The organism is Amycolatopsis sp. NPDC051061 (assembly GCF_040682935.1).
Taxonomy (GTDB): domain Bacteria; phylum Actinomycetota; class Actinomycetes; order Mycobacteriales; family Pseudonocardiaceae; genus Amycolatopsis.
This window is the reverse complement of the sequence record NZ_JBFBBZ010000047.1, coordinates 1-53,886: the sequence shown is the minus strand read 5'-3', so window position 1 is coordinate 53,886 and position 53,886 is coordinate 1. Positions and strand designations below refer to the sequence as shown.

The window sequence follows — 53,886 nt, the reverse complement described above, 5'->3', positions numbered from 1 at the left end:
CGGGTCGGCCGTCACGACGGCGAGGCCGTACGCGCGGGCCCGCGGCAGGCAGTTGCCGACGTAGTCCTCGGTGAGGATGGCCGGCGACGGGAGAACCATCGCGGCCTCGCCGTAGCGGGCGAACGGAACCGCGGAGGCCATCGCGGTGCGCCAGTGGCGCGCGACGGCCAGGACGCCGACGATCTCGGCGGCCGGGGCGGGGGCGGTTCCGGCCAGCTCCAGCCAGGTCCAGGTGTCGACGGTGGCGCGGTCGGCCACCGGGCCGGCACCCATCGCGATGCGTTCGGCGTGCACGTCGGTGCGAAGCTTGGCGACCACGCAGACCTTGCGGCCGAGGATCGTGGTCTCGGGGAGGACGACGCCGTTCCAGCCCAGCTGGGCGGCGGCGGTGCGGGCGAGTTCGTCGACGCTCGCGGGGAGCTCGATCGGCGGCACCACCCGGCTCGGCATCGACCGGCTGCGCTTCGCGCCACCGGCGACCGTCGAGCGCTCGGTGTTCTGAGGTGTAGCCGCCACGAGTCCGCCTCCTTCTAACCTGCACCGCTTCGTGACCGGTGAAAACCGGCACTCAATCTGTCTAACAGCGCGGCGGCGCGGCGTCGCCGGGTAGTGCGAGTGGCTGCGATCGGCGGCGCCCAGCGGTCGATGACCGGTCGGTAGGCGGTCATCCGACTTCGGTCGAACGGTGCGGCCAACCGAGTGATCGCGGGGTGAGTGGCACTACGGTGCGCCCGCAGCCGGTTACCCGTGGGTGGAATCGGCAAACCCGGCCCGACTAGCCCGTTCGGCGCAAACCACGGAAAATCCACAGTGGACGCGGGTCGCTGAGCTGCGGTTGTCCACCGTCACCCACATGGCGGTGACTTGCACCGCAGCGGCGTCGCGCGCCCCGGACTAAAGTTACCCACCAGTCACTTAGTCGCCGCCGTGGAGGACCGATGCGCTCCCCGAAGGACTTCTTCGCCCCGCTCGCCCTGGGCGCGCCCGCCCCCGTGCGGGAGATCCCGGTGACGCCGTCCCGGATGATCCACTTCTTCGACCCGGGCAACGAGAAGATGGCGGCGAAGGTGCCGGACATCGCGAAGAAGGTGGACGTTCTCCTGGGCAACCTCGAGGACGCCGTGCGCGCCGACCGCAAGGAGGCCGCGCGCGCCGGGCTCGTCGCCATCGCCAAGGCGAACGACTTCGGGAAGACGCAGCTGTGGACCCGGGTCAACAGCCTGGATTCGCCGTGGGTGCTCGACGACCTGGTGACGCTCGTCACCGAGATCGGCGACAAGCTCGACGTGATCATGGTGCCGAAGGTCGAAGGCGCGCAGGACATCCACTACGTCGACCGGCTGCTGGCCCAGCTCGAAGCGCGCGCCGGCCTGACGAAGCCGTTGCTGGTGCACGCGATCCTCGAGACGGCCGGCGGTATGGCCAACGTGGAGGAGATCGCCGGCGCGAGCCCGCGCATGCAGGGCATCTCGCTCGGCCCGGCCGACCTGGCCGCGAGCCGCCGGATGAAGACGACGCGCGTCGGCGGCGGGCACCCCGGCTACCTGGTGCGCACCGACCCCACCGGGGACGACCTCACCGAAGGCCGGACGACCTACCAGCAGGACCTCTGGCACTACACGGTCGCGCGGATGGTCGACGCCTGCGCGATGCACGGGATCCTGCCGTACTACGGGCCGTTCGGGGACATCCGCGACGTCGTCGCGTGCGAAGACCAGTTCCGCAACGCGTTCCTGCTCGGCTGCGTCGGCGCGTGGAGCCTGCACCCGGTGCAGATCGACATCGCGAAGAAGGTCTTCTCGCCTTCGCCGTCCGATGTGGCCTGGGCGCGTCGCGTGATCGCCGAGATGGGTGACGGCACCGGCGCCGTGATGATCGACGGGAAGATGCAGGACGACGCGTCGGTGAAGCAGTGCCGCGTGGTCGCCGAACTGGCCGACGCCCTCGCGGCGGACGACCCCGAGCTCGCCGCGGCCTACGACGCCGCCACCAAGGAGGCCCTCGGATGACCGAGCCGAAGCCGAGACGTTCCGTTCTCTACATGCCCGGCGCCAACGAACGCGCGCTGGAGAAGGCCAAGACCATCCCGGCGGACGCGCTGATCCTCGACCTCGAGGACGCCGTCGCGCCGGACGCCAAGGAAGCCGCGCGCGAGCGGGTCTGCGCCGCCGCGTCTTCCGGGGACTACGGCGAGCGCGAAGTGACGATCCGCGTCAACGGCCTCGACACCGAATGGCACGACGCCGACCTGCGCGCGGCCGCGTCGGCCGGGCCGGCCGCGGTTGTCGTACCGAAGGTGAACTCGGCGTCCGAAGTGCACAACATCGAGCGCGCGCTGGAGCTGGGCGGGGCGCCGGAGCACACGAAGATCTGGGCGATGGTCGAGACGCCGGTCGCGATGCTGCACGCCGAGGAGATCGCGGCGGCGTCCGAGCGGCTGACCGTGCTGGTGATGGGCACGAACGACCTGGCCAAGGAGCTGCACGCGGAGTTCGTCCCGGGCCGCGGGCCGCTGCTCGGCGGGCTGTCGCTGTGCCTGCTGGCCGCGCGGGCGACCGGCAAGGTGATCCTCGACGGCGTCTACAACGACGTGAAGGACCTTTCCGGGTTCGAAGAGGAATGCGTCCAGGGCCGTCAGTACGGCTTCGACGGCAAGACGCTCATCCACCCGGGCCAGGTCGAGCCGTGCAACCGGATCTTCGCGCCGTCGGAGGAGGAGATCGACCGGTCGCGGCGGATCATCGAGGCTTTCGAGAAGGCGGGCAGCGGTGTGGTCACCGTGGACGGCCGGATGATCGAAAACCTCCACGTCGACAACGCGCGCCGCGTGCTCGCGCTGGCCGAGGCCGTCAAGAGCTGACGGCCCCGGCTCCACGGGTCACTTCGGCAGGTCGTCCGTCCACTCGCCACTGACCGCGAACGTGTCGCCGTTCCCGTTCGTGGCCGGTTTGCCGTCCCGGTCCAGGAACACCGACGAGCTGTCCACCTGGCCGGTCGCGGGGTCGACGACGAGCCGGCCACCGCCGGGGAGCCGGACGCCCTTGCCGTCGGGTAGCCCGGTCACGCCCGGGTCCTCGGCGACCGCGCGGAACGCCGCCGCCCGGACCGCCGGGGGCGCCGGCACCGTGGAAACCAGGTCGATCAACCCTTCGAGCACCGCGATGTCCAGCTCGTGCGCGGGCGTTCCGTGCCGCGTCAGCCCTTCCGAGAGCCAGTTCCGCAGGGCCGCCGGGTCCGGGGGCAGCGCCAAGATCGTGCTGAGGGTGACGTCGTCGTCGCCGTTGATCCGGATGGGCCGGGCTTGGGGCAAGAGCATGATCTTGCGGTGGTTGTTCTCATCGCGGTACCACTCCTGCCCGTCGGTGGTCGTCCAGTACTCCCAGGTTGCCTTGCCCACCTTCGTGGTCGTGTGCCAGTACTTGCCGGTGCCGACCTGGGCGCGCTCGGCGGCCGTGGCCGCCGCCAGCAGGACCTGCCGGCCGGGGTCGACCGGCACCACCGCTTGGGGAGGCGGCGGTGGGGCCGGCGGACCGGGCACGGTCGTCACCACGGCCGCGACGGCCGCCGCGGCGGCGGCGAGCCCGGTGCCGATCGCCAGCGGGAGCACCCGCTTGCGGCGGCCGCCGAGCATGCGGTTCTGCAGCCGGTGGCGGCTGCGGTCGACGACGTCCTGGGTGGGCTCGTCGGGGAGCAGGGCGCCGCGCAGCGTCTCCAGGTCATTCATCGATGGCCTCCTGGGAGAGAACGGGGGTGAGCTTCTTGCGGGCGCGCGTGAGCCGGGAGCCCACCGTGCCCGGGGAGATGCCGAGGGCCTCGGCGACCTGCGCGTAGCCGAGGTCGGCGAGGGCGACCAGAAGCAGGACGTCGCGTTCGCCGGCGGTCAGCCGCGTCAACGCTTTTCCCAGCTGCCCGCTCATGACGACGCGGTTTTCGTGGCCTTCGGCGGCCCGGGGAGCCTCGAGCCGCGACAGCGCGCGGTAGTGCCTGGCCTCCTTGCGGCGGTGCCGCGACACCAGGTTCGTCGCGATGCCGAACAGCCAGGCCCGCAGGTCGCCGCGGGTGGGGTCGAACGTCTTCCGGCGGTCGAACGCCACGAGGAACGTCTCGGCCGCGACGTCCTCCGCGGCTTGGGCGCCGAGGCGGCCGGCGACGTAGCGGTAAATCGCCCCGAAGTGGCGGTCGTGGACTTCGGTGAACTGCTCGGTGCCGAGCACCGGAGCCGCCGTCATGGGGCTGCCTCTGTCATGGAAATCCTTCCCGTCGGCGACAGCTTCACCACCACTTCGCCACGGGCCCGGATCTTCTTCCCTACCCGATCGGCCAGGGGCGCTGCGGCTCGCGAAGACCTTCGTACGCCGCCGCCGCGCGCAGGACGCCGACGTCGTCGAAGCGGCGGCCGGTGAGCTGGAGGCCGATCGGGCGGCCGTCGTCGGTGTAGCCGCAGTTCAGGGACACCGACGGCTGGCCCGACATGTTGTACGGCACCGTGAACGCGATGTGCTCGAACGGGCGGGCCGGGTCGTTCGTCGGCGACGCCCACTCCGCCGGCGGGGCCGCGACCGGGCACGTCGGGGACAGCACGACGTCGAACGCCGACGTCGCGCGCAGGGCCGCCACGCTGATCGCGTCGATCTGGGCGAAGCCGCGGTAGACGTCCACCCCGGACAGCTCCGCGCCGCCCGCGGCCCAGTTGGCGATGTACGGCAGCACCTTCGCGCGGCGCTCGGGCGGCAGCGCCGACATGTCCGACCAGGCGCGCGTGCGCCAGAAGACGTCCAGGCCGCTGAGCATCTCGCGCGTGAGGAACGACCCGACCGGCTCGACGATCGCGCCCGCGGCCTCGAAGGCCCGGGCCGCCGCCGTGACCGCGTCGCGCGTCGCCAGGTCCACCGGGAGGCCGACGCCGGGGTCGAGGTGCAGGCCGACGCGCAGTCCTCGGACAGAACTGTCGAGCGAAGACCAGTCCAGCTCGGCCGGCGGCAGGCTCAGGTGGTCGCGCGCGTCGGGGGCGGACAGCACGCTCATCAGCAACGCCGTGTCGGCGACCGTGCGCGTCATCGGGCCGGCGACGCGGCCGAGGAACGGCGGGGCGACCGGCACGCGGCCGAAGCTCGGCTTCAACCCGACCAGCCCGCACCACCCCGCGGGCAGCCGGATCGAGCCGCCGATGTCGGTGCCGACGTGCAGCGGGCCGTAGCCGGCGGCGCCCGCCGCACCCGCCCCGGCGCTCGATCCTCCCGGCGAGGCCGACGTCCGCCACGGGTTCCGTGCGGTTTCGTGGAAGCTCGACAGCCCGGACGTCAGCATCCCGTAGTCCGGCATCGTCGTCTTGGCCAGCAGGACGCCGCCGGACTCACGGACTCGCGCGGCCGCGGGCGCGTCTTCCACTGCGGGCACCAAGGCGGTCGCCGCGGTGCCCAGCGGGACCGGCGTGCCACGGGTCGCGATGTTCTCCTTGAGCGTCAGCGGGACGCCGTCGATCGGGCCCAGCGGCTCGTCGGACGCCCAGCGAGCTTCGGACGCCTTCGCGTCGTCTCGCGCGCCTGAAGGCTCGTACGCGTACAACGCGTGCAGCTCAGGCTCTCGCGCCTCGATGCGTGCGAGAACGGCTTCGGTCACCTCGACCGGCGAGAGCGTCTTCGCGCGGTACTGCGCGACGAGTTCGACGGCGGTCAGGTCGGGCAACTCAGGCATGAACGCTCCTCAGGAGGCGGGCGGTTCGAAGCGGCCGTCGACGGCGGTCCAACCGCCGTCCACCGCCAGCACGGAGCCGGTCACGAACGACGAAGCGTCCGAAGCGAGGTACACGACGGCGCCGGCCAGCTCGTCCGGACGCGCCCAGCGCCCCAAGGCGCCCTTCGTCGCGTACGCGTCGTACCACTCCGGGTTCGCCTTGATCTGCGCGGTCAGCGGGGTCTCGACGACGCCGGGGGCGATCGCGTTCACCCGCACCCCGGCCGGGCCGAACTCCGCGGCCGCCGTCCGGAACAGCTGGACGAGCCCGGCTTTCGTCGCCGCGTACGGGCCCTGGCCGGGCTCCACGGTCGTCCCCCGGATCGACGAGAAGCCGATGATGCTCCCCCGCCCCCGCGCGACCATGCCGGCGCCGAACACGCGGACGACCTCGAACGAGACGCCGAGGTTCAGCGCGATCACGCGGTCGAACTCCTCCCGCGTGTAGTCCAGCAAACGTTTGCGGACGTTCGTCGCGGCGGTCAGCACGACGACGTCGAGCGGGCCGAGGTCGGACGCGGCCTGGTCGATGGCGCCGGGAGCGAGCAGGTCGATCTCGTACGCCTCGCCGACGCCGGCCTCGCGCGCGGCTTCGAGGTCACGGTCCGCGCAGACCACCGAGGCGCCGTGGGCGGCCAACGCTCGCGCGGCTTCGCGCCCGATGCCGCCCGCGCCCAGCACCACGGCCCGCCGTCCGTCGAGGCGGAACAGGTTTTCGTAGTTCACGGGCGCAGCACCGCCATCCTGGTCACGGTCAGTTCCTCGACGGCGAACCGCGGTCCCTCACGGCCGATGCCGGAGTCCTTGACCCCGCCGTACGGCATGGTGTCGGAGCGGAAGCCGGGCACTTCGTTGATCACGACACCGCCGACTTCCAGCTCGTCGAGCGCGCGGAACGCCGTGTTCAAGGACTTGCTGTAGACGCTGGCGTGGAGGCCGTAGCGGGACGCGTTCACCGCGGCGAAGGCTTCGTCCACGTCGGACACCGTGCGCACGCAGACGACCGGGCCGAAGATCTCTTCGTCCCAGGCCTCGACGCCATCCGGGACGTCGAGCAGGACGGTCGGCCGCAGCACCGTGCCGTCGATGCCACCGCCGACCTGGCGGCCGCCGGCCTGCTCGATCCACGCGGCGACGCGATCGGTGGAAGCGGGGTCGATCAGCGCGGACACCCGCGTCTTCTCGTCGCGGGGATCGCCGATGACGACCTCGTCGAGCCGGGCCAGGAGCCGTTCGGTGAAGTCGTCGGCGACCGATGCGACGACCAGCACGCGCTGCACCGAAATGCACGCCTGGCCGGAGGCGTAGAAGCCGCCGCGCACCACGGCGTCCACCGCGGCCCCGAGGTCGGCGTCTTCCGCGACGACGAGCGCCGCGTTCGAGCCGAGTTCCAGCAGCGTCTTCGTCGGGGCCGCGTCGCGGGCGATGCGGTGCCCGACCGCGGCCGACCCGGTGAACGAGACCGCGCCGATCCGGCGGTCGGTCGTCAAGGCCGCGCCCACGGACGCGTCCCCGGTGACCAGCTGGACCATGGCGGCGAGCGGCGCCACCGAACGCACGAGGTGGACCAGCCAGAGCGTGGCCAGCGGGGTCTGCGGCGCCGGCTTGACGATCACCGGGCAGCCGGCGGCGATGGCGGGCGCGATCTTGTGCGACGCCAGCAGCAGCGGGTAGTTGAAGCCCGCGATACCGACGACCACGCCGATCGGCTTCCGCTTCCAGAACCCGACCAGACCGTCGCCGGAGGGCAGGAGGTCCAGCGGCACGGTTTCGCCGTGCAGCCGCGACACCTCTTCGGCCGCGGCTTCCCAGGTGACGATCGTGCGGGCGACCTCGACGCGGCAGTCGACCAGCGGCTTTCCGGTTTCCAGGACCAGGAGATCTTCGAATTCGGAGCGACGTGCGGAAAGTGCGGCAGCGACGTCGTTGAGCAGCTTGCGGCGGGTCCGCGAAGGCAGTGAAGCCACTTCGCGCGCGACAGCGACAGCTTCGTCGACAGCGCGTCGAGCCAGCTCCGGCGTCCCGAGGGGTGCGGTGCCGACGACGCTCCCGTCGTACGGGAAAACGATTTCTTCGACGTCCACAGTGGACACCCAGCCGTCACCGACCGGTAAGCCGTCCGGGTACTCAGCCATCGTCACCTCCGCTCAGCCGGGCCAGTTCCGCGCGCAGGTTCGGCGCCGCTTTGAGGAGTTCCCGGGTGTATTCGTGCTCAGGCGCGTCGTAGACCTGCGCCACGTCACCCAGCTCGACGATCTCGCCGCGGCGCATCACCGCGACGCGGTCGCAGACGTGCCGGACGACGCCGAGGTCGTGCGACACGAAGATCAGCGTCAGCGCGAACTGGTCGACCAGCGACGCGAGCAGGTCGAGGATCTGGCCGCGCACGGACACGTCGAGCGCGCTGACCGGCTCGTCGGCGATCAGCACGCTCGGGTGCGGCGCCAGCGCGCGGGCGATCGAGATCCGCTGCCGCTGGCCGCCGGAGAACTGGTGCGGGTAGCGGGCGGCCGCGTCCGCGGGGAGCCCGACCGCCGCCAGCAGCTCGTCGACGAGCTTCGGGTTCCGGCGGCCCAGCGGTTCGGAGACGATGTCGGCGACGCGCATCCGCGGGTCGAGCGAACCCATCGGGTCCTGGAAGACGATCTGCAGCTCGGACCGCAGGAACCCGAGCTTGCGTTCCGGCAGGTCGTCGATGCGGCGGCCCTGGAACGAGACCGTGCCCGCGGTCGGCTTGTCGAGCGCGGCCAGCAGCCGGACCAGCGTGGACTTACCCGAGCCGGACTCGCCGACGATGCCGAACCGCTGCCCCGCTTCGACGTCGAAGCTGATGCCGCGCAGCGCGTGCACGTCCCGCCGGGCGTACCGGCGTTCGAGGTCGCGGACTTCGATGATCGTCATCGCCGGGCCTCCAGGTCCGAGGCGTCCAGGAGCTTGCGCGTGTACTCGTGCTTCGGCGACGTCAGGACTTCGCGCGTCGAGCCCGCTTCGACGATCTCGCCGTCGAGCATCACCAGCACGCGCTCGCACACGGAAGCGACCACCGCGAGGTCGTGCGTGATGAAGAGAAGGGAGCTTTCACGGGAAAGCTCCCTCTTGATGAGGGTCAGGATCTGGGCTTGGACCGTGACGTCGAGGGCGGTGGTCGGCTCGTCGCAGACCAGCAGGGACGGCTCGTTGGCCAGCGCCATCGCCAGCACCACGCGCTGGCGTTGCCCGCCGGACAGCTGGTGCGGGTACGCGCGGGCCGTGCCATCCAGGCCCACCGAGGAAAGCAGCTCTTCGGCGGATCGGCGACGGCCGTGGATCCGGCCGGGCTCGGTGACCTGGCGGCCGACGCGCATGGCCGGGTTCAGCGCCGTCATCGGTTCCTGGAACACCATGGCCAGCTCGTCGCCGCGCAGCCGGGACAGGTCCTTTTCGGACATTCCGAGCAGCTCGCGGCCGTTCACGGAAACCGAACCGGACGCGTGCAGCTCCTCCGGCAGCAGGCCCATGATCGACAACGCCGTCAACGACTTCCCGGACCCGGACTCCCCGATCAGCCCGAGACGCTCACCGGCGCCGATTTCGAAGGAGACGTCGCGAACGAGCGAAGAAACGCTGAGACCCCGCACCGAGAGCGTCATACCTTCGCCGCCAATCGGGGATCCAGCCGGTCGCGCAGGCCGTCGCCGAGGAGGTTGAAGCCGAGGACGGCGACGGCGATCGCGATGCCCGGCACCAACGCCAGCCGCGGCTGCACGGTCAGCAGCTCTTGGGACTCCTGCAGCATCCGGCCCCACGACGGCGTCGGCGGCCGCGTGCCGAACCCGAGGAACGACAGCGCCGCTTCGGCGAGCACGGCGATCGCGAACGACACGGACGCCTGCACGATCAGCAGGCCGGAGATGTTCGGCAGCACGTGCCGCGCCGCGATGGTCAGCCGCGACCGGCCGCCGGCGCGCGCGGCGAGCACGAACTCGGTGCTCATCACCTGCAGCGTCCCGGACCGGGCGATCCGCGCGAACGACGGGATCGTCGCGATGCCGATCGCGACCATCGCCGTGAGCGTGTCCGCCCCGAACACCGCGCCGAACATGATCGCCAGCAGCAGCGCGGGGAACGCGAGCACGAGGTCGTTGACGCGCATGACGAACTCGCCGAGCCACCGCGGGGACATCCCGGCCAGGATGCCCAGCAGCGTCCCGATCACCGCGGCGATGCCGACCGCGACCACACCGACGTACAGCGTGGTCCGCGCGCCCACCATGAGCTGGCTCAGCAGGTCACGGCCGAACTTGTCGGTGCCGAACAGGTTCGAGCCGCCGAAGCCCAGCAGCCGGTGGGCCGCGTCGACCTTCACCGGGTCGAACGGCGTCCAGAAGAACGACAGCACCGCCGCCAGCACGACCAGGCCGACGAGCACCCCACCGAGCACGAGATTGCGCATCACGAACCTCGCAATCGCGGGTCGAGCACGGTGTAGAGGACGTCGACGACGAAGTTGACCAGCAGCACGCCGACCACCAGCACGAGCACGATCCCCTGCACGGTCAGCAGGTCACGCGACGACACCGCGTCCAGCAGCATCGAACCCAGCCCCGGCAGCACGAAGACGCGCTCGACGACGACGGCGCCGATCAGCAGCGTCGCGAGCTGCAGGCCGAGCACGGTGACCACCGGAACGGACGCGTTGCGCAAGCCGTGTCGCACCAGCGCCTGGCCGGGACGTAGGCCCTTCGACCGCGCAGTGCGCAGGTAATCCTGGCCGAGCGTGTCGAGCACCGCGGACCGGACATACCGCGTGAGCACCGCGCCTTGCACCAGCCCGAGTGACAACGCCGGAAGGATCAAACCGCGGAAGAACTCGCCGAAGTCCTGATTCGGCGGCGTCCAGCCACCCGACGGCAGCCAGCGCAGCTGGACCGCGAAGACCTGCACGAGGATGATCCCGGCGAGGAACGCGGGAATCGCGACACCGATCTGCGACAGCCCGGAAACGCCCGCGCCGGACGCTTTCCGGTGCTTCACCGCGGCGAACGTGCCGGCCGGGATCGCGATCACCAGCGCCACCAGCATCCCCGCGCCGACGAGCCAGAGCGTGACACCGAGGCGGTCGAGCAGCTGCGGGCCGATCGTGTCGCGCGTGACGTACGAGCGGCCGAAGTCGCCGTGCAGCACACCGCCGATCCAGTCGAAGTACTGCGTGACGAGCGGGCGGTCGATGCCGAACTCCGCGCGCGTCTTGGCCAGCAGCTCCGGCGTCGCGTTGACGCCGAGCGCGACCTGCGCCGGATCGCCCGGCAGCACGGCCATGAACAGGAACACCACGATCGACGCGACCAGCACGCTGACCACGAAGATCGCCACCCGGCGCAGCACCCTGGCCGTCATCGCGGTGCCAATCCGGTGAGGTCGAACGATTCGCTGACCTGGTTCTGGACGAACCCGCCGACCTTGGCCTTCGCCACGATGACGTTGGGGAACAGGAACAGCCAGTCGGCGGCGGCGTCGGTGTTGAGCTGCCGCGCCACCTGCTTCATGTCCGCGACCTGCTGCTCCGGCGTCCCGCTGTCGGCTTCGGCGAGCAGCTGCTGCACGCGCTTGCTGTCGTAACCCCAGTAGTATTTCGGCTTCCCGAACGTCGTGATGTCGCGGGCCTCGACGTGCTGGATGATCGACAGGTCGTAGTCGTGATCGGTGAACACCTGCTTCAGCCACACCGCCGGGAAGTCGAGGGGCTCGATCGTCGTCCGCACGCCGACGTCGGCGAGCTGCGACTGGACGACCTGCGCGGCCGACACCGCGTACGGCAGGTTCGGGATCCGCAGGCGCAGGTTCAGGTTCGTCGCGTGCGCCTCGGTCAGCAGCGCCTTGGCCTTGGCCGGCTCGAACGGGTAGACGTTCGCCAGGTCTTCGTACCAGGGGTCGGTCGGCGGGACCATGCTGCCGATCAGCGTGCCGCGGCCCGCCCACGCCGTGTCCAGCAACGCCTTCCGGTCGATCGCGTACATCAGCGCTTGCCGCACGCGGACGTCGTTCAGCGGCGCCCGCGCGTTGTTCATCGCCAGCGTGACCTCGCTGTTCGAGGTGCCCTGGACGACCTGGAACCGGTCGTCGGCCTGGAACTGCGGGATCGAGTCGGGCGCGGTGATCGCCGAGATGACGTCGATGCCGTTGCTGTACAGCGCGTTGTTCAGCGCGGTCGGGTCCTTGATGTACTTGAGGACCACCGTTTTGTACGCCGGTTCCCGGCCCCAGTACGCGGGGTTCGCCTTCAGCACCACGGAGTCGCCGCGCTTGCGCGCCGCCACGACGTACGGCCCGGTGCCGATCGGCTTGTTCGCCAGGTCGGCGACGCCGGTCGGGCTGAACATCGCGCCGAGCCGGCTGGTGAGGCTGAACAGCCAGCCGTTGGACGGCTTCGAGAGCACCACCCGCGCGTGGTCCGGCGCGACGACGTCGACGTGGTCGACGACGTCCATCGTGGACTTGATCGAGATCGTCCAGTCGGTCTTCACGCGCAGCAGCGAGAACTTGACGTCTTCGGCGGTGAACGGCGCGCCGTTGCTGAACTTGACGCCTTGGCGCAGCCGGAAGTCGTAGGTCTTCCGGTCCGGGCTGATCGTCCACGACTTCGCCAGCAACGGCACGACCCGGCCCTGCGAGTCGAGCTTCACCAGGCCTTCGTAGACGTTGTAGAGCAGCGCCTGCGGGATCGCGGCGCCGTCGGTGCGGGTGAAGTCGAAGTTCGCCGGCTCCGCCGTGAAGCCGACGGAAAGCGTGTCCGGACCAGCGGAAACGCTGGCCGACGAGCCGGCCGAGCAGCCGGACACCACGAGCAGCAGCGCCGCTGCCAGCACGTGAAGTCGGGCTTTCATTCGGCCTCCAGGTCAGTACACTGGTCTGACCAGTAGCCTGCACTGAGCGGACGACGAGGTCAAGGGATGCGGTTCGAACCGGTGGCTCCGGTCCGCGCGTACGAGCGGGTCGTCGAGCAGATCGAGCAGGCCGTGGTCAGCGGCGCGCTCAAGCCGGGCGAACGCCTTCCCAGCGAACGCGAGCTGATGACGCAGTTCGGTGTCGGCCGCTCGACGGTCCGCGAAGCTCTGCGGGTCCTGCAGGCCGCGGAGATGATCCGGTCCCGGCCCGGCGACCCGCGCGGGCCCGAGGTGCTGGCCGCGTCCCCGGTGGCGTTGCACCGCTCGATGCACCGGCTCGCGCGCGCCGACCACGTCGGGCTCGCGGAGTTGTTGCAGTTCCGGATGATCCTCGACGGCTCGGCCCACCTGCTCGCCGCCGAGCTGCGCACCGCCGACGATCTGGCCGGCCTCGACACGGCGCTGGAAGCGATGCGCGAAGGCGTCTCGCACGGCTATGCGGAGTTCAGCCGCGCCGACGTCGCTTTCCACGAGGTCATCGCGCGCATTTCGCGCAATCCCCTGCTGGTGGTCAGCGAAGAAGTCGTGCGCGGGGTCGTGCTGGAGCTGATCGAGGACAAGCTCGAGCACGCCAGCAACCGGACGTCGCTGATGCGCGCGTGGCTCTCGCACCACGCCGAGGTGCTCGACGCGATCCGGTCGGCCGACGGCACCGGCGCGGCCCACCTGGCCAAACAGGCGTTGTACGACAACTACGCCGAACACGTGCCCGCCGGGCAGCGGCCACTGCTCACGCCGTTGCTGCGGTCCTAGACTGCGCGGGATGGACACGGCGAAACGAGACGGCGTCGGGCTCGCGCTGTCCGGCGGTGGCTACCGCGCGATGCTCTTCCACGCCGGCGCGCTCTGGCGGCTCAACGAACTCGGCTGGCTGCCGAGGTTGACCACCGTCTCCAGCGTCTCCGGCGGTTCGATCGCCGCCGGCGTCCTGGCGCACGCGTGGCACAAGCTGTACTTCGGCGACGACGGCGTCGCGGAGAACTTCGGCAAGGAAGTCGTGCAGCCGCTGCGGAAACTGGCCCGCACCAGCCTCGACGTCCCGGTGACGCTGAAGGCCATGCTGATGCCGTGGCGCAGTGCGGGTGAGGAGTTGGCGCGCCGCTACGCGAAGCACCTCTTCGGCGACTGCCGCCTGGCGGACCTCGACCCGGCCGGCCCGAACTTCGTGTTCACCGCGACCAGCCTGCAGGACGGCTCGCTGTGGTGGTTCTTCCGGCAGCCGGGGCCGCACGGGCAAGTGCCGCTGGCGACCGCGGTGGCCGCGTCGTCGGCCTTCCCGCCGCTGCTGTCGCCGGTCGTGATCCCGGATCCGCACCAGCCGGACCGCAAGATCGTGCTCAGCGACGCCGGCGTGTACGACAACCTCGGCCTCGACCCGATCGAAAACCAGCGCGCGACCGTCCTGGTCAGCGACGCCGGCAAGAAGATGAAGCACGAGGAGCGGCCGAAGCACAACTGGCCGATGCAGCTGTTCCGCGTGCTGACGGTGATGGACAACCAGGTCCGCGAGCTGCGCACCGGCTCGCTGCTGAAGTCTTACGAGGACAAGCGGTTCGCCGGCACGTACTGGGCGACCTACAGCGACATCACGCACTTCGAGCTGCCGGACGCGCTGCCCGCGCCGGTCGAACGGACCCGCGAGCTGGCCGTGACGAAGACGCGGCTGGCCCGGATGTCCGAGAAGCTGCAGGACAACCTGATCAACTGGGGTTACGCGGTCTGCGACGCCGGGATGCGCCGCTGGGTCTGCCCGGAAACCACGCTGAAGCCGGAGTTCCCGTACTCCGGCTCAGGCGTTGGCTAGGTTCGCGTAGACGACGATGTTGTCCTTGTAGCTGTGCTCGGCGTGGTCGAACACACCACCGCACGTGATCAGGCGAAGCTCGGGCTTGTCGCTGTTGCCGTAGACGGCGTCCTTCGGGAACGTGTCCTTCGGGACCTGCGTGACGCGGTCGACGACGAACTTCAGCTTCTTCCCGTCGCTGCGGTCGATGTCGACCTCGTCGCCGGGCGCGAGGTCCTTGAGCTTGTAAAAGATGCCGGGCTTCTTGTCGCCGTCGACGTGCCCGAGCACGATCGCCGGGCCGACGTCACCGGGCACCGGCGAGAGCTTGTACCAGGCCGCCTGCATCGGCTGGTGCACCGACGGGACGGAGATCGAACCGTCGGTCTTGACGGCGACGGCGAGCAAGCTCGACTCCGCGCCGATCTTGGGAATCTTGACCGAGGTGGGCCGGAGTCCCTTGAACGGCGCGGTCACCGGCACCGAGGACGGAACCGGCGCCGGCGCGGCCTTCGGCGGCTCCGGGGTGCTGCAGGCGGCCAGCGTCAGGACGAGCGCGAGGGCCGCGCCCGCCCGGCGGAGCGTCACCTGGCGGTACCGCCGAAGCCGGTCTCGATGCCGCCCTTGGGCGTGACCTTGACCTGGGCCTTCGGAGCGGCGTTGCCGGGAGCGGTGGTGGTCGTCGAAGTCGCCGTGGTCACCGGCGCGGTGCTCGACGCCGGTGCGCTGGTGCTGGTCGGCGTGCTGCTGGTGCTCGTGGCCGGCGGCTGCTCCTGCTCGAAGTCGACGATGCCGTTGCCTTCGACGCCGTTGCAGGTCCAGCTGAACTTGCCGGTCGTCGTGCCGGCGGGCAGTTCGGTGACGCGGACCGTGTAGTTCCAGATCCGGCCGTCGGACTCGTCCTGGTCCGGGCCACCGGTGCTGCTCAGGTACTGGGCGGCGAGGTTGCCGGGCGCACCCGCCGCGCAGTTGATGACCAGGACGCCTTCGCCACCGACACCGACGAAACCGGCGCCGGTGTTGTCCTGGTAGTCGTCCGCCGGCGGCTCGGCCGTCGTGGTCGTGGTCTCCGGCGTGGTGGTCTTGGTGACCTTGGTGGTCGGGTCCGCCGCGGTGGTGGTCCCGGTGGTCGTGACCGGGGTCGACGGGGTCGTGGTCTCCGAAGTGGACGGAGCCGTCGTCGTGGTGGCCGACTCCGAGGTGGTCGTCGTGGTCGTCTCGGGGGTGGTGGTGTCCGTTTCCTGCGCCAGCGCGACCGGCGCGGCGACGAAGGTGGCCAGCGCCGCCGCCGAAACGACACCCGCGACCCGGTTCAGCGTTCTACCCACGATGACTCCCAACGGCGGTTGACCTGCGATGCCGCGACTATCGAGGTTTCACCCGGTCGCGTTACTCCGCCAACGCGCTGTGCAGGTCCCGCCACAGGTCGTCCGGGTCTTCGAGGCCGACGCTGAACCGGATCAGCCCGGCCGGGACGCGCTCCTCACCCGGGAGCCACGCCCGGCGTTCGACCAGGCTTTCGACGCCGCCGAGGCTCGTCGCCGGGACGATCAGCCGGACCGACGCGCAGAACCGGTCGGCGGCCTCCGCGTCGGCCAGCTCGAAGGAGACCATCATCCCGAAGCCGGGGTAGCGCACGCGCGTCACCGCTGGGTGCTCGCCGAGGCGCGAGGCCAGCAGCGCGGCCGTGCGGGACTGCTCGGCCAGCCGGACCGGCATGGTCCGCAAGCCGCGCAGCGCGAGCCAGGCCTCGAGCGCACCCGGCGTCGAGCCGACCCGGGTGCGTGCGCCACGCAGCTCGGCCGCGACCTCGGGATCCTTGGCCACCGTGATGCCCAGCAGCAGGTCGCTGTGCCCGCCGATCAGCTTGGTCGCGCTGTGCACGACGACGTCGGCACCCAGCTCGAGCGGCCGCTGCTGCAACGGCGTCGCGAAGGTGTTGTCGACGACGACCCGGCCGCGCGCCGCGGCGGCGATCGTCTCGATGTCCATCACGTCGAGGGTCGGGTTGGTCGGCGACTCGAGCCAGACCAGGTCGGCCGTCGCGGCCTCGGCGACCCAGGCCGCGGTGTCGGTCGGCTCGAGCTCGGTGACGGCGAGCTTGCCGAGCTTCTGCGCGTGGGCGAGCACCCCGCGCGTCACGGCGTAGCTGAACGTCGGCACGACCACCCGCGCCCCCACCGGCAGCAGGTCCAGCACCGCGGACAGCGTCGCGACGCCGGACGCGAACGCCGTCGCGTGCCCGCCCTCCAGCGCACCGACGGCTTCTTCGAGCGCGTGCCAGGTCGGCGTCCCGTCGCCGCGCGCGTACACGAAGTCGCCACCGGCTCGGTACGTGCTGGTGGCGACGAGCGGGGTGTTCAGCGGCTCGCCGGGGCCGTGCGGCCGGCCGGCGGCGATGGCCTTGGTGCGGGGCGTCCAGTCGTCCATGCGATCACCGTAACCGCAGGTCATGCCGCGGTCACTGTGACGAAGACGGCCGGCTCGCCCCCGCGTCCGGGGGCGAACCGGCCTGGCTCCTTCAGTGGGCGTAGACCTCGAACTCGTAGAGCGAGTACCCGTACTTCGTGCCGCGCTGGACGCCCTGCAGCTTCACGAACCGGGCTTGCGTCGGCGTGAAGGACAAGTTGTCCTGTCCGCCGTCCCCGTTCGTGACGACCGCCGCGTCCGTCCAGGTCACCGCATCCGGCGAGGTCTGGATCCGGTAGCTCTTGCCGTACGCGGACTCCCAGCTCAACCCCACCCGCGAGACCGGCTGCACCGAACCGAGGTCGACGGTGATCGCCTGGTCGTCGCTCCAGTCGCTGGCCCAGCGGGTCGAGTCGTTGCCGTCGATCGCGTTCGACGCCGGCGAGTTGTAGAAGCCGGACTCGGCGCTCGTGGCGCTGACCGTCTTCCCCGGCGCGAGGTTCGCGATGGTGTCCCCGCGGTGCGCGGTGTACTCGACGACCTGCTGGAACGTCGGGCGGTTCTGCCAGCTGATCTTGTCCTGCGTGATGCCGCCGAGCGCGGTGTGCACGATCGTGTCGGCGCACCACTGGTCGCCGGCCGAGCAGGACGCGTCACCGGGGTAGACGGTGTTCGCGGGCTGGCCGGCGGCGGTGGTCAGCGAGTCGACGAGCGCCTGGCGGCACGTCGTGACGTTCCCGCCGCCGCAGAACGTCTGGCCGAGCGGGCCGGCGACCGGCTGGCCGAGCACCTGCCGGATGTCCTTGCTGACGTAACCCCACCAGCCGAACTGGAACGACGAACCCTTGTGGGGCTGGCCGGTGTGCTGGCCGTTGCCGTTCTGGAAGCCGGACGGGCTTTCGTTGATGCCCAGCACGCCGGTCATCGCGTTGTACACGTCGTCGCCCATGCCCGGCTTGAACTCGGCCTGGACGAGCAGCGGCCACCAGGCGTCGAAGATGCGGATCGCGTCGGCGTCGGCGTACGCCTTGCTACCCGGCGAAGTCTCCGTACGTCGATGGCCGTTGGCGAGCCACGTCTTCAGCTTCGCCTCGGCGTCGGCGGCCGCACCGGTGGCCGGCGTCTTGTCGAGCACCTGCAGCAGCAGCGGCAGGACGCGCTCGGCGCGCAGGTCGGCCAGCGCGGCGTCCTCCATCGCCTGGGTCAGGTTGACCCGGGTGACCTTGGTACCGGTGAGGATCATCGTCTTGACACGCGTGTCGAGCAGGTCGACGCGGTGCACGGCCGACTTGTCCGCCCCGGCGGCCGCGTAGCCGTTGGCCTGCGCGTTGTTCCAGCTGACGTAGTAGTCCTGGTTGATCGACTGCGGGTGCTGCGACGCCGGCGTGTAGGTCGCGACGTTGCCCGCCGGGTTCCAGCCGTTCCAGTCGTGGCCCTGGTTGCCCCACACCGGCATGTTCGGGTCCACATCGGACTGCCGGGACGGGTTGCTGCCGGAGTTGAAGTACGCGATGTCCTTCGAGTCGGCGTAGAACCAGTTGAACGTGTAGTTGATGTCGGCCGCGGCCTTCTGGAAGTCGGCCGCGGACTTGACGAAGCCCGGGTCGTTCAGCTCCTGGAAGCCGATCAGCGAGTCGACCTCGTGGAAGTAGGACGAGCGCAGCGCCGCGTACGCCACCGGCTTGCCGCCGACGGTCGCCCGGCTCTGCACCGGCCCGTACTTCGTCCGGTAGCTGCGCAGGGTGTACGAGCCCGCCGCGGTCCCGTCGGCCACGGTCGGCTTCCAGGCGTTCTTGACCTCGATGGTGTCCATCGGGATGCACTGGCCTTGCCAGGTGTAGTAGTTCGAGTCCTTCGTCGGCGCCTTGCCGGTCGGGTCGCACAGCTGCAGCGCGTAGGTGTCGATGATGTCCTGCGCCGACGTCGTCGCGCTCCACGAGTAGTCCTGGCCGCGGCCGAGGAGCGTGTACATGCTCAGGCCGGCGAAAGCCGCGCCGCGCGAGCTGATGCCCGGGCCCTGCAGCTCCTGCAACAGCAGCAGCTGCGGCGCGAAGTAGCCGGTCTGCGGGCCGAACACCGCGACCGGGTGGCCGCTGGCGGTCTTCGCGCCGGAGACGAGCAGCGCGTTCGACATGCCGTGCTTCTCGCTCAGCATGTTGCCCGGCAGCACGCCGTTGTCGAACATCCCGCGGGCGGGCTCCTGCTCGGCGGGCGCGGGGACGTCCACAGTGGACGGCGTCGCGGTCGAGGCCGAGCCGGTCCGGTCGAACACCAGCTGCTGCCCGGTCACCGAACCCTTGTCCGGCAGGGCCTGCCCGACCGCGTTGGCCGGCGTCTTGCCGTACGGGAAGGTCTGGCCGTCGTGCAGCGTCTTGACGGCTTCGGGGTCGTCCTCCGCGCGCAGGCTCTGCCACACCTTCTCGCCCTGGACGACGCCGTACTTCTCCTGCATCGCGAGCTTCGCGATGGCGTTCTGCACCTCACCGCCGCCGCCCGCGCCGAACTCGGCGCCGACCAGCGAGGCGAGCGCGACGAGGTCGGTCAGCTTGAACGGGTCGATCGTGCCGGCGTTCGTGATCGCGTCGACGTGCCCGGTCAGCACGTACTCGCCCGGGAAGTACCGGCCGCTGTGGGAGTCGTTGATGTACTTGTTGATGCCGTCGACGTAGGCCTGCGCGTCGGCGAGACCCTGCGCGCCACGCGGGCCGCTGCTCGCCACGTGGTCGATCTGCTGCTGCAGCTCGGCCTCGGTGTACGGCGCGTTCGCGAAGAACTGCTGCTCGAGCTCGCGGTTGGCCTCGGCGCCGCCGGCGAACGGCGTCACCTGGCCGCGGGCGGCGTGGCGCAGCACGTCCATCAGCCACAGCCGGTCCTGCGCGGCGGCGTACCCGGCGCCGAACTCCGTGCCGCTGCGCGTGGTCCCGGTGATGTGCGGGACGCCGAGTGCCTTGTCCCGCACGATCGTGACGTCCGAACGCGGCGTCGTCGTGCTCGCGACCTGGTCGGCCGCGACGCCGAACGAAGAGTCGTTGAAGTACTGGCTGATCGTGCTGGTGGTCAGCGACTGGTAGCCGCCCGCCAGCGACGCGTACTTGCCGATCTGGTCGGCCGCGTGCGCGGGCCGGGTGCCCAGCACCTTGTGCGCCAGGATCTCGGCGAGGGTGGCGCTGCCCTGTTCGCCGGGCGGCAGGATGTCGTTGCACTGCCCACCGCAGTAGTCGTCGGGCGACGCGGCCGCCTGCGCGGTCGGAGCGGTGACGGCGACTTGGGTCAGGCCGGCCACAAGGGCCCCCAAAGCCGTCAAGGTCAGGGCGCGGATGCCACGTCGCATGCCGGGCTCCCCTCAGTCAGAAGAGTGACGAAGCGCACGCTACCGAGCAGTAGCCGAAGTGTGAAGACTTTTCGCGTTTTTCAGCCCTTGGACGTAGTCCGTTCGGCGCAGCCTCGCGCGCGTGGGTACCGTGAGTGCCATGACCTTGGAAAAGCCCCAGATCGACCGCCCCGAGGGCACCCCTCCGGCCGACCTCGAGATCACCGACATCACGGTCGGTGACGGCGCGGAGGCCACGCCCGGCAAGGCCGTCACCGTGCACTACGTCGGTGTCTCGCACTCGACCGGCGAGGAGTTCGACGCGTCCTGGAACCGCGGCGAGCCGCTGCGCTTCGGCCTCGGCGCCGGCCAGGTCATCTCCGGCTGGGACAAGGGCGTCGAGGGCATGAAGATCGGCGGCCGCCGCCAGCTCGTCATCCCGCCGCACCTGGCCTACGGCGACCGCGGCGCGGGCGGCGTCATCAAGCCCGGCGAGACCCTGGTCTTCGTGGTCGACCTGGTCGGCGTGCACTGATTTCTTCCGGCGGTGGCGGGGATTCCCGCCACCGCCTTTTCGTTTTTCGCTACTCTCGCCCCCGTCGCCGGCCGTTGAGCCGGCCCTGAACGGGGGTTCTTCCATGCGCACACGCGCTCTTCTGTCCGCAACGCTCTTCGCGCTCGCCGCGGCGGTGGTCACCGCGGCGCCGGCTTCGGCCGTGGCCAACGGCGCCGACGTCCCGCAGGGGACGTTCAAGTTCGCCGCGAAGCTGACCATGACGGACATCCCGAAACCCGACGGCACCAAGTACAACAGCGCCTGCTCGGGTTCCCTGATCGCCAAGAAGTGGATCATCACGGCCGGCCACTGCTTCCACGACGCGGCCCGCAACCCGGTGTCCGGCCCGGTGCCGTACCCGACGTCCGTGCTGCTGGGCACGTCCACCGTGGACAAGCCGGGGGTCACGCGCAACGTCGTGACGGTGTACCAGTCACCGAGCAACGACATCGCGATCGCCGAGCTCGACAAGGCGGTGTACGGCATCGAGCCGCTGTCGATCGCCCACAAGGCGCCGGTGGTGGACCAGAAGGTCGTGCTGGCGGGCTGGGGCAGCCTCACCGCGGTCGACCCGACGCCGGGCACCAAGCTCCAGCAGGGCCTGATGAAGGTTGCCACGGTCGACGCGCTCTACACCGGCATCAAGGGCCTGGCCCCGACGTCGACGACGAGCGCGTGCACGTACGACTCGGGCGCGCCGTACTTCGTGCCGACGGGCAAGAACGGCGGCCGACTGGTGTCCATCGAGAGCGACGGCCCGGACTGCCCCCACGACCAGGCGGAGACCACCGCCCGCGTGGACGTGGTCGCGGACTGGATCGCCTCGCACCTCGGCTGATCTCCGTCCGGGCGTCACCCGATGGGCCACCGGGTGACGCCCGGCCAGGGAATTCCGCAGGGGCCGCGGCGGCCCTAACGTCGAACGTCGACCACCGACTCGACGAAGGGGAAGAATGCGCCCGCGCGCTCTGCTCGCCGCTGTTGTTTTGACCATCACCACCGCCACCGCCCCCACCGCCCTGGCCGCGCCGGGGATCGCCCACGGCTCCGACGTGCCGGACGGGCAGTACGGGTTCGTCGTGAAGCTCGCGATGACGAAGATCCCGCGCCCGGACGGCTCCACCTACAGCAGTTACTGCACCGGCGCCCTGATCGCCCCGGGCTGGGTCCTGACGACGGGCCACTGCTTCCACGACGCGAACCGCAACCGCGTCTCGGGCAAGGCCCCGTACCCGACGACGGCGACCCTGGGCCTGGTCGACGAGGCGACGGAGTCCGGCGTCGCCCGCAGGGTGACCGACGTGGTCCAGGCCAAAGAGAACGACGTGGCCCTGATCGAGCTCGACACCCCGGTGACCACGGTCCAGCCCCTGAGGGTGAGCCACGCGGTGCCGAAGGTCGGCCAGCAGCTGACCTTGGCGGGCTGGGGCAGCCTGACGGGCACGGACCCCAAGCCGGCGACCCGCATGCAGCAGGGCACGGTGGCGGTCGCGAAGGTGGAGCCGACGACCCTGGGCGTCCGCGGAGCGGCCCCCGAGATCACCACGAGCGCGTGCACGTACGACTCGGGAGCTCCCTACTTCACCGGGACCGAACTGGTGGCCCTGGAGGCCACCGGCCCGGGCTGCCCCCACGCGGGCATCGAGACGACGAGCCGAGCGGACGTCTTGGCCGCCTGGATCACCAAAACGACGGCTTGATACACCTCGAAGTGCGCCGTGAGCGAACACCACGCAGAGCCAAACGGGTGATATTCCCCACCAACCCCAGCCACACCGGGAGGTGAGAAGCGGCACCGTGGGGGTCCGGGGGCTCGGCCCCCGGGAGAAATAGGGAAAACGGGAAGAGGCCCGGTCGCGCTAGCGACCGGGCCTCTGAACAGCGTGGGCGAGGAGGGAGTTGAACCCTCACGTCCTTTCGGACACACGGACCTGAACCGTGCGCGTCTGCCATTCCGCCACTCGCCCGAGTGCTACTCACTGACAGCGAAGAGAAGACTAGCAGGTGGTTCTCACCGGTTTCACCGGGGGCCGTGTCGAGGCGGGCTCACCCGGATAGGATCGATAGCGGAAGCACACGTGTGAGGAGGTTTTCCCCGGTGAGCCGCGTCGAGCGTTTTGACAGACGACTCGAGAACCTGGTGGGGAACACTTTCGCGCGCATGTTCGGTGGCAACGTCGTCACGCAGGAAGTGGCGATCGCCCTGGAGCGGGAGAGTGAGGAGAACGTTCGTGAGCTGGCAGGCGGTCGGCAGCTCGCCCCCAATCACTACATCGTGTCCCTGGGGGCGGCTGACCACGAGCGCATGGCCGGTGACGAGCAACGGGTCACCCAGGTGCTGGCCAAGGCGGTGGCGGAACACCTCGCCGCCGAGGGCCTGGACACCTATGGTGACGTCGTCGTATCACTCGAGCGCAACGAGGCGCTGCATACTGGACAGTTCAAGACCCGTTCGTCCGTCGATCCCGACGCCCGCCCCTCAGGCGCCGGTTCACCGCGGTCGGCACGACCCAGCAACGCAGGAGACCCAGCAATGAGCCAGCCCCCCGGCTACGGCCAATACGACCAGGGTGACCCGTACGGCCAGCAGGGCCAGTACGGCTACGGACAGCAGGGTGGCCAGCAGCCCGGGTACGACCAGGGTTACGGCCAGCAGCAGGGTGGCTACGACCAGTACGGCCAACCCCAGCAGGGCGGTGCCTACGACCAGGGGTACGCCCAGCAGCAGGCCGGCTACGAGCAGGGCGGCTACGCCCAGCCCCAGCAGGGCGGCTACGACCAGGGTTACGGCCAGGGCCAGCAGCCCGCCTACGACCAGGGCGGCTACGCCCAGCCCCAGCAAGGTGGCTACGAGCAGGGCGGCTACCAGCAGGGTGGCTACGACCAGTACGCCGGCCAGCAGCAGCCCGGGTACGACCAGTACGGCGGCCAGCAGCAGGGCGGCTACGACCAGTACGGGCAGCAGCAGGCGTACGGCCAGCCGGCCGCCGACCCGTACGGCCAGCAGCAGGGCGGCTACGCCCCGCCCGCGGCCGGCCGCCAGCTCGCGGCGAGCCTGCAGCTGGACGACGGCTCGAACCGGACGTACTCGCTCAAGCAGGGCGGGAACGTCGTGGGCCGCGGCCAGGACGCGGACTTCCGGCTGCCGGACACCGGCGTCTCGCGCCGCCACCTGGAGATCACCTGGGACGGCCAGAGCGCGACGCTCGCCGACATCGGCTCGACCAACGGAACGACCGTGAACGGCACTCCGGTCCAGACCTGGCAGCTCGCGGACGGCGACGTCATCCGGGTGGGTCACTCCTCACTCGTGTTCCGTACGCAGGGCTGACTGGGGGCACGGAATACTGTTCCCGCAGAATTGACGTGCGGGGGGACCGCGGCGTACCCGCGTCGCGGCTGCACGGACGAGTCGGGAGCGGACACACCAAGTGCCAGAGCTGGTCGTACAACTCACCAGGGTGGGCTTCCTCGTGCTGCTCTGGCTCTTCGTGTTCGCCGCGCTCAGAGTCGTCCGCTCGGACCTCTACGCGGCGTCGGGTATGCGCGTCCAGGTGCCGACCTTCGGACGCAAGAAAGAGAAGAAGCCGCGCAACAGCAAGTCACCGCAGCAGCTGCTGGTGACCCACGGTGCGCTGGCCGGAACCCGCATCGCGCTCGACGGACGGCCGATCCTGATCGGCCGCGCCGACGACTCCACGCTGGTGCTCGACGACGACTACGCGTCGACCCGGCACGCCCGGATCGCCCAGCGCGGTGAGGACTGGTACGTGGAAGATCTGGGCTCGACGAACGGGACGTATCTCGACCGGGCTAAGGTCACTGCACCCCTCCGGGTCCCGCTCGGAGTCCCCATCCGGATCGGCAAGACGGTGATCGAGCTTCGCCCATGACTCTCGTCCTCCGCTACGCAGCCCGCAGCGACCGGGGCCTGGTGCGTTCGAGCAACCAGGACTCCGTGTACGCCGGCCCTCGCCTGCTCGCGCTCGCCGACGGTATGGGTGGCCACGCGGCGGGTGAGGTGGCCAGCAAGGTCGTCATCGCCTCGCTCGCGCCGCTCGACGACGACGAACCCCGCGACGACCTGCTCGCCCAGCTGCGAGAGGCGGTGGCGAACGGCAACGCCGCGATCGCCGAGCTCGTCTCGCAGGACCCCGACCTTGACGGCATGGGCACGACGCTCACGGCCGTCCTGTTCGCCGGCACCCGCCTCGGGCTGGTGCACGTCGGCGACTCACGCGCGTACCTGCTGAGGGGCGGCCAGTTCGCCCAGATCACGCGGGACGACAGCTTCGTCAACGAACTGCTGGAGCAGGGCCGGATCACGCCCGAAGAGGCGGCGGTCCACCCGCAGCGTTCGCTGCTGCTGAAGGCGCTCACCGGGCACGAGGTCGAACCGAGCCTGACCGTGCGCGAAGCCCGCTCCGGCGACCGCTACCTGATCTGCTCGGACGGCTTGTCCGGCATGGTCAGCGACGAGACGCTGACCGAAGCCGTGCAGATCCCGGACCCGCAGAAGTGCGCGGACCGGATGATCGAGCTGGCGCTCAAGGGCGGCGGCACCGACAACGTCACGGTGATCATCGCCGACGTCGTCGACGTCGACTTCGGCGAGGACGCGCCCATCGTGGGCGGCGCCGCCGGGGACGGCAGCGACGAGCTGCACCAGGGCGACTCGCCCGCGGCGCGGGCGAGGGCGCTGACCCAGCCACCGCAGCAGCCGCGCCCGGAGCTGCCCCAGCCGAGCGTGGATCCGAAGGCCAGGCGCCGGAAGCGGTTCCGCTGGCTCGCGGGCGCGCTGGTGGTGCTCGTGGTGCTCGCCGCGGCCGCCATCGCGACCCGGTACTTCGTGCTGAGTCAGTACTATGTCGGCGAAGGTGCGGACCAGGAGGTCGTGATCTACCGCGGCGTCCCCGGCAGCATCCTCGGCATCGACCTGCACACCTACGAGCAGGGCTCGTGCCCGCCCAACCAGGTGTGCACGGACAAGCTGCGCGTCGACCAGCTCCAGGAAGACGCGCGGCTGGCGGTGCAGAACGGCGTCAAGAAGGACAGCCTCGACGACGCGCGGAAGTACATCGACGACTTCCTGCAGCTGCACAAGCGCCTGAACAACTGCGCGCCGGCGGGCGGCCAGCCGTCCCTGACGCCGACACCCACGGTCACGCCGACGCCCACCCCGTCGGCACCGGCCGGCTCCACTGCTCCGTCGTCGGCGAACCAGCCAGCGGGGAGGGACTGCTCGACGCCGAGTTCGACGGCACCGACGACGGGAGGCGGTAACTGATGAGCCAGCCCGTCGCGCGCACCGCCGAGCCGCTCGCTGCGCAGTTCCAGACGAACCCGCCGCGCGACGTCCCGACCCGCCGCAACACCGAGCTGGTGCTGCTGGGGTTCGCCGCGTTCATCGTCACCATCGCCCTGGTGCTGGTGGAGGCGAACCAGGAGCAGCAGCTCACCTGGTCGATCGTCTGGCTCGGCCTCGCCTACCTCGCCATCTTCGCCGCGGCGCACCTGGCGGTGCGGAAGTGGGCGCCGTACGCGGACCCGGTGCTGCTCCCCTGCGTCGCGCTGCTGAACGGCATCGGCCTGGTGATGATCCACCGGATCGACCTGGCGCTGGCGGAACGCGCCGCCCAGAACGGCAAGGACTACACCCCCGCCGTCACCGCGCAGGTGCTGTTCACGGTCATCTCGCTGGCGTTCTTCGTCGCCGTGCTGGTCGTGGTCAACGACCACCGCACGCTGACGCGTTATGGCTACACCGCGGGCCTGATCGGGATCGTCGCGCTGGCCCTGCCGGCGCTGCTGCCGTCGAGCCTGTCCGAGGTCAACGGCGCCAAGGTGTGGCTGAAGCTGCCGGGGTTCTCGATCCAGCCGGGCGAGTTCGCGAAGATCCTGCTGATGGTCTTCTTCGCCTCGTTCCTGGTGTCCAAGCGCGACCTGTTCATGGTGGCGGGCAAGAAGTTCCTCGGCGTCGAGCTGCCGCGCGCCCGTGACCTGGGCCCCATCCTCATCGCCGCGGTCGCCTGCATCGGCATCCTGGTGTTCGAGAAGGACCTCGGCACGTCGCTGCTGTTCTTCAGCGTCATCCTGATGATGCTGTACGTCGCGACCGAGCGGATCATCTGGGTCGTCCTCGGCCTCAGCTTCTTCGTCGGCGGCTGCCTGATCGCCTACAACCTCTTCACCCACGTCCAGCAGCGCGTCGCCAACTGGCTCGACCCGCTGGCCACCTACGACAAGCTCGGCGGCGGCTACCAGATCGCGCAGGGCCTGTTCGGGCTCGGCACCGGCGGCATCGGGGGCACGGGCCTCGGCGCCGGGCGCCCGGACATGGTCCCGGAGGCGAACACCGACTTCATCACCGCCGCGATCGGCGAAGAGCTCGGCTTCATCGGCCTGGCCGCCGTCCTGATGCTGTACTTGCTGGTCGCGATGCGCGGCATGCGGAGCGCGCTCGCGGTGCGGGACACGTTCGGCAAGCTGCTCGGCGGCGGGCTGGCGTTCACCATGGTCATGCAGATCTTCGTCGTCGTCGGCGGGGTCACGAAACTCATCCCGGAGACCGGTATCACCGCCCCCTTCCTGTCGAAGGGTGGTTCGTCGCTGCTGGCGAACTACATCCTCGTCGCGCTGCTGCTCCGGGTCTCCGACGCGGCCCGGCGGCCGTCCGCCCGTCCGAAGCCACAGCAGCAGCCGCAGGCGCCGATCGCCGAGGCGCACACCGTGCTCGTGCAGCGCCCGCCGGCGGACGGGGGCGTCCAGGCATGAACACCCCGCTGCGCAAGGTCGGCATGGCGATGCTCGCCATGGTCGTCCTGCTGCTCGCGAACGCCACCTACATCCAGGTCGTGAAGGCCGACGACTACCGCACCGACTCGCGCAACGCCCGGGTCCTCTACGACGAGTTCGCCCGCCGCCGCGGCCAGATCGTCTCGCAGGCGAACGGCGAAGTGCTGGCGAAGGTCGACCCGTCGAACGACAAGTACAAGTACACCCGGTCCTACGTCGACGGGCCGATGTACGCCCCGGTCACCGGCTACTACTCGATCAACTACGGCTCCGGCGGGCTCGAGCGCTCCGAGGACGACGTCCTCAACGGCTCGGACCCGCGGCTGTTCGTCCGCCGGCTGTCGGACATGGTCACCGGCCGCGACCCCAGTGGCGGGAACGTCCGGCTGACCATCGACCCGGCCGTCCAGAAGGCCGCTTACGACCTGATGACGCAGCGGGGCTACACCGGCGCCGTCGTGGCGATGGAGCCCAAGACCGGCCGGATCCTGGCGATGGTGTCGACGCCGTCGTTCGACCCGAACAAGCTGGCGTCGCACACGTCGAAGGCGCAGACCGACGCCTGGAACTCCTACGTCAAGGACCCGAAGAACCCGATGCTGAACCGGGCGATCTCGGAGACCTACCCGCCGGGGTCGACGTTCAAGCTGGTCACCGCGTCGGCCGTGCTCGAGGACGGCAAGGGGCCGGACACCCCGGTCAACCCGGCGCCGAACACGAAGCTGCCCGGCACGAGCGTCACGCTGGAGAACTACGCCGGCGAGGCCTGCCCGGGGACGACGTTCAAGGACGCGCTCGCGCACTCCTGCAACGTGCCGTTCGCGGAGTTCGCCGGCCAGCTCGGCGCGGACAAGATGAAGAAGACGGCGGCGAACTTCGGCATCGGGCAGACCGACCTGACCGTGCCGATGAAGGTGGCGCCGTCCACGGTCGGCCCGCTCGACTCGCAGGGCGCGCTCTACCAGAGCGGCATCGGCCAGCGCGACGTCCGGCTGACCCCGCTGCAGGACTGCCTGCTCGCGGCCACCGTGGCCAACGGCGGGATGGCGATGAAGCCGCAGCTGGTGCAGTCGGTGCTGGCGCCGGACCTGTCGACCATCGAGGACTACAGTCCCACCGAGCTCACCGGCACGGCGGCACTCTCGTCGTCGAACGCCGCGATCCTCAAGGACATGATGATCGCTTCCGAGGGCTTCACCAAGGGCGGCGGCAAGCGCGCCGACATCCAGATCGCGTCGAAGACCGGCACCGCCGAGCACGGCACGGACTCCAAGAACACCGCCCCGCACGCCTGGTACACCGCCTTCGCCCCGGCGAACGACCCGCAGATCGCGGTCGCCGTCATCGTCGAAGACGGCGGAAACCGCGGGCTCGCGGCCACCGGCGGCTCGGTCGCCGCCGAGATCGGCCGCGCGGCGATCAACGCGAAACTCGGGGGTGGATAGCGCATGCTGTCCTCCGGTCACCTGCTGGCCGAGCGCTACAAGCTGACGAGCCGGATCGCCGTCGGCGGGATGGGTGAGGTCTGGCAGGCCAGCGACACCCGGCTCGACCGGACCGTGGCCGTCAAGATCCTCAAGTCCGAGCTCTCCGGCGACGCCGAGTTCCTCCACCGGTTCCGCACCGAAGCGCGGATGACGGCGTCCCTCAACCACCCCGGCATCGCCGCGGTGCACGACTACGGCGAGACCATCTTCGACGGTGACCTCTCGATCGCCTACCTGGTGATGGAGCTCGTCGACGGCGATCCGCTGGCCGGCTTGCTGGCCAAGCACGGGCGGCTGTCGGCGGAGTTCACGCTCGACATGCTCGAGCAGGCGGGCAACGCGCTGCAGGCCGCGCACTCCCACGGCCTGGTCCACCGCGACGTCAAGCCGGGCAACATCCTCGTGACGCCCGCGGGCCAGGTGAAGATCACCGACTTCGGCGTCGCGAAGGCGGCCGACGCGGCGCCGGTCACCCGCTCCGGCATGGTCATGGGCACCGCGCACTACATCGCCCCGGAGCAGGCGCTCGGGCACCCGGCCGAGCCGGCGTCCGACGTCTACTCGCTGGCGGTGTGCGGCTACGAATGCCTCGCCGGGCACCGGCCGTTCCTGTCCGAAAACGCCGTGACGGTCGCGATGATGCACATCCGCGACATCGCGCCGCCGCTGCCGCCGGACGTCCCGCCCGCCGCGCGTGCGGTGATCGAGGCGACGCTGGTCAAGGACCCGCGGCAGCGCTACAACAACGGCGGCGAGTTCGCGTCCGCCGTCGCCGCGGTCCGCGCCGGGATGCCGCTGCCCACGCCGTCCGGGCTGGTCAACGCCGCGTACTCGACCGGTCAGCAACCGGTGCAGCAGCAGCCGGTCCAGACCGGCCAGCACCCGATCCAGCAGCAGCCGCCGGTCCCGCAGCAGGTTCCTCCGCCGCAGCAGCACATGCCGGTCGGCCCGCCGTCGCCGGCGGTGAACCCGATGGTCGCCATCGGCCCGCCGTCCCGGCCCGTGCTGCGCCCGGCCATGGTGCCGGTGGCCCGGAAGAAGTCCCAGTGGGGTTGGTGGGCGCTCCTCGCGGCCATCCTGCTCGTTGTCCTGGTGGCGGGCATCGTCCTGGTGGCGAAGATGATCGGCAGCTCGGGCTCGCCACCGCACACCGGCCAGACGACGAGCCAGGTGGTCCCGGGCAGACAGCCGCCCGCGGAGGAGCCCCCCGCTTCCAGCGCCTATCCGGCGGAGGCTCCCGGCACGACCGACGATGGCCAGCAAGGCATCATGACCACACCTTGGACGGAATGGAACGGCACCCAGAGATGAGCACACCCAGACTGCTCTCCAACCGGTACGAGCTGGGCGAAACGCTCGGCTACGGAGGCATGTCCGAGGTCCATCACGGCCACGACGTGCGACTGGGCCGGGAAGTCGCGATCAAGATCCTCCGTGCCGACCTTGCCAGGGATCCGCAGTTCCTGGAGCGCTTCCGCCGTGAGGCCCAGAACGCCGCCGCGCTGAACCACCCGGCGATCGTCGCGGTCTACGACACGGGTGAGGCGAACGCCGAGTTCGGCCCGCTGCCGTACATCGTCATGGAGTACGTCGAAGGCCGGACGCTGCGCGACATCGTCAAGACCGAGGGCCCGATGTCGCAGAAGCGGGCCATGGAGGTCATGGCCGACGTCTGCGCGGCGCTCGACTTCTCCCACCGCCACGGCATCGTGCACCGCGACGTCAAGCCGGCCAACGTGATGATCACGAAGAACGGCGCGGTCAAGGTGATGGACTTCGGCATCGCGCGCGCGATGCACGACGGCCAGTCCGCCATGACCCAGACCGCCGCGGTGATCGGCACGGCGCAGTACCTGTCGCCGGAGCAGGCCCGCGGCGAGTCGGTCGACGCCCGTTCCGACGTCTACGCCGCCGGGTGCGTGCTGTACGAGCTGATCACCGGCGAGCCGCCGTTCACCGGGGACTCCCCGGTCGCGGTCGCCTACCAGCACGTCCGTGAAGACCCGAGCCCGCCGTCGTCGGTGAACCCGGCGGTGGCGCCCGAGCTGGACGCGGTCGTGCTGAAGGCACTGGCCAAAGGCCCGGCGAACCGCTACCAGTCGGCGGCGGAGATGCGCTCGGACCTGGTGCGCACGCTCTCGGGCCAGCGCCCGGCGGCACCGATGGTGATGTCCGAGGACGAGCGCACGCAGGTGATGAACTCCGACCGGCGGCAGCCGCAGCGCTACGAGGAGTACGACACCCCGGACGACGAGGACCCGAAGGCCAAGCGCCGTCGCCGGACGCTCCTGGCCGCGCTGGCCGCCGTGTTCGTGCTGGGCGCGGTGCTGCTGATCATGTGGCTGTCGGGCGCTTTCAAGGGCGGCGGCGGCGAGGAACCGAACACGGTGGCGATCCCGGACGTCAAGGGACAGTCGGAGCTCGCGGCCAAGAACACCCTGCGTGAGAAGGGTTTCAACAACTTCGCGCCCAACAAGACGGTGATCTGCGGGGTGCCCGACGCGAGCGGGAACACGCCGTGCACCAACGACCAGGTCAACCAGGTCATCTCGGTGACCCCCGACGTCGGGACACCGGTCGCCACGGCGGCGCAGATCACGCTCACCATCGGCCAGCCCCCGGGCACGGCGAAGGTGCCGGACCTCAAGGGCCTCTCCCAAGGTGACGCGGAAGCGAAGCTGAAGGAAGTCGGCCTCACCCTGAACCCGTCGGTGCAGGAAGTCGACACCGACGACCAGGACCAGGTGGGGAAGGTCGTCAACCAGACCCCCCAGGCGGGCAGCGACGCCCAGCAGGGCGCGAGCGTGTCCATCTCCATCGGCAAGGGCAAGCAGCTGAAGCAGGTCCCGAACCTCATCGGCAAGACCTTCGCCGAGGCCAGCTCCACCCTCACCGGCATGGGCTTCACCGTGAAGCGGGTGGAACAGCAGTCCGACCAGCCCAAGGAACAGGTCATCCAGCAGACCCCGAACGGCGGTCAGGTGACGGTCGGCAGCCAGATCACCCTGACCGTCTCCACGGGTCAGCCGGACAACAAGATCGAGATGCCGTCCCTGGTCGGCATGACGGTCGACGACGCTCAGCAGAAGCTGGAAAGCATGGGCTGGCAAGGGACGCTGAAGCAGCAGTCCGACCGGACCAGCAACAAACCCGAGAACACGATCACCAGGCAGACCCCTACCCCGGGTACGCAGATCGACAAGAACCAGAACGTGACGGTCTTCGTGTCGGAGGGCCCGTTGTTCCCGACGACCTCCAGCGGCCCCTGATCCCAGGTCACGAAGAAGGCCCGCACGGTTCGCCGTGCGGGCCTTCTTCGTCGTTCAGGCTTGGTCGAGAAATCCTTGGACGGCACCGAGAACCTGCTCGGCGTCGCTCGCGGGACCGCAGTCGAGCTCCAGTTCCTCGGCCGCGCCGGAGCGTTTGACCTTCAGGGAAACACGGCCTTCCCGGTAGCGCCGCAGCCAAGCGAAGAGCGATCGGCAGAAGACGCCGGCGGAGTTGCTGGTCACGCCGACCACGACGGCGTCGAACAGCTGAACGCGGCCGCGGAGTTCGTCTTCACCGCGCAGCCAAGCGGCGAGGTCACGAAGATCGCCGGCTGGCCCGGTGATCGCGACGATCCCAGCCGTCACCCGTTCTCCCTTCGCCCAGAGCCGGAGAGGACCCGAACCTTAGTCGGCTCCGCGCACCCGCAGGAAGCCCGTCGCGGAAATTGAAGATTGCAACTTGCACTCAGAAACGAATAGGTCAGGAACGACGCCTCACGAGGGCCGAGACGGTGAAGAAGCTGGCCGCCAGCACCACCACCGACGTCACCACGGCCAGCGCGAGCGAGCCGCCGACCGGCTCGCCGTCGGTCAGTGCGTGCAGCAGCGGGTGGACCAGCGGGATCTTCGCCAGCAGCACGACGATCAGCGTGACCACGGCGGCGAGCACCGTCCAGCCGATCCGCTGCACGAGCAGCCGCGAGCACGGCAGCGCGATCGCGATGCCCAGCAACGCGCACGCGAGGTGCGCGAGCAGCCCGATGCCCAGCGCCGACGGCTGGAACTTGAACGACTTGATCGCCGACCAGGCCTCGGTGATCACGGTGAGGATCGCGGAGCAGGCCAGCACGGTCAAGATCGCGCCGGTGATCATCCGGCGCCACTGCCGCGCGTGGCTCAAGGTGACCAGCCGCTGCACCGGGTCCTCGATGTCGAGCAGCGCGATCGTCAGCCAGCACGAGACGACGAGCAGCCCGCCGGCGCTCACGCCGAACAGCGGCAGCGGCGGCGAATTCGGGTCGGCGTAGAGGATCACGCACAGCGCGAGGTAAGCCAGCAGCGCCGGCAGGTACCGCTGCGAATGGCCGAGCAGCGCCAGGTGATAGCGCGTCAGCGCGAGCACGGCGCCACCTCCCGCACGGACCAGCCGTCCTTCAACGCCCGCAACAGGACGGCGTCCACCGAAGCGACCTCGACGGTGAGCACGACCTGGGCGCCTTCGACGACCGCGTGGTGCACGCCCGCTTCGTCCGCCCAGTCGGTCCCGCCGCCGTGCAGCACGATCCGCGTCATCGGTTCGGCGCTCTCGGCCGTGAGCCGGCCCTCGTTCATGAGGTGGACGACGTCGGCGTGGTCGTGCACCACCTGCGGCCGGTGGTCGGTGAACACGACGCTCGCACCGCGCGCCCGCGTCTCGGCGACGAGCTCGCCGAGGATCGTGTGCGTCCCGACGTCGAGCCCGGACCACGGCTCGTCGAGGATCAGCACGTCGGGCCGCACCATGACGGCCTGCGCGAGCCCGACCTTCTGCGCGTTGCCCTTGGACAGCGTCCGCAGCGGCGCCGTCGGGCCGCCGACCAGCGCGAGCCGTTCGAGCAGCGGGTCGATCACGGTGAGGTCGGCGAGCCCGTGGATGCGCGCCATGTGCCGCAGGTACGCCCGCGCGCCCATGCGCTGGCCGGCCGGGAAGCGGTCCGGGAGGAAACCGATCCGCGGGCTTCCCGCCACCACGCCGGTGGTCGGGTGCGAGACGCCGGCCATGATCCGCAGCAGCGTCGACTTCCCGGAACCGTTGCTGCCGAGGACGCCGACGACGTGCCCGGGCTCGACGCTCAGGTCGACGTCGTGGAGGACGAAGTCACCGCGCCCGTACCGCTTGCCGACTCCCTCGAGCCGGATCACGCAACAGCGGCCTTCTGGAGCGCCTTGGTCGCCCGCTCGAGCTCGTTCACGCGGGCCGGGTCGACGGGGTGACCGGCCGCCGCCAACCAGTTCGCCAGCATCCGGTGGCCGCCCTCGGTGAGCACCGACTCCGGGTGGAACTGGACGCCTTCCAGCGGCAGCTCGCGGTGGCGCATGCCCATCACGATGCCGGACTCCGTGCGGCCGGTGACCTCGAAGACGTCGGCCGGGATGGTGTCGGGCACCACGGTCAAGGAGTGGTACCGGGTGGCCGTGAACTCCTCCGGCAGGTCCTTGAGGATGCCGGCGCCGGCGTGGCGGACCTGGCTCGTCTTGCCGTGGAGCAGCTCGGGCGCGCGGTCGACGGTCGCGCCGTAGACGACGCCGAGCGCCTGGTGGCCGAGGCAGACCCCGAGCATCGGCGTGCGCGTCTCGGCGCACTTGCGGACGACGTCCATGCTCTGACCAGCGCGTTCGGGGGTCCCGGGGCCGGGCGAGACGAGCACGGCGTCGAACTCGGGCACGCGGTCGAGGTCCACGACGTCGTTGCGCCAGACCGTGCAGTCGGCGCCGAGCTGGGCCAGGTACTGGACCAGGTTGTAGACGAAGCTGTCGTAGTTGTCGACGACGAGAACACGCATGCCGCCGAGCCTACCGGCTCCCAACTAGTGGACCGTACGGTAAATCACATTTCTAGTTAGGAGACCCTAACTTACCGTGGAGCGGGTGAGCCGATCTCTTCGCGTAGCCGTCGTGGGCGCTGGTCCCGCGGGCATTTACGCCGCCGACATCCTGGACAAGTCCGACGCCGACGTGACGATCGACCTTTTCGAGCGGATGCCCGCGCCCTTCGGGCTGATCCGCTACGGCGTCGCACCCGACCACCCGCGCATCAAGGGCATCGTCACGGCGCTGCACAAGGTGCTGGACAAGCCGAACATCCGCCTGCTCGGCAACATCGACTACGGCACCGACATCAAGCTCGACGAGCTGCGCGAGTTCTACGACGCGGTGATCTTCTCGACCGGCGCGTCCGCCGACCGCGAGCTCGGCATCCCGGGCATCGACCTGGCCGGCAGCCACGGCGCCGCGGACTTCGTGTCCTGGTACGACGGCCACCCGGACGTCCCGCGCACCTGGCCGTTGACCGCGTCTTCGGTCGCGGTCCTCGGTGTCGGCAACGTGGCGCTGGACGTCGCGCGCATCTTGGCGAAGACGGCCGACGAGTTGCTGACCACGGACATCCCGGACAACGTCTACCAGGGGCTCAAGGCCAGCCCGGTCACGGACGTGCACGTGTTCGGCCGCCGCGGCCCGGCGCAGGCGAAGTTCACGCCGCTGGAGCTGCGCGAGCTGGACCACTCGCCGAACGTCGAGGTCATCGTGGCCCCGGAGGACATCGAGTTCGACGACGGCAGCATCGCGGCGCTGCGGGCGTCGAAGCAGATCGACATGGTCGTGAAGACGCTGCAGGAGTGGGCGATCCGCGAGCCGGGTTCGCGACCGAAGCGGCTCCACCTGCACTTCTTCCACTCGCCTTCGGAAGTGCTGGGCACGGACGGCCGGGTTTCCGGCCTGCGCACGGAACGGACGGAGCTGACCGGCGACGGGAACGTCCGCGGCACGGGCGAGTTCCACGACTGGGACGTCCAGGCGGTGTACCGCGCGGTGGGCTACCTGTCGTCGCACCTGCCGGAGCTCCCGTTCGACCACGTGGCCGGCGTGGTGCCGAACCAGGCGGGCCGCGTGCTGGACCTGGACGAGAACCAGCTCCCTGGCGTGTACGTGACGGGCTGGATCAAGCGCGGCCCGATCGGCCTGATCGGCCACACGAAGGGCGACGCGGCGGAGACGATCGCGAGTCTGCTGTCGGATGCGGACACGCTGGCGGCCCCGAAGTACGCGTCTCCCGACGCGATCCTCGATTTCCTGGCGACGCGGGGCATCCCGTTCACGACCTGGGAGGGCTGGGGCAGGCTCGACTCGCACGAGAAGTCGCTGGGCCTGGCTGCCGGTCGAGAGCGGATCAAGGTCGTGGAGCGCGACGAGATGACGCGGGTTTCGCGCGGCTAACCGGCACCGAGGTACGCCAGTACGGCCAGCACGCGGCGGTTCGAATCGTCCGAAGCGGAGATGCCGAGCTTCTGGAAGATGTTCGCCGTGTGCTTGCCGACCGCGCCTTCGCTGAAGTGCAGCCGTCCGGCGATCGCCGCGTTGGAGCAGCCCTCCGCCATCAGGCCGAGGACCTCACGCTCGCGGGGCGTCAACGCGGACAGGGGGTCGGATGCGTTGCCCGCCACCAGTTTCGCGATCACCTCGGGGTCCATCACCGTGCCGCCGGCGGCCACGCGGCGGACCGCGTCGATGAACTGGTCCGCGTTGAACACGCGGTCCTTCAGCAGGTAGCCGATCGCGCCCGTGCCGTCGGCCAGGAGTTCGCGCGCGTACAGCTGCTCGACGTGCTGGGACAGCACCAAGATCGGCAGCCCCGGGAACTCGCGGCGTGCCGCCAGGGACACCTGGAGGCCTTCGTCCGTGTTCGTCGGGGGCATGCGAACGTCCACAATGGACACGTCGGGCTGGTGCGACCGCAGCGCCGCCGCCAACTCGGGACCGCTGCCGACCGCCGCGACGACGTCGAAACCGTGCGCGGCCAGCAGGTGCGTCAGGCCGTCTCGGAGGAGGTATTGGTCTTCGGCGACGACGGTTCGGGGTCGAGCTGGCACGGGATCTCCACGGTCGCCCTCGTCGGCCCGCCGATCGGGCTGGTCAGGGTCAACCTACCGTCGAAGCCGCCCAGCCTGCGCTCGATTCCGCGCAACCCCGAGCCGCGGGCCGGAACAGCGCCGCCCGGCCCGTCGTCGGTCACCGTCACCGTCAACTGCTCGTCGGCGAACGCCACCTCGATGGACGCCCGCCCGGCGCCGTGCTTCGCCGCGTTGCCCAGCAGCTCCGACACCGCGAAATACGCGCACGCCTCCACCGGCTCCTCGACGCGCCCCGGCAGCGAGCCTGTGACCTGTGCCTTCAGCGGGCTGTCCAGCGCCATCGCGCGGACCGCGTCCAGCAGCCCGCGTTCGGACAGCACCGGCGGGTGGATGCCGCGGATCAGCACGCGCAGCTCGGTGAGCGCTTCCGACGACGCCGCGCGCAGCTCGGCCGCGAGCCGCTTCGCCGCCGCCGGGTCGGTGTCCACCAGCGCCTCGACCGCGCCGAGCTTCATGCCCATCGCGACCAGCCGCGACTGGATGCCGTCGTGCAGGTCGCGTTCGATCCGCCGCAGCTCCGCCGCCTGCGTGACCGTGACGTCCGTGCGGGTCTGCTTCAGCCGTTCGACGCGCTGGGCGAGCCGGGTCGCGTCCGTCGGCCCCAGCCAAACCCGCGCGAAGCGGGCCTGCTGCCCCACGAGCCACGTCGCCGGCGCCAGCCCGGCGACGATCAGCGCGAGCGCGACCGCGGTCTGCGGCAGCGCCCCGACGTGGGTGGAGACCTCGGGGAACGGCCACCACGTCACCGGGGAGGACACGAACGGCCGCCACGCCCACAGGGTGAAGAGCCCGACGACACCGCGGCCGACCAGCGCGACCGAAGGCACCACGAGGAGCAGGGACACGAGCGTGATCAACGCGCCGCCGGCGAGGTCGCGCCAAGTGGCCCGGTCGCGCAGCACCCACCGCGTGCGCGCGTGCTGGACCGGCCAGAACGGCTCGTCGTAGAGCTGCTTGCCGACCTGGAAGAGCCCGTCCGCGCGCGGCACCGGCAGCCCGGGCGGCGGCAGGTACGGCCGGGCGATCCGCACGCCGGTCCAGTTGCCGGCTTCGCGGCGCAGCGTGTCGGTGATCGAGCGGCTCCAGAGGATCACCGGCGCCGCCACCGGCATCGCGAAGGCGATCACGACCAGCTGCCACAGCGAGAACACGAACATGACCACGGCCAGCGCGAGGATGCCCATCTGGTGCCCGAGCGACTCGAGCCGGCGGTGGAGCCAGCGGCCCTGGCCGGGGACCGGGGCCGGTCGCGGGCCGAGCCACCAGCGCGTCCACCGGCCGTAGCCGCGCAGCACCACCGGCCCGCCGAGCAGCACCGCGACCGGCAGGACGAGGGTGACCAGCGGGTTCAGCACCTGCCAGCCGAACTCGCGGCCGGCGGCCGGGTCCTCCATGGCCCACGTGAAGCGGCGGTTCCAGCGGATCCAGAACGCCCGTTTGTAGAGCGTGTTGCCGTCGCGGTACCAGCCGTCGCGTTCCCGCACCGGCTCCGGCGGCTCGGGCCGGTACGGCGCTTCGACCTCGATGCCGCACCAGCGCGCGGCCAGCGTCCGGGCCGTCGCCGAGCGGTGCCGGGCCCACTCGATGGCGGGACCGAGGAAGAAGACCAGCCCGACGCACAGCAACGCGAAGGCGATCAGCTCGACGAGCACGTCGAACCAGCTGACCACGGCGAGCGCGGCCAGCGCACAGGCCCGCCCGAGGGCACGCAGGTACGTCATCCGGCACCTCCTTCCCCCGGGATCTTCGCCGAACCGCCGCTGTCCGCGCACTGCCCCAAACCCCACGACCGGGGTGGGCCCAGCCCCACCCCGGCTTCAGCAAAACCCTACTTGAGCTGGGGATTCAGCGTCATTCCTCGCGGCGCCGAACCTTCGTAGCTTTGTCGCCATGCCACTCATCGAAGTCACCGACCTCCGCAAGCGTTACGGCTCCCGGGTCGCGGTCGACGGCGTTTCCTTCACCGTCGAGCGCGGCGAAATCTTCGGCATCCTCGGCACGAACGGCGCCGGGAAGACCACCACCGTCGAATGCCTGCAGGGCCTCCGGAAGGCCGACAGCGGGGAGATCTCCGTGCTCGGCCTCGACCCCGCGGCCGACCGCGCGACGCTGACCCGGCGGGTCGGCGTCCAGCTGCAGGAGAGCCAGCTGCCCGCGAAGCTGCGGGTGCGGGAGGCGCTGGAGCTGTTCGCGTCCTTCTACCCGGACCCGGCCGACGTCGACGTCCTGCTCGATCGGCTCGACCTGCGCGACCACTCGCGCAGCTACTTCGGCAAGCTCTCGGGCGGCCAGAAGCAGCGCGTGTCGATCGCGTTGGCGCTGGTGGGCAACCCCGAGCTGGCCATCCTCGACGAGTTGACCACCGGTCTCGATCCGCACGCCCGCCGCGAGACGTGGCGGCTGGTCGAAGGCGTGCGCGCCACCGGCGTCACCGTCCTGTTGGTCAGCCACTTCATGGACGAGGCCGAGCGGCTCTGCGACCGCGTCGCGATCTTCGACGCCGGGCGCGTGGTCGCCACCGGCACCCCGACCGAGCTCCGCGCCGCGGCCGGAGCCTCCACTTTGGACGACGCGTTCGTCTCGCTCACGAGGAGCATCCGATGAACACCTTCACCAAGATCACCACCACCGAAGCGAAACTCTTCCTCCGCACGCCGTTCATGGCCATCGCGGGCATCCTCCTGCCGGCGGCGGTGCTGCTGGCGGTCGGCGCCATCCCGGGCATGACGGAACCCAGTCCCGCGGCCGGCGGCTTCCGGTTCATCGACGCCTGGGTGCCGTCGGTGATCGTCATCAGCCTCGCGATGCTGGCGCTGCAGTCGATCCCGGGCGCCGTCGCGACCTACCGCGAGCAGGGCGTGCTGCGCCGGCTGGCCACGACCCCGGTGCACCCGGCGAACCTGCTGGGCGCGCAGCTGCTGATCCACGTCGTGATCGCGCTGGCGGGCATCGGCCTGACGTTGGGCGTGGCCCACGCGGCCTACGACGTCCCCCTGCCGAAGCACCCGCCGGCGTTCCTGCTGACCCTGCTGCTCGGCACGGTCTCGATGTTCGCGCTGGGCCTGCTGGCGGCGGCGTTCGCCCGGACGGCCAAGTCCGCCGGCGGCTTCGCGATGATCGCGTTCCTGCCGACCATGTTCTTCGGCGGCGTCTACCTGCCGCGGCCGCTGCTGCCGGAGGTCGTCCGCCGGATCGGCGACTACGTCCCGCCGGGCACGCAGCCGCTGCAGGACGCCTGGGTCGGCACCGGCGTGCAGCCGCTGCAGCTCGTCGTGCTCGCCGGCTTCGCGGTGCTCGGAACGGCCTTGGCGGCGCGGTACTTCCGCTGGGAGTGACCGGCGCTTCCGCCATATTGGTGATGATCATCGTTTTCTCTTGTGGCGGGGTCGCCCGGCCGGTAGCCAGGAGAGTGGCCCTGCTCAAACTGGAGGTTCGATGTCCCTGGACGTGTCACCCGCGCTGCTGGAGAAGGCCGAGCGCGGGGAGGTCACCGACGCCGAGTTCGTCACGTGCGTCAAGGAATCCCTGCCGTACGCCTGGGAGGTCATCACCGGCGTCATCGCCGACGCCGAGGGCGCGGCGGACGGCTTCGCCGACAACGAGACGCCGCCACCGAGCGAGGCCGCCCGCGGGCAGCTGCTGCGGGCCCTGGCCTCGGACGCGATCCGCGGCGGCCTCGAGCGCCACTTCGGCGTCAAGCTGGCCTTCCAGAACTGCCACCGGATCGCCGTCTTCCGCAAGTCCGAAGACGGCACAGTGGACGGTGACCGCTACCGCGCGTTCGTCTCGCCGCGCGGCCAGCTGCTCAACCAGAGCCCGGAGCTGCGGGACTGCTAGCCGAGCCCTCCGGCGCACCCCGGTGCGCCGGAGGCTCTCAAGACCCGAGCCCGACCAGCAGCCGCGCGGTCGGCAGCCCGCTCTCGAGGTACTGCACGAACAGCTCGTTGTGCAGCGCCCACGGCGACCGCCGCTGCCGGACCAGTGCGATCGCCGCCGGCACGGTGAGCCCGAGCTCGACGAGCGCCTGCGCGACGACCAGGCCCGACCGGTTGAGCCCGGCGTGGCAGCGCACGAGCGTCGAGCGGTCCGCACGTCCGGCGGGTTCCGGATCAGTTGACCGCGACCTCGTTGAACCACAGCCGCGGCTCCAGCCACGGGAACACCACGAACATCAGCAGCGCCACGACGCCGAGGGCGAGGACCACCGCGATCGTCAGCTTCACCGCGAAGGGGCCGGGGAACTTCCCCCAGAGCCAGGCGTACATCAGGCCTCCCCGATCTTCGAGAGCAGGTCGCCGTAGTCCTTGACCTGGTTCTTCGGCACCTGCTGGGTCAGCACCGAGGTGATGATGAGCCGCTGCTGGGCGGAGAACTGGGGGTGGCACGTCGTGAGCGTGAGCAGCGCGGCCTGCTGGGCCTTCGGCAGCGTGTCGGCGCCCTTGTACGGGACCGGGTTCACCGCGGTGCCCTGGCTGGGCAGCACGACCTTGCGGCCGAAGGTCTCGTCGTACGGGCCGCCGTCCTCGGCACCTCCGTCGCGCAGGGTCGAGACGCCCTTGCACGTCGGGTCGGCACCCTTGCCGCCGGCCCAGTTCTCGATCTCGTCGTCATAGGGCAGGACCTTGTAGATGTAGAAGTCGGTCGAAGTCTCGATCACGATCTGGTCACAAGAGGAGAGGTTGTCCAGGTCGTTGAACGGGGCGCCCTTGCCGACGCGGTGGCCGGCGACGGCGAAGTTGCCGGGCTCGCCGGGCAGCGACGTGCCCTTGTAGTGGCCGGGCCCGACCTCCAGGGCGGCGTCGTCGGTGCCCTCCTGGATCGTGAAGTTGTAGTCGACGCCGAACGTCGGGATGTGGATGCGGGCGAACGCCTTGCCGTCGATCAGCTCGGGGTGCAGCGTGCGGTCGTGCGCCCACTCGCCGTCGAGCTGGTCGCTCGCCTCGGACTGCTTGCCCGCGGAGAACAGGTCGGTCACGTACAGCTCGTAGACCATGAACAGCAGCACGACCAGGCCCAGCGTGATGAGGATTTCGCCGGCGGTCCGGATCGCGACGCCGCTCTTGCCGAGCGGGGCCGGCGGCGGCTTCTCCTTGGTCGCGGTGCCCCCCTTGCCGACCGGGGCGAACACGACCGTCTCTTCGGCCGAGCCCGGGGGCGGGACGGGGCCGGCGTAGCGGCGGGGCGGCGGGCCCGGCGGACGCCGAGGTGGCGGTCCCTGGGGCCGCGGCGGCACCTGGCCGCGAGGCGGCGTGGCCGGGTTCCGGCGCTGGGGCACGGGCCGTTGCCCGGGGTGTCTGCGCCGGTCGTCATCCGGTCCTTCGCGCGTAGTCACGCAAGCTCCTCTCAAGCCGCGTCCGACACTTGGTGACCCCGACGTCACGGTACGGGAAATCCGACCACTCCCGGCCGCTGCTTTCCTACCGTCGTTTACGTTAACGTGTGCACGTGGCGCTGGTTGCGCACCCCGAGCGGGTCATCGCCACCGACCAGCCCGAACAGCACCGCGAGGAACACGATGCCCAAGTCCAAGGTCCGCAAGAAGACGGCTTACACCCCGCCTGCCGACCGGCGCACGCCGGTGAAGGTGCGGGCGGCCGGTCCGACCGGTCTCGCCTGGAAGATCCCCATGTTCGGGATGATGCTCCTGGGCCTGATCTGGCTGCTGGTGAACTACATCGCCGGGGACAAGATCTCGTGGATGGCCGACCTCGGCAACTGGAACTTCGCCGGCGGGTTCGCGCTGATGATCGCGGGTCTCCTCATGACTATGCGCTGGCGCTGATTATTACTCCGAATGGCGGCTTGACGCCGAATTACACCGGTGTGACTCATCCCCACTGTGGATAACCCCTGTGGATAACTACTCCACCTCATGGGCGCCGCGTCAGGCCCTTGTGGTATCGGCGTGGGCGGTCACCGCGCTGTTGCTGATCGGTGTCGTGGCCGATGTGGTGACCGGCGACCGGGGCGGCCTGGTGCTGTTCGCACTGGCGACGCTGGCCGTCGGCGCGTTCGCCGCCCACTCGACGCTCGTGCGGCCCCGGCTGGCCGCCGACGCCGAGGGTCTGGTGGCCCGCACGCTGGGCGGCACGCACCGGCTGCCGTGGGCGCAGACCCGCACGCGGCTGCGCACCACCCGCCGGCTGGGCCGCGACGGCGTCACGCTCGAGATCGAGCACGAAGACGAGTTGTACGTCTTCGGGTGGCTCGACCTCGGCGAGGACCCCCGCGACGTCCTGGACGTGCTCAGCACGCTGCGGGCGCGCAGCTAGCCGCAGACGTAGTACCGGCCGAACGGGAACTGGACGAACTGGCAGGTCTCGGGCGGGAACTGCGACCCCTTGTAGACGATCAGGCCGAGGATCGCGACGGTGATGATCGCGATGCCGATCGCCTGCCAGCGCGCCTGGCCGGCCTGCGGGGCGTAGAGCAGCGCGACGGTGATCAGCGCCCCGGTCACCAGGCCGCCCGCGTGCGCCCAGATCGAGATGCCCGGGATGCCGAACGTGATGAAGGCGTTCAACGCCAGCGTGATGATCAGGCCGGTGGGGTTCAGGCGCAGCTTCAGCACGGTGACCGCGTAGGCACCCATCAGGCCGAACAGCGCGCCGGACGCGCCCGCCGTGCCCGGGTACCCCCCGGGGTCGCCGAACAGCAGCACGGCCGCCGACGCGCCGAGCATCGAGACGAAGTAGAGCGCGAGGTACCGGCCGCGGCCGGTGACCTGCTCCAGCGACCGGCCCATCATCCACAGCGAGAACATGTTCACCGCGATGTGGATCGGTCCGTAGTGCAGGAACCCGCTGGTCAGGACGCGCCACCACTCGCCGTGGCCGAGGGTCGCGTCGCCGTACAGGGCGCCGTGCTGGAAGGCCGACGCCAGGTCGTTGTCGTTCAGGCTGCCGGCCTGGACGACCGTGATCAGGAAGACCAGGACGTTCACGGCGAGGATGGCCTGGGTGACGAGCACCGACTGGGACAGCCGCGCGCCGAAGACGGTGCGCTGGCCGAACCCGGCTTCCTGGTAGCCGCGTCGCTGCCGGCGCTGCTGCTGGGCGCCGCTGTGGACGCAGTCGGTGCATTGGAAGCCGACGGGGGCTTCGCGGAGGCAATCCGGGCACGCCGGACGCCCGCACCGGGAACAGCTCAGCCCGGTCGGGCGGTTCGGGTGCCACCAGCACCCGGGGAGCGCGGCTTGCTCGGCGGCGGGGTTCGGCGGTTGGTTCACGATGTCACCAACCTACCGAAACCCCGGCACGGGAGGCCGTCAGTGCTCGATGGTGACCTTCTCGATGACGACGTCGGTCAGCGGACGATCCGCCGGGCCGGTCGACGTGCGGCCGATCGCGTCGACGACGTTGCGCGACTCCTGGTCGGCCACCTCGCCGAAGATCGTGTGCTTGAAGTTCAGGTGGGTGGTCGGCGCGACGGTGATGAAGAACTGCGAGCCGTTCGTGCCGGGCCCGGCGTTCGCCATGGCCAGCAGGTACGGCTTGCTGAACTGCAGCTCCGGGTGGAACTCGTCGCCGAACTTGTAGCCGGGGCCGCCGCGGCCCGTGCCGGTCGGGTCGCCGCCCTGCAGCATGAAGCCGTCGATGACCCGGTGGAAGATCGAACCGTCGTAGAAGGGGCCGGAGTTCGTGCCCGCCGCGTTCGGCTGGGTGTACTCCTTGGTGCCTTCCGCGAGCCCGACGAAGTTCGCGACCGTCTTCGGCGCGTGGTCGGGGAGGAGGTTCAGGTTGATGTCACCCTGGTTGGTGTGCAGCGTCGCTTTCACGAGACTCATCGTGCCATCAGCAGCGGGCGGCGGCGAAAAGGGGCACGATAGGTTACGGGTAGCAGAGCAGTGTCAAAACGAATGATGAGGTGAAGTCCATGTCCCGGGCGACAGCCCAGGCCGCCGAGACCGCCGACAAACTCGTCTCCGAGGGCGTCAAGCACGGCCGGCGCGCGCAGAAGCAGCTCGCGAAGAAGACCGAGCTCACCCGCAAGGAGCTCAAGAAGAGCTCGAAGGCCGCCCGCCAGGAGGCCCTCTCCCGGCTCTCCGAGCTGCGCAAGCCGGGCCGCAAGGCCAAGAAGGCCGCCATCAAGGCCGCGAAGTCCGCCGGCGAGTCGAAGCGCCGCGGCAAGAAGGACTTCAAGGCGGCGAAGAAGGACTTCTACGCCGCTGTCGTCGAGGCGAAGGCCGCCGCCAAGGGGACGCGCAGCCGTCGCCGCTGGCCGTGGCTGCTCGGCCTGGCCGTGGTCGGCGCCGGTGCCGCCTACGTCCTCCGGTCCAAGCAGGAGCCGCCGGTCGCGCCTGCGCCGCCGAAGGCCACCCCGCCCGCGCCGAAGCCCGCCGAAGCGGCGAAGCCGAGCCCGCAGGCGAACGGTAAGGCGCCGTCCCCGGCGCCCGCCGAGAAGAAGAACTGAACGCGACGCGAAGAGGCCCCCGGCGTGCACCGGGGGCCTCTTCAGTCGTGCGTTGAGTCAGCTCAGACCGCGGCGGCGTGCTTGTCCACCAGCGCGCCGAGGCGGGGCAGCGCCTCCTCGACGTTCTTCTTGCCGTTCGGGCGCAGCTTGCCGTAGACCTTCTTGATGCTGTCGCGGCTGCTCTTCTCCGCGCGCGTGTCGGTGACGCTCAGCAGCGCGTTGGAGGCCTCGTCCGAGCGGCTGGTGAGGTAGGCGCCGAAGTCGTTGCCGCCCTTGGCGCGGTAGTCGCCGTAGAACGGCTCGAGCGCGACCACGAAGTCGGGCAGCAGCGTGTCGACGGCCGAGGGGATGATGCCCGGCTTGATCTTCTTGACCGCGGCGAAGCCGGTCTTGACGACGGCACCCGAAACGCCGCCCTTGTCCGAGACCTCGGCGTCGACGAGGGTTTCGAAGTCGCTCACGACGGCCGGACGACGGCCGGAGTCGAGCAGGATGTCCTTGAGGGTGTCAGCCACGAATCTAGTCCTTTGTCGTTGCAGATTTTGTGCCCGGCCCCGGGGGTGGGGACCCCCCGATGGCTGCGGTGCGCGAGTCCACGAAGCCTGCGCGTGACGCACAGGGTAATACAAGATCAACATCACTCACCCGTGTGGAGCCCGCTACCTAGAGCTTCAGGGCAGCGATAGCCTTCTTGACCACTGTGCGTGCCTTCACGCTCTGCTTTTGGTTAGTGGTCGCGATGACCGCCGCGGTCCCCTTCGCGACCGCGTAGACGGCGCCGTCGTCGGTCGATTCGTACCCGCCCTTCCAGCCCGTCGGGTCGCTCGCCGGGTTGGACGATTCGACCGGCGCCACCTTGTTGACCAGCGCCGTCGCCGTCTTGGCGTCCCCGACGTACACCCGGATGGTGAGCTGGATCTTCCCGTCCGGGCGGTAGAAGAAGCACGCCGGGTGCGGCTCGTCCGCCGACACGCGCACCTTCGACACGTGCTGGCCGTTCGAGTCGGCCACGAACTCGCTGTCGAGGTACGGGCAGTCCTCGGTCGCGGCCGGCTGGGGATCCGGCGGCAGCTCCGAACCCGCGGCCGCGCCGGCGGACGCCGACGGCGGACTGGGGGTCGCGGTACCGGACACGATGGAGGGGCCGCAGCCGGCCAGCAGCACCACGGCGGGCGCGAGAAGTACGAGTCGTCGCATAGCGCGCACAGTCAACCATGAAGCATGTGTGAAAACCGCTGGCTGAACTCACCGTGCCGCCGGGCGTGCGACGATGGGCGCCGTCTCACCGAGGGAGGTCCCGGCGTGCTCACCCCCGAGCAGTACCTCGGCGCGGTGGCCGAGCGCATCCAGCGCTCCGGCGGCGTGCTGAACTCCGTGCAGATCGGGCCCGCGACGGCCGTGGTCGGCCTGTTCACCGAGTCGGTGATGCTGACGACGATGAACTACTGCGTCGTCGCGGCGCCGGTGCCCGAAGTCAGCGCCGCCGCGTTGTACGACTTCACCGGCCGCGCCACGCAGCACGCCCGCGCGAACATGGTCGGCACGATGGGCTGGACCGCGGGCTCGGTCGTCATCGCCGGGCTCGTCGGCCAGCGCGTGTACCCCGATGCCGCGCAGGCCGCGTCGGCGAAGACGAACAACCAGTTCGGCGGCGAGACGCGGATGGTCGCGGTGGACCTCACGGCCGGCCAGACGTACGCGTTCACCGGCGGGAAGATGTGGGGCGCGGCGATGCACGGCGCGATCCGGGCCCGGCTGACGTACTGCTTCCCGCAGCCCGCCGAGGTGTACCAGCAGGTGCAGTGGCAGCAGGCGCAGCAACCACAGGTCCCGCCACCGCCCGGCTGGCAGCAGCAGCCGCCGATGGCCGCGCCGCCGGTGCCGCCTCCGCCCTACGCCGAGCAGGCCGGCCCGCAGCCGCCCGTCTACCCGCCGCCGGGGCACCCGCCGTACGGTTACTGACATGGTGCAGTTGCGCGGCTGGCCGTCGTTCCCCGAAGAACTTCCCGTGTTCACGCCGGAAACGGCGGCCGGAGATCCGCGGACGCTCTTCATCGAGTGGCTGACCGAAGCCGGTGAGCACGTGCTGGCACCGCACGCCGTCACCCTGTCCACAGTGGACGCGGATGGCGCGCCGGACGCGCGGGTGGTGATCCTCAAGGACGTCGGCCCGGCCGGCTGGGCGGTCGCCACCAGCTCGGAAAGCCCGAAGGGCCGGCAGCTGCGCAAGGATCCGCGCGCGGCGCTGACGTTCTTCTGGCCCGGGCGAGGCCGTCAGGTCCGGTTGCGCGGCCCGGTCTCCCCCGCGGCGCCCGAGGTGTCCGCGGCGGACTTCCTGGCCCGGCCGCCGGCGTCGCGCGTCGAGGCGTTCATCGGGCACCAGTCGCAGGTGCTGCACGACCCGGCGGACCTCGACGCGGCGGCCGCGGAGGCGGAGCGCTGGGTCTCGGAAAACCCGGAAATGGCCCCGGAAACGTGGACGCGGTACCTCGTCGACCCGGACGAGGTCGAGTTCTGGCAGGCGAGCCACGACCGCAAGCACGTACGGCTGCGGTACCGGAAGACCGACGGCGGCTGGGTCCGCGAGCGCCTCTGGCCTTGACGGTCCGAGCGCGGCGGCGTAGGCAGGAAATCCGACAAAACGGAGGCCCGCATGCGCCGCACCGTCGTCCTCACCGTCACCGCTGTGCTGTCCGCGGGGCTGTTGTCCGGCGCTTCGGCCGGTGAAGTCTCGCCGTCGCGGCACCCCGCCGCGTTCGAGACGGTGTTCGCGTCCCCGCTCGGGATCGAAGGCCTGACCACCGACGGCCGCGGCAACCTCTACGCGCCGGCCCGCGGCGCCGACCCCTGCCCGGTCTTTCGCGTCGCGGCCACCGGTGGCCCGGCCGCCGTCGTCGGCACGATCCCGGCGCCGTGCAGCCCGGCCGGGCTCACGTTCGACCGCCGTGGCCGGCTCTACGTCGCGAATGGCGAAACCGTGGTTTCGTTCGTGCCGGACGCGGCGAACCCACCGGCGGCGACGGTGTTCACGAGCGGTGTCCCGGGCGCGAACGGCCTGGCGTTCGACCGGTCGGGCGCGCTCTGGATCTCCGACGGTGGCACCGGCCAGGGCCGGGTGTGGCGGGCGGGCGCGGACGGCGTCGCGCTCGAACAGTTCCGGGTGCAGCCCATGGTCAGCGACGTCATCGCCGGTGGGGTCGGCCGCGACGTGCGCGGCCTGCCGCCCGGCACGGTCACGATCACGCCGAACGGCCGGACCGCGGCGGACACCGCGGGCTCGCAGCACATCGTCGCGAACGGCTTGGCGTTCACCGCGGACGGCACGCTGCTGGTGGCGGACACGGCGCGCGGCGCGCTGTGGCGCGTGCCGATGGACCGCACCGGCCGCCCCCGGGCGTCGACCGGCTGCGACGTCGCGTTCCCGGCGGACACGCTCTGCCTGGACGACCTCGAGGTGCAGCACCCGTACCTGGAAGGTGCCGACGGGATCGTCCTCGACCGCGCGGGCAACGTCTGGACGGCGGCGAACGAGCGCAACGCGATCGTGCTGGCCCGCCGCGACGGCCGCGTCGCCGAGTACTTCCGCAACCCGGACGACGCGACGTCGAAGCTGCGCAACGGCGGGCCGCTGGAGTTCCCGACCAGCCCGGTGCTGCTGCCGGACGGCCGTCTGTGCGTGACGCAGTCCGACGGCAGCCGTCGCGACAACGCACCGAACACGGCAGGCGAAGCGAGTCCGGCGGGTCCGGTGCGGGGGAAGATCTCCTGCGTCAGGCCTTGAGCGCGGCCAGGCGCGGAGCACGGGACTTCGGCGAGTCGAGGCTGAAGCTGCGGGCGTCGCCCAAGTCGTCGCGGACGAACTCCTCGGTCGCGGCGACCGCTTCGCGCAACGCTTCGTCTTCCTCGCCGAAGAACTGGTGGACGATCTTCTCGGCGTCGACGTCGAACTCCCAAAGCCCGGCGAGCCGGCCGCGGCCGACGATCAGGTGGACGGCGCGGAACCGCCGACCGAACGGGCCCAGCCGGTCCGTTCGAGGACTTCGGCCGCCGACGCGCCGCGGAAAGTGCCGTCGAGTCCCTGCCGGTGGGCCCACCAGGCCCGCAGCCGCGCCGTCGTCATGCGGGCAAGTATGGCCGTTCGGGGGTATACCGCGCCCGGGTCCGTGTGGCGATGATGGATCATGCGTTCGAAACTGCTGACGGCCGGGCTGGTCCTGGCGCTGACTGCCGCACTCGGGGGTGTGGCCGCGGCCGACGAGCGTCCTGGGGGACGACCGAAGCTGGCGGACCCGCATCCGTGCCCGGGACAGCCGGGCTTCACCTGCTCGACGCTGACCGTGCCGTTCGACCACACCGGCCGCCGGCCGGGCACGCTCGACCTGCCGGTCGCGACGTCCGACAACGTGACCGCGCCGAAGGGCGTGCTGCTGTTCCTCACCGGCGGCCCCGGGCAAGGCGGCGTCGGCACCATCACGCGGATCGCCACGCAACGGCTGCCCGAGGTGGCCAAGGACTACCGGATCGTCATGCTCGACCAGCGTGGAACCGGCGCCGGCGCGCTGAACTGCCCGGGTCTGCAGGCGCAGATCGGCAGTTCGGACATCGCGACGCCGACGCGCGACGCCGTCACCGAGTGCGCGCGCATCCTCGGCGACACGGCGCCGTTGTATTCGACCGACCAGACGGTCGCGGACTTCGACCGGCTCCGGCAGGCGCTGGGCGCGCCGAAGATGGTCGTCGACGGCGTCTCGTACGGCTCGTTCACGGCGGCGCGGTACGCGATCGCGCACCCGGCCAACGTCAGCAAGGTGGTGCTCGACTCCGTGCTGCCGCACCACGCGTCCGCGTCGGCATCCCTCTACCTGACCGGTTTGACGGCCGAGGCCCGCGTGCTGCGCGCGGCATGCGCGGTGGCCCCGGCCTGCGGCTTCGACCCGGCGGACGACCTCGCGTGGGTGGTGCGCCACCGCAGCGCGGCCGACGGCGTGAAGATCTTCGACGCGATCGTGGCGTACGAGTTCTCGGACCCGACGTACCGTTCCCCGGACGCGGGCGACGTCATCGGCGCCCTGCACGCGGCTCGCACCGGTTCGTCCGACTGGCTCGACCAGCTGGTCGAGGGCTACACCACCGAGGACGTCCCCCCGGCGTCCTTCAGTTCGGGCCTGCACGCGGCGACGCTGTGCGCGGACCAGCGCTTCCCGTGGGGCTCGTCGTCGACACCGGTGGCGCTGCGGCAGCCGCTGCTGTCGTTGACCGCGCGTGCTCTGCCGGCGTCGGCGACTTGGCCGTACACCACCGAAGTCGCGACGCAGCAAGGTTTCATCCAAGGCTGCCTGCCGTGGCCGGTCGAGCGCGTCGGCTCGAACCCGGCGGCGCGGCTCCCGAACGTCCCGGTGTTGCTGCTGAACGGCGACCGCGACCTGTCGACGCCGTTGGAGTGGGCGCGGGAGGAGGCGGCGCAGGCACCGCGGGGCAAACTGGTGATCGTCCCGGGCGAGTCGCATTCGATCCAGAACCGCGAGCGCGGCCACGCCGGCCGGGACGCGGTGATCAGCTTCCTGAAGTAAGGCTTTCGAAGACGGCGTCACGCGCTTCGGCGTCGCTTGATCGGCCATGCCACCAAGCCGGGCTACGCCGGGATTTCGGGGTGGAGCTGAGGGGAATCGAACCCCTGACCCCCGCCTTGCAAAGGCGGTGCTCTACCAATTGAGCTACAGCCCCGGAGCGGGCTGACGCCCGCCGGAAACTCAGTTGTGGGACGCACCCGCCGGCTTGGCCGGAGTGGTGCCGTTGTTCGAGGGGACCGGCGCGGTCGCCTCACGCCAGAGGTCGGCTTCGGCCTTGGCCGCCTTGTTGCGCTTCACGACGAACAGGACGCCGCCCGCGATGACCGCGAGTGCCAGCAGCTTCTTCACCGAAGCCCCCTTCTCAGCTTGCTTCCCTTACCCCGCGATGTTACTGCACCGGCGCCGGACGCCGTCGGGGGCGGTGGTTCCACGTGGAACCACGATTGCGCAGGTAACGCACGTCACATGTGGAGGGAAATACGGGGGCGGGGTGTCCTGTTGTACCCATTGGTCGGTGTGCCCACCGTGTCCCCCGGGCCGCAACCACTGCCTTCGCGGAGTTCCGTCCGGCTGGAGCCGCGAAGCGCCACTCGCCGAGAGGCGACCGTGGCGCGCATCGACCGTGACCGCTCAGCCCTGCCGGTACTTTCTCTTCCCGGCAGGGCTGACCTGCGTCAGGGCAGGAACATGCCCGCGCCCTGGTCCCCGACCTGCGGGTGCTGCACGATGTCGGTCTGCCGGGCCTCACGCAGCCCACCGGCGATCCGCTTCCCGCCGCGCTTCCGATCCCGCAGATCCACCAGCACGGCGACCCCCAGCAGCGCGGCGACCACGATCCCCAAGACGATCCACCCCATGTCGGCCCCCTTTCGTCATTTCCACGGTAAGCCCGCCCGATCGGGAACGTCCCCACGCTTGACCGAGATTTAGGGCGTGGTTCCGTGTCGAGAACGTGGCACCGGCTCCGTCCCAGGGGCACGAGCGGCCACGAGGGCCGTGCGACCAGGGGAGAAAGCCATGACGATCCAGCGGCTGGACAACATCGGCCTGGTGGTCGAAGACATGGAAGCGGTCATCACGTTCTTCCTCGACCTCGGCCTGGAGCTCGAGGGCAAGGCCACGGTCGAGGGCCCGGACGTGGACCGCCTCGTCGCGCTCGAGGGCGTCCGCTGCGACCTGGCGGTGGTGCGGACCCCGGACGGCCACGGCCGCCTCGAGCTGATGAAGTTCCACTCGCCGGCGTCCCCCGCCCCCGCCGTGCCGAACGCACCGGTCAACGTCCTCGGCTTCCGCCGCATCATGTTCGCGGTCGACGACACCGAGGAGGTCCTCGCCCGCCTGCGCACCCACGGCGCCGAGATCATGGGCGACCGCGTGCGGTACGACAACGGCCACCAGCTGGTCTACGTCCGCGGCCCCGAGGGCATCATCGTCGCGCTGGCCGAGAAGATCGCCTGAACCTCCGGAAAGGACCACGACCATGGCCACCGCCGAAGACCTCGACCGCGCCACCGATTCGCAATGGGACTGGGTCGCCGAGCAAACCCGCACGTACCTGGACTCGGGCGGCACCGAGGGCCACGAGTCGAACGGCGTGTACACGCTCATCCTCGTCACGACGGGCCGCAAGACGGGCGTCCCGCGCCGCACGTGCTTGATTTACGGAACCTCGGGGGAAGACCTCGTGGTCGTCGCGTCCAAAGCCGGCGCGGACGAGGACCCGGCGTGGTTCAAGAACCTGGAGGCGAACCCGAGCGTGGGCGTCCAGGTGGGAACCCGCCGCTTGACGGCTCGGGCCCGGGTGGCGACTTCCGCCGAGCGGGGTTCCCTGTGGACGCAGATGGCGAAGATTTTTCCGCTGTACGACGAATACGCGGAAAAGACGGACCGGGAAATCCCGATTGTTTTGCTGACGCCGCAGGATTGACGTTCGCCTTCGAAGGGTTTCCCGGATTCGAGGGTGGCTCTCACAGTACCTGTATCACCAGGATCTCCCAGACGTCCAGGACTCCTGTCAACCTGGTTGAGCCGCCTCCCGGCGGCACATGCTTCCACGACAGGAGTACGAAGACCCATGGCGGACAACCAGTTCACCACTCACGCAGACCTTTTTGATCTGAGTGGGAAATGCGCACTGGTCACTGGCGGCACCAAGGGCATTGGGATGATGATCGCGCGCGGCCTTCTGCAGGCGGGCGCCCGCGTTATCGTCAGCTCACGCAATGCAGAAACGTGCGCGGAGGCACAGCGTCTACTGTCCGAATTCGGCGACGTTCGAGCAATCTCCGCCGACCTGTCCAGGTACGACGAGTGTCAGCGCCTCGCTGATCTTGTCAAGGTCGACTCGGACCGCCTGGACATCCTCGTCAACAACGCGGGAGCGATGTGGCGCGAGCCGCTGGAGACGTTTCCGAACGAGGCCTGGGACACGGTGATCGACCTCAACCTCAAGTCGCCGTTCTGGCTGGTGCAGGCTCTGCTTCCCGCACTTCGCAGGGCGGGCACCGCCGAAGATCCAGCGCGGATCATCAACATCGGCAGTATCGCCGCCATCCACGTCGCCGAGTCACCCAACTACTCGTACGCCAGCAGCAAAGCGGCACTCCATCAACTCACCAGAGTGCTCGCCAGAGAACTGGGCCCACAGCACGTCACGGTGAACGCGGTAGCCCCAGGACCGTTCCCGTCGCAGATGATGGCGTCCACGCTCGAAGCCGTCGGCGACAAGATCGCGGCGAAAGCCCCTCTGCGCCGCCTCGGCCGCGACGACGACATGGCGGGTATCGCCGTATTCCTCGCCGGCCGGGCCGGGGCTTACCTCACGGGCACCATCATCCCGATCGACGGCGGCATCGCCACGACCGCATCGGGTACCTAGGGCCTGTATCGAAGTCGCCTCGAGCAGGTTGAGCTGGAGTTGGTGTTGCTGGGCGTGTCGGTGCTCGACATAGGTGAGGTCTCCGGTAGTT

At 70.4% G+C, this 53,886-nt stretch carries 59 protein-coding genes and 2 tRNA genes (1 of these 61 only partly in view); 28 read left to right on the top strand and 33 right to left on the bottom strand.

From position 1 onward, the window contains the following. Nucleotides 1-516 carry the 5' portion of a hypothetical protein gene (locus AB0N03_RS41550; RefSeq protein WP_364384563.1) on the bottom strand. The gene continues 138 nt to the left of window position 1, outside the view, so the window shows 516 of its 654 coding nt (coding positions 1-516); the start codon lies at nt 514-516; the stop codon falls past the left edge of the window. Between the two features lie 422 nt (nt 517-938). On the opposite strand from AB0N03_RS41550, the gene AB0N03_RS41545 reads away from it, so the two are divergent. Together AB0N03_RS41545 and AB0N03_RS41540 are read left to right on the top strand one after the other, a co-directional pair. Beyond that, the gene (locus tag AB0N03_RS41545; protein WP_364384560.1) at nt 939-2,009 is read left to right on the top strand and encodes a CoA ester lyase; all 1,071 of its coding nucleotides are present in this window, start codon (nt 939-941) and stop codon (nt 2,007-2,009) included. Then, nucleotides 2,006-2,860 carry a CoA ester lyase gene (locus AB0N03_RS41540; protein WP_364384557.1) on the top strand — a complete coding sequence of 285 codons (855 nt, stop codon included), beginning with the start codon at nt 2,006-2,008 and terminating at the stop codon, nt 2,858-2,860. The genes AB0N03_RS41545 and AB0N03_RS41540 overlap by 4 nt, the downstream gene beginning before the upstream one ends. Before the next feature lie 18 nt (nt 2,861-2,878). Here the strand turns inward: AB0N03_RS41540 and AB0N03_RS41535 are convergent, their stop codons facing one another. The 10 genes from AB0N03_RS41535 to AB0N03_RS41490 all read right to left on the bottom strand — a co-directional run bounded on the left by AB0N03_RS41535 (nt 2,879) and on the right by AB0N03_RS41490 (nt 12,596). Further along, a complete protein-coding gene (locus AB0N03_RS41535) occupies nt 2,879-3,724 on the bottom strand; it encodes a CU044_5270 family protein (RefSeq protein WP_364384554.1) in 846 nt (281 codons plus the stop codon). Further along, nucleotides 3,717-4,229 (bottom strand): sigma-70 family RNA polymerase sigma factor, encoded by a 513-nt coding sequence (locus AB0N03_RS41530; protein ID WP_364384551.1) that lies wholly within the window; start codon nt 4,227-4,229, stop codon nt 3,717-3,719. Before AB0N03_RS41530 ends, AB0N03_RS41535 begins: the two co-directional genes overlap by 8 nt. Before the next feature lie 79 nt (nt 4,230-4,308). Continuing rightward, on the bottom strand, nt 4,309-5,694 hold the full coding sequence (locus tag AB0N03_RS41525) for an amidase (RefSeq protein ID WP_364384548.1): 1,386 nt from the start codon (nt 5,692-5,694) through the stop codon (nt 4,309-4,311). A 9-nt stretch (nt 5,695-5,703) separates the two neighbouring features. After that, nucleotides 5,704-6,459, bottom strand: coding sequence for an SDR family oxidoreductase (locus AB0N03_RS41520; protein WP_364384546.1), 756 nt, complete (start codon nt 6,457-6,459; stop codon nt 5,704-5,706). After that, a complete protein-coding gene (locus AB0N03_RS41515; protein ID WP_364384543.1) occupies nt 6,456-7,868 on the bottom strand; it encodes an aldehyde dehydrogenase family protein in 1,413 nt (470 codons plus the stop codon). The genes AB0N03_RS41520 and AB0N03_RS41515 overlap by 4 nt, the downstream gene beginning before the upstream one ends. Then, nucleotides 7,861-8,634: an ATP-binding cassette domain-containing protein gene (locus AB0N03_RS41510; protein WP_364384541.1), complete on the bottom strand. Its 774-nt coding sequence runs from the start codon at nt 8,632-8,634 to the stop codon at nt 7,861-7,863. Before AB0N03_RS41510 ends, AB0N03_RS41515 begins: the two co-directional genes overlap by 8 nt. Further along, a complete protein-coding gene (locus AB0N03_RS41505; protein ID WP_364384538.1) occupies nt 8,631-9,362 on the bottom strand; it encodes an ABC transporter ATP-binding protein in 732 nt (243 codons plus the stop codon). Before AB0N03_RS41505 ends, AB0N03_RS41510 begins: the two co-directional genes overlap by 4 nt. Further along, nucleotides 9,359-10,165 (bottom strand): ABC transporter permease, encoded by an 807-nt coding sequence (locus tag AB0N03_RS41500; protein ID WP_364384535.1) that lies wholly within the window; start codon nt 10,163-10,165, stop codon nt 9,359-9,361. Before AB0N03_RS41500 ends, AB0N03_RS41505 begins: the two co-directional genes overlap by 4 nt. Continuing rightward, the gene (locus AB0N03_RS41495) at nt 10,165-11,109 is read right to left on the bottom strand and encodes an ABC transporter permease (RefSeq protein ID WP_364384533.1); all 945 of its coding nucleotides are present in this window, start codon (nt 11,107-11,109) and stop codon (nt 10,165-10,167) included. The genes AB0N03_RS41500 and AB0N03_RS41495 overlap by 1 nt, the downstream gene beginning before the upstream one ends. Continuing rightward, entirely contained in the window at nt 11,106-12,596 is a 1,491-nt protein-coding gene (locus AB0N03_RS41490; RefSeq protein ID WP_364384530.1) for an ABC transporter substrate-binding protein, read from the bottom strand. Before AB0N03_RS41490 ends, AB0N03_RS41495 begins: the two co-directional genes overlap by 4 nt. A 66-nt stretch (nt 12,597-12,662) precedes the next feature. Between AB0N03_RS41490 and AB0N03_RS41485 the strand changes: the two genes are divergently transcribed. Next, entirely contained in the window at nt 12,663-13,409 is a 747-nt protein-coding gene (locus AB0N03_RS41485) for a FadR/GntR family transcriptional regulator (protein WP_364384527.1), read from the top strand. A 10-nt stretch (nt 13,410-13,419) separates the two neighbouring features. Next, nucleotides 13,420-14,460 carry a patatin-like phospholipase family protein gene (locus AB0N03_RS41480; RefSeq protein WP_364384525.1) on the top strand — a complete coding sequence of 347 codons (1,041 nt, stop codon included), beginning with the start codon at nt 13,420-13,422 and terminating at the stop codon, nt 14,458-14,460. On the opposite strand, the gene AB0N03_RS41475 is transcribed toward AB0N03_RS41480, so the two are convergent. From AB0N03_RS41475 to AB0N03_RS41460, 4 genes are all read right to left on the bottom strand, one after another. Beyond that, a complete protein-coding gene (locus AB0N03_RS41475) occupies nt 14,446-15,027 on the bottom strand; it encodes a class F sortase (protein ID WP_364384522.1) in 582 nt (193 codons plus the stop codon). The two genes, AB0N03_RS41480 and AB0N03_RS41475, sit on opposite strands and share 15 nt — an antisense overlap. Continuing rightward, entirely contained in the window at nt 15,024-15,767 is a 744-nt protein-coding gene (locus AB0N03_RS41470; protein ID WP_364384520.1) for a hypothetical protein, read from the bottom strand. Before AB0N03_RS41470 ends, AB0N03_RS41475 begins: the two co-directional genes overlap by 4 nt. Before the next feature lie 61 nt (nt 15,768-15,828). Next, entirely contained in the window at nt 15,829-16,869 is a 1,041-nt protein-coding gene (locus tag AB0N03_RS41465) for a PLP-dependent transferase (RefSeq protein ID WP_364384517.1), read from the bottom strand. Between the two features lie 91 nt (nt 16,870-16,960). Next, the gene (locus tag AB0N03_RS41460; RefSeq protein ID WP_364384514.1) at nt 16,961-20,179 is read right to left on the bottom strand and encodes a penicillin acylase family protein; all 3,219 of its coding nucleotides are present in this window, start codon (nt 20,177-20,179) and stop codon (nt 16,961-16,963) included. A 139-nt stretch (nt 20,180-20,318) separates the two neighbouring features. Between AB0N03_RS41460 and AB0N03_RS41455 the strand changes: the two genes are divergently transcribed. The 3 genes from AB0N03_RS41455 to AB0N03_RS41445 all read left to right on the top strand — a co-directional run bounded on the left by AB0N03_RS41455 (nt 20,319) and on the right by AB0N03_RS41445 (nt 22,414). Then, nucleotides 20,319-20,693, top strand: coding sequence for an FKBP-type peptidyl-prolyl cis-trans isomerase (locus tag AB0N03_RS41455; protein ID WP_364384511.1), 375 nt, complete (start codon nt 20,319-20,321; stop codon nt 20,691-20,693). Between the two features lie 103 nt (nt 20,694-20,796). Further along, entirely contained in the window at nt 20,797-21,552 is a 756-nt protein-coding gene (locus AB0N03_RS41450; RefSeq protein ID WP_364384508.1) for a trypsin-like serine protease, read from the top strand. Nucleotides 21,553-21,667: 115 nt separating this feature from the next. Then, nucleotides 21,668-22,414: a trypsin-like serine protease gene (locus AB0N03_RS41445; RefSeq protein WP_364384505.1), complete on the top strand. Its 747-nt coding sequence runs from the start codon at nt 21,668-21,670 to the stop codon at nt 22,412-22,414. A 184-nt stretch (nt 22,415-22,598) separates the two neighbouring features. Here AB0N03_RS41445 and AB0N03_RS41440 read toward each other — a convergent pair. Next, nucleotides 22,599-22,681: transfer RNA gene (locus AB0N03_RS41440), tRNA-Leu, on the bottom strand. 131 nt (nt 22,682-22,812) lie between these two features. On the opposite strand from AB0N03_RS41440, the gene AB0N03_RS41435 reads away from it, so the two are divergent. From AB0N03_RS41435 to pknB, 7 genes are all read left to right on the top strand, one after another. Further along, entirely contained in the window at nt 22,813-24,045 is a 1,233-nt protein-coding gene (locus tag AB0N03_RS41435) for a DUF3662 and FHA domain-containing protein (RefSeq protein ID WP_364384502.1), read from the top strand. 100 nt (nt 24,046-24,145) lie between these two features. Beyond that, nucleotides 24,146-24,607, top strand: coding sequence for an FHA domain-containing protein (locus AB0N03_RS41430; RefSeq protein ID WP_003079002.1), 462 nt, complete (start codon nt 24,146-24,148; stop codon nt 24,605-24,607). Continuing rightward, on the top strand, nt 24,604-26,001 hold the full coding sequence (locus AB0N03_RS41425; protein ID WP_364384500.1) for a PP2C family serine/threonine-protein phosphatase: 1,398 nt from the start codon (nt 24,604-24,606) through the stop codon (nt 25,999-26,001). The genes AB0N03_RS41430 and AB0N03_RS41425 overlap by 4 nt, the downstream gene beginning before the upstream one ends. Next, nucleotides 26,001-27,488, top strand: coding sequence for an FtsW/RodA/SpoVE family cell cycle protein (locus AB0N03_RS41420; RefSeq protein ID WP_364384497.1), 1,488 nt, complete (start codon nt 26,001-26,003; stop codon nt 27,486-27,488). The genes AB0N03_RS41425 and AB0N03_RS41420 overlap by 1 nt, the downstream gene beginning before the upstream one ends. Then, nucleotides 27,485-28,954, top strand: coding sequence for a penicillin-binding transpeptidase domain-containing protein (locus AB0N03_RS41415; RefSeq protein WP_364384494.1), 1,470 nt, complete (start codon nt 27,485-27,487; stop codon nt 28,952-28,954). The genes AB0N03_RS41420 and AB0N03_RS41415 overlap by 4 nt, the downstream gene beginning before the upstream one ends. Nucleotides 28,955-28,957: 3 nt before the next feature. Continuing rightward, on the top strand, nt 28,958-30,307 hold the full coding sequence (locus AB0N03_RS41410) for a serine/threonine-protein kinase (RefSeq protein ID WP_364384491.1): 1,350 nt from the start codon (nt 28,958-28,960) through the stop codon (nt 30,305-30,307). Further along, nucleotides 30,304-32,265 carry a Stk1 family PASTA domain-containing Ser/Thr kinase gene (pknB, locus tag AB0N03_RS41405; RefSeq protein WP_364384488.1) on the top strand — a complete coding sequence of 654 codons (1,962 nt, stop codon included), beginning with the start codon at nt 30,304-30,306 and terminating at the stop codon, nt 32,263-32,265. The genes AB0N03_RS41410 and pknB overlap by 4 nt, the downstream gene beginning before the upstream one ends. A gap of 54 nt (nt 32,266-32,319) precedes the next feature. Here the strand turns inward: pknB and AB0N03_RS41400 are convergent, their stop codons facing one another. From AB0N03_RS41400 to AB0N03_RS41385, 4 genes are all read right to left on the bottom strand, one after another. Further along, nucleotides 32,320-32,631: a hypothetical protein gene (locus AB0N03_RS41400; protein WP_364384485.1), complete on the bottom strand. Its 312-nt coding sequence runs from the start codon at nt 32,629-32,631 to the stop codon at nt 32,320-32,322. Between the two features lie 115 nt (nt 32,632-32,746). Beyond that, a complete protein-coding gene (locus tag AB0N03_RS41395) occupies nt 32,747-33,388 on the bottom strand; it encodes a hypothetical protein (RefSeq protein WP_364384482.1) in 642 nt (213 codons plus the stop codon). Further along, nucleotides 33,376-34,167 carry an ABC transporter ATP-binding protein gene (locus AB0N03_RS41390; RefSeq protein ID WP_364384479.1) on the bottom strand — a complete coding sequence of 264 codons (792 nt, stop codon included), beginning with the start codon at nt 34,165-34,167 and terminating at the stop codon, nt 33,376-33,378. The genes AB0N03_RS41395 and AB0N03_RS41390 overlap by 13 nt, the downstream gene beginning before the upstream one ends. Then, nucleotides 34,164-34,808, bottom strand: a complete 645-nt coding sequence (locus tag AB0N03_RS41385; RefSeq protein ID WP_364384476.1) for an aminodeoxychorismate/anthranilate synthase component II — start codon at nt 34,806-34,808, stop codon at nt 34,164-34,166. The genes AB0N03_RS41390 and AB0N03_RS41385 overlap by 4 nt, the downstream gene beginning before the upstream one ends. 112 nt (nt 34,809-34,920) lie before the next feature. Here AB0N03_RS41385 and AB0N03_RS41380 point away from each other — a divergent pair, with 112 nt between their 5' ends. After that, nucleotides 34,921-36,240: an FAD-dependent oxidoreductase gene (locus AB0N03_RS41380; protein WP_364384473.1), complete on the top strand. Its 1,320-nt coding sequence runs from the start codon at nt 34,921-34,923 to the stop codon at nt 36,238-36,240. On the opposite strand, the gene AB0N03_RS41375 is transcribed toward AB0N03_RS41380, so the two are convergent. Both AB0N03_RS41375 and AB0N03_RS41370 read right to left on the bottom strand, forming a co-directional pair. Then, entirely contained in the window at nt 36,237-36,893 is a 657-nt protein-coding gene (locus tag AB0N03_RS41375; protein ID WP_364384470.1) for a response regulator transcription factor, read from the bottom strand. The two genes, AB0N03_RS41380 and AB0N03_RS41375, sit on opposite strands and share 4 nt — an antisense overlap. Next, complete coding sequence (locus tag AB0N03_RS41370) at nt 36,833-38,656, bottom strand: histidine kinase (RefSeq protein WP_364384467.1); 1,824 nt, start codon at nt 38,654-38,656, stop codon at nt 36,833-36,835. Before AB0N03_RS41370 ends, AB0N03_RS41375 begins: the two co-directional genes overlap by 61 nt. A 169-nt stretch (nt 38,657-38,825) precedes the next feature. On the opposite strand from AB0N03_RS41370, the gene AB0N03_RS41365 reads away from it, so the two are divergent. The 3 genes from AB0N03_RS41365 (at nt 38,826) to AB0N03_RS41355 (ending at nt 40,772) form a co-directional block, all read left to right on the top strand. Continuing rightward, the gene (locus AB0N03_RS41365; RefSeq protein WP_364384464.1) at nt 38,826-39,539 is read left to right on the top strand and encodes an ABC transporter ATP-binding protein; all 714 of its coding nucleotides are present in this window, start codon (nt 38,826-38,828) and stop codon (nt 39,537-39,539) included. Then, entirely contained in the window at nt 39,536-40,270 is a 735-nt protein-coding gene (locus tag AB0N03_RS41360; protein ID WP_364384461.1) for an ABC transporter permease, read from the top strand. Before AB0N03_RS41365 ends, AB0N03_RS41360 begins: the two co-directional genes overlap by 4 nt. A gap of 100 nt (nt 40,271-40,370) precedes the next feature. Further along, nucleotides 40,371-40,772 carry an SCO5389 family protein gene (locus AB0N03_RS41355; protein ID WP_364384458.1) on the top strand — a complete coding sequence of 134 codons (402 nt, stop codon included), beginning with the start codon at nt 40,371-40,373 and terminating at the stop codon, nt 40,770-40,772. A 37-nt stretch (nt 40,773-40,809) separates the two neighbouring features. On the opposite strand, the gene AB0N03_RS41350 is transcribed toward AB0N03_RS41355, so the two are convergent. From AB0N03_RS41350 to AB0N03_RS41340, 3 genes are read right to left on the bottom strand one after another with little or no spacing between them, the layout of a single operon-like run. Further along, nucleotides 40,810-41,007 (bottom strand): hypothetical protein, encoded by a 198-nt coding sequence (locus AB0N03_RS41350; protein WP_364384455.1) that lies wholly within the window; start codon nt 41,005-41,007, stop codon nt 40,810-40,812. A gap of 37 nt (nt 41,008-41,044) precedes the next feature. Further along, on the bottom strand, nt 41,045-41,200 hold the full coding sequence (locus AB0N03_RS41345) for a hypothetical protein (RefSeq protein ID WP_364384452.1): 156 nt from the start codon (nt 41,198-41,200) through the stop codon (nt 41,045-41,047). Continuing rightward, nucleotides 41,200-42,210, bottom strand: coding sequence for a class E sortase (locus AB0N03_RS41340; protein ID WP_364384612.1), 1,011 nt, complete (start codon nt 42,208-42,210; stop codon nt 41,200-41,202). Before AB0N03_RS41340 ends, AB0N03_RS41345 begins: the two co-directional genes overlap by 1 nt. A 240-nt stretch (nt 42,211-42,450) precedes the next feature. On the opposite strand from AB0N03_RS41340, the gene crgA reads away from it, so the two are divergent. Further along, the gene (gene crgA, locus AB0N03_RS41335) at nt 42,451-42,717 is read left to right on the top strand and encodes a cell division protein CrgA (RefSeq protein WP_284743405.1); all 267 of its coding nucleotides are present in this window, start codon (nt 42,451-42,453) and stop codon (nt 42,715-42,717) included. A gap of 70 nt (nt 42,718-42,787) precedes the next feature. Further along, the gene (locus AB0N03_RS41330; RefSeq protein ID WP_364384449.1) at nt 42,788-43,207 is read left to right on the top strand and encodes a PH domain-containing protein; all 420 of its coding nucleotides are present in this window, start codon (nt 42,788-42,790) and stop codon (nt 43,205-43,207) included. Here the strand turns inward: AB0N03_RS41330 and AB0N03_RS41325 are convergent. Continuing rightward, a complete protein-coding gene (locus AB0N03_RS41325; RefSeq protein ID WP_364384446.1) occupies nt 43,204-44,163 on the bottom strand; it encodes a rhomboid family intramembrane serine protease in 960 nt (319 codons plus the stop codon). The genes AB0N03_RS41330 and AB0N03_RS41325 overlap by 4 nt on opposite strands. A gap of 39 nt (nt 44,164-44,202) precedes the next feature. Beyond that, nucleotides 44,203-44,721 carry a peptidylprolyl isomerase gene (locus AB0N03_RS41320; protein ID WP_364384443.1) on the bottom strand — a complete coding sequence of 173 codons (519 nt, stop codon included), beginning with the start codon at nt 44,719-44,721 and terminating at the stop codon, nt 44,203-44,205. An 89-nt stretch (nt 44,722-44,810) separates the two neighbouring features. On the opposite strand from AB0N03_RS41320, the gene AB0N03_RS41315 reads away from it, so the two are divergent. Then, a complete protein-coding gene (locus tag AB0N03_RS41315; RefSeq protein WP_364384441.1) occupies nt 44,811-45,347 on the top strand; it encodes a hypothetical protein in 537 nt (178 codons plus the stop codon). Nucleotides 45,348-45,409: 62 nt separating this feature from the next. On the opposite strand, the gene AB0N03_RS41310 is transcribed toward AB0N03_RS41315, so the two are convergent. Beyond that, a complete protein-coding gene (locus AB0N03_RS41310; RefSeq protein ID WP_364384438.1) occupies nt 45,410-45,862 on the bottom strand; it encodes a hypothetical protein in 453 nt (150 codons plus the stop codon). A gap of 148 nt (nt 45,863-46,010) precedes the next feature. Next, nucleotides 46,011-46,544 (bottom strand): DUF2020 domain-containing protein, encoded by a 534-nt coding sequence (locus AB0N03_RS41305; RefSeq protein ID WP_364384435.1) that lies wholly within the window; start codon nt 46,542-46,544, stop codon nt 46,011-46,013. 105 nt (nt 46,545-46,649) lie between these two features. Here AB0N03_RS41305 and AB0N03_RS41300 point away from each other — a divergent pair, with 105 nt between their 5' ends. Genes AB0N03_RS41300 through AB0N03_RS41290 form a run of 3 tightly spaced genes read left to right on the top strand, consistent with a single transcriptional unit; the run spans nt 46,650 to nt 49,128 of the window. Next, nucleotides 46,650-47,309 carry a hypothetical protein gene (locus tag AB0N03_RS41300; RefSeq protein ID WP_364384432.1) on the top strand — a complete coding sequence of 220 codons (660 nt, stop codon included), beginning with the start codon at nt 46,650-46,652 and terminating at the stop codon, nt 47,307-47,309. Nucleotide 47,310: 1 nt separating this feature from the next. Next, nucleotides 47,311-47,949: a pyridoxal 5'-phosphate synthase gene (locus AB0N03_RS41295; RefSeq protein WP_364384430.1), complete on the top strand. Its 639-nt coding sequence runs from the start codon at nt 47,311-47,313 to the stop codon at nt 47,947-47,949. 51 nt (nt 47,950-48,000) lie between these two features. Beyond that, on the top strand, nt 48,001-49,128 hold the full coding sequence (locus AB0N03_RS41290) for an SMP-30/gluconolactonase/LRE family protein (protein ID WP_364384427.1): 1,128 nt from the start codon (nt 48,001-48,003) through the stop codon (nt 49,126-49,128). On the opposite strand, the gene AB0N03_RS41285 is transcribed toward AB0N03_RS41290, so the two are convergent. Beyond that, entirely contained in the window at nt 49,118-49,441 is a 324-nt protein-coding gene (locus AB0N03_RS41285) for a hypothetical protein (protein ID WP_364384424.1), read from the bottom strand. The genes AB0N03_RS41290 and AB0N03_RS41285 overlap by 11 nt on opposite strands. Nucleotides 49,442-49,528: 87 nt before the next feature. Between AB0N03_RS41285 and AB0N03_RS41280 the strand changes: the two genes are divergently transcribed. Then, nucleotides 49,529-50,917: an alpha/beta fold hydrolase gene (locus AB0N03_RS41280; protein WP_364384421.1), complete on the top strand. Its 1,389-nt coding sequence runs from the start codon at nt 49,529-49,531 to the stop codon at nt 50,915-50,917. An 81-nt stretch (nt 50,918-50,998) separates the two neighbouring features. Here AB0N03_RS41280 and AB0N03_RS41275 read toward each other — a convergent pair. From AB0N03_RS41275 to AB0N03_RS41265, 3 genes are all read right to left on the bottom strand, one after another. Continuing rightward, nucleotides 50,999-51,071: transfer RNA gene (locus AB0N03_RS41275), tRNA-Ala, on the bottom strand. A 26-nt stretch (nt 51,072-51,097) separates the two neighbouring features. Beyond that, nucleotides 51,098-51,265 carry a DLW-39 family protein gene (locus AB0N03_RS41270; RefSeq protein WP_086679331.1) on the bottom strand — a complete coding sequence of 56 codons (168 nt, stop codon included), beginning with the start codon at nt 51,263-51,265 and terminating at the stop codon, nt 51,098-51,100. A gap of 326 nt (nt 51,266-51,591) precedes the next feature. Continuing rightward, a complete protein-coding gene (locus AB0N03_RS41265; RefSeq protein WP_364384418.1) occupies nt 51,592-51,774 on the bottom strand; it encodes a hypothetical protein in 183 nt (60 codons plus the stop codon). Between the two features lie 160 nt (nt 51,775-51,934). Here AB0N03_RS41265 and AB0N03_RS41260 point away from each other — a divergent pair, with 160 nt between their 5' ends. From AB0N03_RS41260 to AB0N03_RS41250, 3 genes are all read left to right on the top strand, one after another. Next, nucleotides 51,935-52,375 (top strand): VOC family protein, encoded by a 441-nt coding sequence (locus tag AB0N03_RS41260; RefSeq protein ID WP_364384415.1) that lies wholly within the window; start codon nt 51,935-51,937, stop codon nt 52,373-52,375. Between the two features lie 22 nt (nt 52,376-52,397). Beyond that, nucleotides 52,398-52,844: a nitroreductase family deazaflavin-dependent oxidoreductase gene (locus AB0N03_RS41255; protein ID WP_364384412.1), complete on the top strand. Its 447-nt coding sequence runs from the start codon at nt 52,398-52,400 to the stop codon at nt 52,842-52,844. A gap of 147 nt (nt 52,845-52,991) precedes the next feature. Beyond that, complete coding sequence (locus tag AB0N03_RS41250; protein WP_364384409.1) at nt 52,992-53,795, top strand: SDR family oxidoreductase; 804 nt, start codon at nt 52,992-52,994, stop codon at nt 53,793-53,795. The last annotated feature ends 91 nt before the right edge of the window (nt 53,796-53,886 follow it).

Coding starts and splice junctions, on each gene's coding strand:
- AB0N03_RS41490 (WP_364384530.1), bottom strand. CDS start 12,596: ATGAAAGCCCGACTTCACGTGCTGGCAGCGGCGCTGCTGCTCGTGGTG.
- crgA (WP_284743405.1), top strand. CDS start 42,451: ATGCCCAAGTCCAAGGTCCGCAAGAAGACGGCTTACACCCCGCCTGCC.
- AB0N03_RS41370 (WP_364384467.1), bottom strand. CDS start 38,656: ATGACGTACCTGCGTGCCCTCGGGCGGGCCTGTGCGCTGGCCGCGCTC.
- AB0N03_RS41535 (WP_364384554.1), bottom strand. CDS start 3,724: ATGAATGACCTGGAGACGCTGCGCGGCGCCCTGCTCCCCGACGAGCCC.
- AB0N03_RS41415 (WP_364384494.1), top strand. CDS start 27,485: ATGAACACCCCGCTGCGCAAGGTCGGCATGGCGATGCTCGCCATGGTC.
- AB0N03_RS41515 (WP_364384543.1), bottom strand. CDS start 7,868: ATGGCTGAGTACCCGGACGGCTTACCGGTCGGTGACGGCTGGGTGTCC.
- AB0N03_RS41500 (WP_364384535.1), bottom strand. CDS start 10,165: ATGCGCAATCTCGTGCTCGGTGGGGTGCTCGTCGGCCTGGTCGTGCTG.
- AB0N03_RS41360 (WP_364384461.1), top strand. CDS start 39,536: ATGAACACCTTCACCAAGATCACCACCACCGAAGCGAAACTCTTCCTC.
- AB0N03_RS41420 (WP_364384497.1), top strand. CDS start 26,001: ATGAGCCAGCCCGTCGCGCGCACCGCCGAGCCGCTCGCTGCGCAGTTC.
- AB0N03_RS41445 (WP_364384505.1), top strand. CDS start 21,668: ATGCGCCCGCGCGCTCTGCTCGCCGCTGTTGTTTTGACCATCACCACC.
- AB0N03_RS41410 (WP_364384491.1), top strand. CDS start 28,958: ATGCTGTCCTCCGGTCACCTGCTGGCCGAGCGCTACAAGCTGACGAGC.
- AB0N03_RS41255 (WP_364384412.1), top strand. CDS start 52,398: ATGGCCACCGCCGAAGACCTCGACCGCGCCACCGATTCGCAATGGGAC.
- AB0N03_RS41530 (WP_364384551.1), bottom strand. CDS start 4,229: ATGACGGCGGCTCCGGTGCTCGGCACCGAGCAGTTCACCGAAGTCCAC.
- AB0N03_RS41320 (WP_364384443.1), bottom strand. CDS start 44,721: ATGAGTCTCGTGAAAGCGACGCTGCACACCAACCAGGGTGACATCAAC.
- AB0N03_RS41290 (WP_364384427.1), top strand. CDS start 48,001: ATGCGCCGCACCGTCGTCCTCACCGTCACCGCTGTGCTGTCCGCGGGG.
- AB0N03_RS41480 (WP_364384525.1), top strand. CDS start 13,420: ATGGACACGGCGAAACGAGACGGCGTCGGGCTCGCGCTGTCCGGCGGT.
- AB0N03_RS41525 (WP_364384548.1), bottom strand. CDS start 5,694: ATGCCTGAGTTGCCCGACCTGACCGCCGTCGAACTCGTCGCGCAGTAC.
- AB0N03_RS41510 (WP_364384541.1), bottom strand. CDS start 8,634: ATGACGATCATCGAAGTCCGCGACCTCGAACGCCGGTACGCCCGGCGG.
- AB0N03_RS41250 (WP_364384409.1), top strand. CDS start 52,992: ATGGCGGACAACCAGTTCACCACTCACGCAGACCTTTTTGATCTGAGT.
- AB0N03_RS41385 (WP_364384476.1), bottom strand. CDS start 34,808: ATGCGTGTTCTCGTCGTCGACAACTACGACAGCTTCGTCTACAACCTG.
- AB0N03_RS41465 (WP_364384517.1), bottom strand. CDS start 16,869: ATGGACGACTGGACGCCCCGCACCAAGGCCATCGCCGCCGGCCGGCCG.
- AB0N03_RS41545 (WP_364384560.1), top strand. CDS start 939: ATGCGCTCCCCGAAGGACTTCTTCGCCCCGCTCGCCCTGGGCGCGCCC.
- AB0N03_RS41450 (WP_364384508.1), top strand. CDS start 20,797: ATGCGCACACGCGCTCTTCTGTCCGCAACGCTCTTCGCGCTCGCCGCG.
- AB0N03_RS41295 (WP_364384430.1), top strand. CDS start 47,311: ATGGTGCAGTTGCGCGGCTGGCCGTCGTTCCCCGAAGAACTTCCCGTG.
- AB0N03_RS41540 (WP_364384557.1), top strand. CDS start 2,006: ATGACCGAGCCGAAGCCGAGACGTTCCGTTCTCTACATGCCCGGCGCC.
- AB0N03_RS41260 (WP_364384415.1), top strand. CDS start 51,935: ATGACGATCCAGCGGCTGGACAACATCGGCCTGGTGGTCGAAGACATG.
- AB0N03_RS41315 (WP_364384441.1), top strand. CDS start 44,811: ATGTCCCGGGCGACAGCCCAGGCCGCCGAGACCGCCGACAAACTCGTC.
- AB0N03_RS41305 (WP_364384435.1), bottom strand. CDS start 46,544: ATGCGACGACTCGTACTTCTCGCGCCCGCCGTGGTGCTGCTGGCCGGC.
- AB0N03_RS41345 (WP_364384452.1), bottom strand. CDS start 41,200: ATGTACGCCTGGCTCTGGGGGAAGTTCCCCGGCCCCTTCGCGGTGAAG.
- AB0N03_RS41355 (WP_364384458.1), top strand. CDS start 40,371: ATGTCCCTGGACGTGTCACCCGCGCTGCTGGAGAAGGCCGAGCGCGGG.
- AB0N03_RS41425 (WP_364384500.1), top strand. CDS start 24,604: ATGACTCTCGTCCTCCGCTACGCAGCCCGCAGCGACCGGGGCCTGGTG.
- AB0N03_RS41455 (WP_364384511.1), top strand. CDS start 20,319: ATGACCTTGGAAAAGCCCCAGATCGACCGCCCCGAGGGCACCCCTCCG.
- AB0N03_RS41485 (WP_364384527.1), top strand. CDS start 12,663: ATGCGGTTCGAACCGGTGGCTCCGGTCCGCGCGTACGAGCGGGTCGTC.
- AB0N03_RS41505 (WP_364384538.1), bottom strand. CDS start 9,362: ATGACGCTCTCGGTGCGGGGTCTCAGCGTTTCTTCGCTCGTTCGCGAC.
- AB0N03_RS41495 (WP_364384533.1), bottom strand. CDS start 11,109: ATGACGGCCAGGGTGCTGCGCCGGGTGGCGATCTTCGTGGTCAGCGTG.
- AB0N03_RS41365 (WP_364384464.1), top strand. CDS start 38,826: ATGCCACTCATCGAAGTCACCGACCTCCGCAAGCGTTACGGCTCCCGG.
- AB0N03_RS41280 (WP_364384421.1), top strand. CDS start 49,529: ATGCGTTCGAAACTGCTGACGGCCGGGCTGGTCCTGGCGCTGACTGCC.
- AB0N03_RS41265 (WP_364384418.1), bottom strand. CDS start 51,774: ATGGGGTGGATCGTCTTGGGGATCGTGGTCGCCGCGCTGCTGGGGGTC.
- AB0N03_RS41460 (WP_364384514.1), bottom strand. CDS start 20,179: ATGCGACGTGGCATCCGCGCCCTGACCTTGACGGCTTTGGGGGCCCTT.
- pknB (WP_364384488.1), top strand. CDS start 30,304: ATGAGCACACCCAGACTGCTCTCCAACCGGTACGAGCTGGGCGAAACG.